56 protein-coding genes (2 of these 56 cut by a window edge) are annotated in these 55,481 nt (G+C 69.3%); 25 read left to right on the top strand and 31 right to left on the bottom strand.

Annotation, left to right across the window (positions count from 1 at the left end; translation table 11 throughout):
* The 5 genes from ACTJKK_RS11250 to ACTJKK_RS11230 form a co-directional block, all read right to left on the bottom strand.
* Positions 1-711, bottom strand: the 5' portion of a protein-coding gene (locus ACTJKK_RS11250; protein WP_440748137.1) for a LamG-like jellyroll fold domain-containing protein. 483 nt of this gene lie to the left of the window's left edge; only the first 711 of its 1,194 coding nucleotides appear in the window; the start codon lies at positions 709-711; the stop codon falls past the left edge of the window.
* Positions 712-909: 198 nt separating this feature from the next.
* Positions 910-1,323, bottom strand: a complete 414-nt coding sequence (locus tag ACTJKK_RS11245) for a hypothetical protein (RefSeq protein WP_440748048.1) — start codon at positions 1,321-1,323, stop codon at positions 910-912.
* A gap of 47 nt (positions 1,324-1,370) precedes the next feature.
* Positions 1,371-1,664: a winged helix-turn-helix transcriptional regulator gene (locus ACTJKK_RS11240; RefSeq protein WP_440748047.1), complete on the bottom strand. Its 294-nt coding sequence runs from the start codon at positions 1,662-1,664 to the stop codon at positions 1,371-1,373.
* The gene (locus ACTJKK_RS11235; protein ID WP_247623829.1) at positions 1,661-2,065 is read right to left on the bottom strand and encodes a VOC family protein; all 405 of its coding nucleotides are present in this window, start codon (positions 2,063-2,065) and stop codon (positions 1,661-1,663) included. The genes ACTJKK_RS11240 and ACTJKK_RS11235 overlap by 4 nt, the downstream gene beginning before the upstream one ends.
* A 292-nt stretch (positions 2,066-2,357) precedes the next feature.
* Complete coding sequence (locus ACTJKK_RS11230) at positions 2,358-2,882, bottom strand: TetR/AcrR family transcriptional regulator (RefSeq protein WP_440748046.1); 525 nt, start codon at positions 2,880-2,882, stop codon at positions 2,358-2,360.
* A 132-nt stretch (positions 2,883-3,014) separates the two neighbouring features.
* Here ACTJKK_RS11230 and ACTJKK_RS11225 point away from each other — a divergent pair, with 132 nt between their 5' ends.
* Positions 3,015-4,007: an SDR family NAD(P)-dependent oxidoreductase gene (locus tag ACTJKK_RS11225; protein ID WP_440748045.1), complete on the top strand. Its 993-nt coding sequence runs from the start codon at positions 3,015-3,017 to the stop codon at positions 4,005-4,007.
* Between the two features lie 79 nt (positions 4,008-4,086).
* Here the strand turns inward: ACTJKK_RS11225 and ACTJKK_RS11220 are convergent, their stop codons facing one another.
* The 3 genes from ACTJKK_RS11220 to ACTJKK_RS11210 all read right to left on the bottom strand — a co-directional run bounded on the left by ACTJKK_RS11220 (position 4,087) and on the right by ACTJKK_RS11210 (position 5,165).
* On the bottom strand, positions 4,087-4,542 hold the full coding sequence (locus tag ACTJKK_RS11220; protein WP_440748044.1) for an NUDIX domain-containing protein: 456 nt from the start codon (positions 4,540-4,542) through the stop codon (positions 4,087-4,089).
* Positions 4,539-4,694, bottom strand: a complete 156-nt coding sequence (locus ACTJKK_RS11215; RefSeq protein WP_247623834.1) for a hypothetical protein — start codon at positions 4,692-4,694, stop codon at positions 4,539-4,541. Before ACTJKK_RS11215 ends, ACTJKK_RS11220 begins: the two co-directional genes overlap by 4 nt.
* Before the next feature lie 228 nt (positions 4,695-4,922).
* Positions 4,923-5,165, bottom strand: coding sequence for a DUF2188 domain-containing protein (locus ACTJKK_RS11210; RefSeq protein ID WP_440748043.1), 243 nt, complete (start codon positions 5,163-5,165; stop codon positions 4,923-4,925).
* 258 nt (positions 5,166-5,423) lie between these two features.
* Between ACTJKK_RS11210 and ACTJKK_RS11205 the strand changes: the two genes are divergently transcribed.
* Positions 5,424-7,868 (top strand): M1 family metallopeptidase, encoded by a 2,445-nt coding sequence (locus ACTJKK_RS11205; RefSeq protein ID WP_440748042.1) that lies wholly within the window; start codon positions 5,424-5,426, stop codon positions 7,866-7,868.
* Between the two features lie 247 nt (positions 7,869-8,115).
* Here ACTJKK_RS11205 and ACTJKK_RS11200 read toward each other — a convergent pair whose 3' ends face one another.
* Positions 8,116-8,757, bottom strand: coding sequence for a TetR family transcriptional regulator (locus ACTJKK_RS11200; RefSeq protein WP_440748041.1), 642 nt, complete (start codon positions 8,755-8,757; stop codon positions 8,116-8,118).
* Between the two features lie 54 nt (positions 8,758-8,811).
* Between ACTJKK_RS11200 and ACTJKK_RS11195 the strand changes: the two genes are divergently transcribed.
* Positions 8,812-9,402, top strand: coding sequence for a biotin transporter BioY (locus ACTJKK_RS11195; protein WP_440748040.1), 591 nt, complete (start codon positions 8,812-8,814; stop codon positions 9,400-9,402).
* A 104-nt stretch (positions 9,403-9,506) separates the two neighbouring features.
* Positions 9,507-9,800 carry a hypothetical protein gene (locus ACTJKK_RS11190; protein WP_247633247.1) on the top strand — a complete coding sequence of 98 codons (294 nt, stop codon included), beginning with the start codon at positions 9,507-9,509 and terminating at the stop codon, positions 9,798-9,800.
* 217 nt (positions 9,801-10,017) lie between these two features.
* Here the strand turns inward: ACTJKK_RS11190 and ACTJKK_RS11185 are convergent, their stop codons facing one another.
* Positions 10,018-10,455, bottom strand: coding sequence for a VOC family protein (locus tag ACTJKK_RS11185; RefSeq protein ID WP_440748039.1), 438 nt, complete (start codon positions 10,453-10,455; stop codon positions 10,018-10,020).
* 99 nt (positions 10,456-10,554) lie between these two features.
* Here ACTJKK_RS11185 and ACTJKK_RS11180 point away from each other — a divergent pair, with 99 nt between their 5' ends.
* The 5 genes from ACTJKK_RS11180 to ACTJKK_RS11160 all read left to right on the top strand — a co-directional run bounded on the left by ACTJKK_RS11180 (position 10,555) and on the right by ACTJKK_RS11160 (position 16,698).
* Positions 10,555-11,544, top strand: a complete 990-nt coding sequence (locus ACTJKK_RS11180; protein WP_440748038.1) for a helix-turn-helix transcriptional regulator — start codon at positions 10,555-10,557, stop codon at positions 11,542-11,544.
* Positions 11,545-11,584: 40 nt separating this feature from the next.
* Positions 11,585-13,912 carry a phosphoribosylformylglycinamidine synthase subunit PurL gene (gene purL, locus ACTJKK_RS11175; RefSeq protein WP_440748037.1) on the top strand — a complete coding sequence of 776 codons (2,328 nt, stop codon included), beginning with the start codon at positions 11,585-11,587 and terminating at the stop codon, positions 13,910-13,912.
* Entirely contained in the window at positions 13,912-14,103 is a 192-nt protein-coding gene (locus tag ACTJKK_RS11170; RefSeq protein WP_440748036.1) for a hypothetical protein, read from the top strand. Before purL ends, ACTJKK_RS11170 begins: the two co-directional genes overlap by 1 nt.
* A 61-nt stretch (positions 14,104-14,164) precedes the next feature.
* Complete coding sequence (locus ACTJKK_RS11165) at positions 14,165-15,388, top strand: phosphoribosyltransferase-like protein (RefSeq protein ID WP_440748035.1); 1,224 nt, start codon at positions 14,165-14,167, stop codon at positions 15,386-15,388.
* A gap of 185 nt (positions 15,389-15,573) precedes the next feature.
* The gene (locus tag ACTJKK_RS11160; protein WP_440748034.1) at positions 15,574-16,698 is read left to right on the top strand and encodes a reverse transcriptase family protein; all 1,125 of its coding nucleotides are present in this window, start codon (positions 15,574-15,576) and stop codon (positions 16,696-16,698) included.
* A 176-nt stretch (positions 16,699-16,874) separates the two neighbouring features.
* Here the strand turns inward: ACTJKK_RS11160 and ACTJKK_RS11155 are convergent, their stop codons facing one another.
* Positions 16,875-17,447 (bottom strand): TetR/AcrR family transcriptional regulator, encoded by a 573-nt coding sequence (locus ACTJKK_RS11155; RefSeq protein ID WP_440748033.1) that lies wholly within the window; start codon positions 17,445-17,447, stop codon positions 16,875-16,877.
* A gap of 69 nt (positions 17,448-17,516) precedes the next feature.
* Here ACTJKK_RS11155 and ACTJKK_RS11150 point away from each other — a divergent pair, with 69 nt between their 5' ends.
* From ACTJKK_RS11150 to ACTJKK_RS11140, 3 genes are all read left to right on the top strand, one after another.
* Positions 17,517-20,075: an MMPL family transporter gene (locus tag ACTJKK_RS11150; protein WP_440748032.1), complete on the top strand. Its 2,559-nt coding sequence runs from the start codon at positions 17,517-17,519 to the stop codon at positions 20,073-20,075.
* 225 nt (positions 20,076-20,300) lie between these two features.
* Entirely contained in the window at positions 20,301-20,660 is a 360-nt protein-coding gene (locus tag ACTJKK_RS11145; protein ID WP_440748031.1) for a TraR/DksA family transcriptional regulator, read from the top strand.
* 32 nt (positions 20,661-20,692) lie between these two features.
* Positions 20,693-21,130, top strand: coding sequence for a VOC family protein (locus ACTJKK_RS11140; protein ID WP_440748030.1), 438 nt, complete (start codon positions 20,693-20,695; stop codon positions 21,128-21,130).
* A 20-nt stretch (positions 21,131-21,150) separates the two neighbouring features.
* On the opposite strand, the gene ACTJKK_RS11135 is transcribed toward ACTJKK_RS11140, so the two are convergent.
* A complete protein-coding gene (locus ACTJKK_RS11135; protein WP_247623848.1) occupies positions 21,151-21,735 on the bottom strand; it encodes a TetR/AcrR family transcriptional regulator in 585 nt (194 codons plus the stop codon).
* A 70-nt stretch (positions 21,736-21,805) separates the two neighbouring features.
* Complete coding sequence (locus tag ACTJKK_RS11130) at positions 21,806-22,645, bottom strand: Gfo/Idh/MocA family oxidoreductase (protein WP_440748029.1); 840 nt, start codon at positions 22,643-22,645, stop codon at positions 21,806-21,808.
* A 63-nt stretch (positions 22,646-22,708) separates the two neighbouring features.
* Here ACTJKK_RS11130 and ACTJKK_RS11125 point away from each other — a divergent pair, with 63 nt between their 5' ends.
* Both ACTJKK_RS11125 and ACTJKK_RS11120 read left to right on the top strand, forming a co-directional pair.
* On the top strand, positions 22,709-23,536 hold the full coding sequence (locus ACTJKK_RS11125) for a hypothetical protein (protein WP_440748028.1): 828 nt from the start codon (positions 22,709-22,711) through the stop codon (positions 23,534-23,536).
* Positions 23,533-24,378: an SMP-30/gluconolactonase/LRE family protein gene (locus ACTJKK_RS11120; protein WP_440748027.1), complete on the top strand. Its 846-nt coding sequence runs from the start codon at positions 23,533-23,535 to the stop codon at positions 24,376-24,378. Before ACTJKK_RS11125 ends, ACTJKK_RS11120 begins: the two co-directional genes overlap by 4 nt.
* 409 nt (positions 24,379-24,787) lie before the next feature.
* Here the strand turns inward: ACTJKK_RS11120 and ACTJKK_RS11115 are convergent, their stop codons facing one another.
* Positions 24,788-25,756, bottom strand: coding sequence for a C-terminal binding protein (locus ACTJKK_RS11115; protein WP_440748026.1), 969 nt, complete (start codon positions 25,754-25,756; stop codon positions 24,788-24,790).
* A 26-nt stretch (positions 25,757-25,782) separates the two neighbouring features.
* Complete coding sequence (locus ACTJKK_RS11110; RefSeq protein ID WP_440748025.1) at positions 25,783-26,667, bottom strand: LysR family transcriptional regulator; 885 nt, start codon at positions 26,665-26,667, stop codon at positions 25,783-25,785.
* A 162-nt stretch (positions 26,668-26,829) separates the two neighbouring features.
* On the opposite strand from ACTJKK_RS11110, the gene ACTJKK_RS11105 reads away from it, so the two are divergent.
* Positions 26,830-28,110: an MFS transporter gene (locus ACTJKK_RS11105; RefSeq protein ID WP_440748024.1), complete on the top strand. Its 1,281-nt coding sequence runs from the start codon at positions 26,830-26,832 to the stop codon at positions 28,108-28,110.
* Positions 28,111-28,187: 77 nt separating this feature from the next.
* The gene (locus ACTJKK_RS11100) at positions 28,188-29,819 is read left to right on the top strand and encodes an amidohydrolase (protein WP_440748023.1); all 1,632 of its coding nucleotides are present in this window, start codon (positions 28,188-28,190) and stop codon (positions 29,817-29,819) included.
* Positions 29,820-29,978: 159 nt separating this feature from the next.
* On the opposite strand, the gene ACTJKK_RS11095 is transcribed toward ACTJKK_RS11100, so the two are convergent.
* The 5 genes from ACTJKK_RS11095 to ACTJKK_RS11075 are packed head-to-tail and all read right to left on the bottom strand — an operon-like array spanning position 29,979 to position 34,764.
* Entirely contained in the window at positions 29,979-30,875 is an 897-nt protein-coding gene (locus ACTJKK_RS11095; protein ID WP_440748022.1) for a siderophore-interacting protein, read from the bottom strand.
* Entirely contained in the window at positions 30,872-31,720 is an 849-nt protein-coding gene (locus ACTJKK_RS11090) for an ABC transporter ATP-binding protein (RefSeq protein ID WP_440748021.1), read from the bottom strand. The genes ACTJKK_RS11095 and ACTJKK_RS11090 overlap by 4 nt, the downstream gene beginning before the upstream one ends.
* Positions 31,713-32,780, bottom strand: coding sequence for a FecCD family ABC transporter permease (locus ACTJKK_RS11085; RefSeq protein ID WP_440748020.1), 1,068 nt, complete (start codon positions 32,778-32,780; stop codon positions 31,713-31,715). The genes ACTJKK_RS11090 and ACTJKK_RS11085 overlap by 8 nt, the downstream gene beginning before the upstream one ends.
* Entirely contained in the window at positions 32,777-33,811 is a 1,035-nt protein-coding gene (locus ACTJKK_RS11080) for an iron chelate uptake ABC transporter family permease subunit (RefSeq protein WP_440748136.1), read from the bottom strand. The genes ACTJKK_RS11085 and ACTJKK_RS11080 overlap by 4 nt, the downstream gene beginning before the upstream one ends.
* A gap of 14 nt (positions 33,812-33,825) precedes the next feature.
* Positions 33,826-34,764, bottom strand: coding sequence for an ABC transporter substrate-binding protein (locus ACTJKK_RS11075; protein ID WP_440748019.1), 939 nt, complete (start codon positions 34,762-34,764; stop codon positions 33,826-33,828).
* A gap of 148 nt (positions 34,765-34,912) precedes the next feature.
* Here ACTJKK_RS11075 and ACTJKK_RS11070 point away from each other — a divergent pair, with 148 nt between their 5' ends.
* Positions 34,913-35,662, top strand: a complete 750-nt coding sequence (locus tag ACTJKK_RS11070; protein WP_440748018.1) for an SDR family NAD(P)-dependent oxidoreductase — start codon at positions 34,913-34,915, stop codon at positions 35,660-35,662.
* Between the two features lie 40 nt (positions 35,663-35,702).
* On the top strand, positions 35,703-36,011 hold the full coding sequence (locus ACTJKK_RS11065) for a nuclear transport factor 2 family protein (RefSeq protein ID WP_440748017.1): 309 nt from the start codon (positions 35,703-35,705) through the stop codon (positions 36,009-36,011).
* A gap of 268 nt (positions 36,012-36,279) precedes the next feature.
* Here ACTJKK_RS11065 and ACTJKK_RS11060 read toward each other — a convergent pair whose 3' ends face one another.
* From ACTJKK_RS11060 to ACTJKK_RS11045, 4 genes are read right to left on the bottom strand one after another with little or no spacing between them, the layout of a single operon-like run.
* Positions 36,280-37,080, bottom strand: a complete 801-nt coding sequence (locus ACTJKK_RS11060; RefSeq protein WP_440748016.1) for an SDR family NAD(P)-dependent oxidoreductase — start codon at positions 37,078-37,080, stop codon at positions 36,280-36,282.
* Entirely contained in the window at positions 37,073-38,170 is a 1,098-nt protein-coding gene (locus tag ACTJKK_RS11055; protein WP_440748015.1) for a mandelate racemase/muconate lactonizing enzyme family protein, read from the bottom strand. The genes ACTJKK_RS11060 and ACTJKK_RS11055 overlap by 8 nt, the downstream gene beginning before the upstream one ends.
* Positions 38,167-38,922 carry an SDR family NAD(P)-dependent oxidoreductase gene (locus ACTJKK_RS11050; RefSeq protein WP_247623865.1) on the bottom strand — a complete coding sequence of 252 codons (756 nt, stop codon included), beginning with the start codon at positions 38,920-38,922 and terminating at the stop codon, positions 38,167-38,169. The genes ACTJKK_RS11055 and ACTJKK_RS11050 overlap by 4 nt, the downstream gene beginning before the upstream one ends.
* Entirely contained in the window at positions 38,919-40,337 is a 1,419-nt protein-coding gene (locus tag ACTJKK_RS11045) for a hypothetical protein (protein WP_440748014.1), read from the bottom strand. The genes ACTJKK_RS11050 and ACTJKK_RS11045 overlap by 4 nt, the downstream gene beginning before the upstream one ends.
* A gap of 117 nt (positions 40,338-40,454) precedes the next feature.
* Here ACTJKK_RS11045 and ACTJKK_RS11040 point away from each other — a divergent pair, with 117 nt between their 5' ends.
* Genes ACTJKK_RS11040 through ACTJKK_RS11030 form a run of 3 tightly spaced genes read left to right on the top strand, consistent with a single transcriptional unit; the run spans position 40,455 to position 42,640 of the window.
* Positions 40,455-41,114: a GntR family transcriptional regulator gene (locus tag ACTJKK_RS11040; protein ID WP_440748013.1), complete on the top strand. Its 660-nt coding sequence runs from the start codon at positions 40,455-40,457 to the stop codon at positions 41,112-41,114.
* Positions 41,111-41,944 carry an SDR family NAD(P)-dependent oxidoreductase gene (locus tag ACTJKK_RS11035; protein ID WP_440748012.1) on the top strand — a complete coding sequence of 278 codons (834 nt, stop codon included), beginning with the start codon at positions 41,111-41,113 and terminating at the stop codon, positions 41,942-41,944. The genes ACTJKK_RS11040 and ACTJKK_RS11035 overlap by 4 nt, the downstream gene beginning before the upstream one ends.
* 30 nt (positions 41,945-41,974) lie before the next feature.
* Positions 41,975-42,640, top strand: a complete 666-nt coding sequence (locus ACTJKK_RS11030) for an SDR family oxidoreductase (RefSeq protein WP_247623869.1) — start codon at positions 41,975-41,977, stop codon at positions 42,638-42,640.
* Between the two features lie 103 nt (positions 42,641-42,743).
* Here the strand turns inward: ACTJKK_RS11030 and ACTJKK_RS11025 are convergent, their stop codons facing one another.
* The 7 genes from ACTJKK_RS11025 to ACTJKK_RS10995 form a co-directional block, all read right to left on the bottom strand.
* The gene (locus ACTJKK_RS11025) at positions 42,744-44,906 is read right to left on the bottom strand and encodes a peptidase C14 (RefSeq protein WP_440748011.1); all 2,163 of its coding nucleotides are present in this window, start codon (positions 44,904-44,906) and stop codon (positions 42,744-42,746) included.
* A gap of 102 nt (positions 44,907-45,008) precedes the next feature.
* On the bottom strand, positions 45,009-46,004 hold the full coding sequence (locus tag ACTJKK_RS11020) for a hydroxyacid dehydrogenase (RefSeq protein ID WP_440748010.1): 996 nt from the start codon (positions 46,002-46,004) through the stop codon (positions 45,009-45,011).
* Positions 46,001-47,086 (bottom strand): dihydrodipicolinate synthase family protein, encoded by a 1,086-nt coding sequence (locus ACTJKK_RS11015; protein ID WP_440748009.1) that lies wholly within the window; start codon positions 47,084-47,086, stop codon positions 46,001-46,003. Before ACTJKK_RS11015 ends, ACTJKK_RS11020 begins: the two co-directional genes overlap by 4 nt.
* Entirely contained in the window at positions 47,086-48,120 is a 1,035-nt protein-coding gene (locus ACTJKK_RS11010; RefSeq protein WP_440748008.1) for an NAD-dependent epimerase/dehydratase family protein, read from the bottom strand. Before ACTJKK_RS11010 ends, ACTJKK_RS11015 begins: the two co-directional genes overlap by 1 nt.
* Before the next feature lie 32 nt (positions 48,121-48,152).
* A complete protein-coding gene (locus tag ACTJKK_RS11005; RefSeq protein ID WP_247623874.1) occupies positions 48,153-49,067 on the bottom strand; it encodes a carbohydrate ABC transporter permease in 915 nt (304 codons plus the stop codon).
* A complete protein-coding gene (locus ACTJKK_RS11000; RefSeq protein WP_247633275.1) occupies positions 49,064-49,969 on the bottom strand; it encodes a carbohydrate ABC transporter permease in 906 nt (301 codons plus the stop codon). The genes ACTJKK_RS11005 and ACTJKK_RS11000 overlap by 4 nt, the downstream gene beginning before the upstream one ends.
* Positions 49,970-50,038: 69 nt before the next feature.
* Complete coding sequence (locus ACTJKK_RS10995) at positions 50,039-51,274, bottom strand: ABC transporter substrate-binding protein (protein WP_440748007.1); 1,236 nt, start codon at positions 51,272-51,274, stop codon at positions 50,039-50,041.
* 190 nt (positions 51,275-51,464) lie between these two features.
* On the opposite strand from ACTJKK_RS10995, the gene ACTJKK_RS10990 reads away from it, so the two are divergent.
* From ACTJKK_RS10990 to corA, 4 genes are all read left to right on the top strand, one after another.
* A complete protein-coding gene (locus tag ACTJKK_RS10990) occupies positions 51,465-52,631 on the top strand; it encodes an ROK family protein (RefSeq protein WP_440748006.1) in 1,167 nt (388 codons plus the stop codon).
* A complete protein-coding gene (locus ACTJKK_RS10985; RefSeq protein WP_440748005.1) occupies positions 52,628-53,632 on the top strand; it encodes a Gfo/Idh/MocA family protein in 1,005 nt (334 codons plus the stop codon). Before ACTJKK_RS10990 ends, ACTJKK_RS10985 begins: the two co-directional genes overlap by 4 nt.
* Entirely contained in the window at positions 53,629-54,645 is a 1,017-nt protein-coding gene (locus tag ACTJKK_RS10980) for a Gfo/Idh/MocA family protein (protein ID WP_440748004.1), read from the top strand. The genes ACTJKK_RS10985 and ACTJKK_RS10980 overlap by 4 nt, the downstream gene beginning before the upstream one ends.
* 692 nt (positions 54,646-55,337) lie before the next feature.
* Positions 55,338-55,481: the start of a magnesium/cobalt transporter CorA gene (gene corA / locus ACTJKK_RS10975; protein WP_247633280.1), read on the top strand. Its footprint extends 858 nt past the window's final position; the window shows 144 of its 1,002 coding nt (coding positions 1-144); the start codon lies at positions 55,338-55,340; its stop codon lies off the right edge, out of view.

The following is a 55,481-nucleotide window of genomic DNA, read 5'->3' as shown; positions in this document are numbered from 1 at the left end:
CGTCCACGGCGACGCACCCTCACCGATCACCACGGAGACAGACTCAGCCGCAGCACTCCGCGTCCCGATCGACGGAACGAACGACACCGCGTGCGCGCCCAACCCCGAGATGGGCGACGACAGCGCAACGGACCACGACCCGTCAGCCGCAACGACCGAAGACCCGAGCGATACCCCGTCAACAACCACACTCACCGAAGACCCGGCAAACCCACGCCCGGAGAACGACGAGACCACAGCATCCGACGGCAGCACAGTCCCGAAGTCCCCAGCAACAGAGAACCCAGAAACCAAGTCCGCCCGCTGGTACAAGAACTCACGCGAAGACAGCGCATGATCCACCACGCGCACCTCGCCCACACATCCGTGCCAGCCGTGCTCGACCTCGGTGTTCCAGGTCGAGGCGCCGATGATCCACGGCATGAAGTCCGCGGCCATCATGCCGCCGACATTCGACGCGTTGCGCAGCACCGGCACGCCATCGACGTACATGATCGCGGTGTCCGCGCGAGGGTCGTTCACGATCGCGACGTGGTGCCACGATCCCTGCATGATCTCGCCGGACCACAGGGTGTAGGACGCCCGAGAAGAACTGTCCCCCGCCGAGAACTGGTACTCGCGCAGGCTCGAGATGCCGAGCCATGCGGCGCCGGCACCCGGGTCGGACGAGTCGTTGATGCCGAACCACTGGCGTGCGCCCCCGCGCGTCAGCGCGGCGCTCCAGCGGTCGGCGGCCTCGGTCCATTCCTCGTCGAGCTGCAGGAACGCCTCGGCGGTGCACCCGGACTACGACGAGAGATCGGCGAACGTCGCCGGCGCCCCGTACTCGGTCGAGATGTACGACATGTTGTCGGGGCCACTCGCGTTGCGGTGCACGTCGGCGAATCGATGCCGCCGACCACCCGCGGCCTATCCGCGCAACCCGACGAACACCCAGAACTTCCGCAACGCTCGGGTGACCGGACGCACCTCGGGCTCGGCCGTGATGACCACCCACACCTCCTGGATCCGGTCGTCGAGTCTCGCCCCGTAGAGGAACGCGCCCAGACCGATCAACGTGATTGCGGCCACGGCGCTGAGCCCATAGATCAGGACAGGGAGACTGTCCATCGCCGCTCCCAACGCCGCCACCGAAACCACGATCGCAGAGCCAGCCCACGTGTATTCGAAGAGGTGACGCATGTTCTCGCGACGTCGCTGTAGCGTGCCGAGGGCGAACTGCAGATCCGCCGGCGAGTGGGTCGAGCCGGACAGCCACCGTTTCAGTTCTCTTCCGGCCTCGAAGGGGCGCCAGGAGTTGAGCTTGCTGCGGTTCAGGGGCACATCGAAACACTATCCACCACGGCGAGCGCCGGTAGAGACCGCCGCTGTCACGAGCTTGCCGGAGCAGCATCCGCACCCCAGCGCCCCAACGCCCCGATCGCCTCCCCCAGCGCCTCCCCGCGCTCGGTCAGCGCGTACGCGCGGGTGTTGTGCGTCAGCGGCAATCGCCTCAGCACGCCGGCTTCTTCCAACTCGCGCAACCGGGTCGCGAGCATGTTCGTCGGCGCCCCGAGCTCGCGCTGCAGATCGCCGTAGCGTTGCGGGCCGGCGAGCAGCTGCTCCACGATGAGCAGCGCCCAGCGCGCACCGACGATGTCGAGGGCGGCGGAGAGGTCGCTCACGCGGTCTGGTCGGTCGCCGGCTTCATCCAGAACGGCGAGTAGTGGTAGCCGTCGGGGTCGTCGAACTGGCGCTGATACATGAAGGGGTAGTCGTCGATGTCACCGACGCGACCGCCCGCGGCTTCGGCGCGCGCGACGAGTTCGTCGACCGCCTCGCGGCTGTCGAGGTCGAACGAGACCGTGACCTTCGACGGGGTGTCGGGACCGCCGATCAGGTCTTCGGTGCCACCGACGCTCGCGTACATCTCGCGGCTGCCGAGCATCACGTACTGCTCGGGCGCGATCTGGAAGCACGACACGTTGTGGTCCGACATCTCGGCGTTGAGGGTCCAGCCGAGGGCGGTGTAGAAGGCGGTGGCTCGTTCGACGTCAGCCACGGGACAGGTGATGAAGAGGCTCATGCGTTGATACTTGCAAAATACAAGTGCGGGGTCAAGGGGTGTTCGGCATCCGCTCGTCTGCCCGCTCGCCTGCAGGGTCGTCTGCCCGCTCATCCGCAGGGACGAATCACATCTGCAGGGAGAAACGGGCGGATGCTCCCTGCAGGTGTGACATCTCCCTGCAGGTGTGCGCGCGGGGGCCCTTCGACAGGCTCAGGGACCCAGCCTCTCGGGGTGGGGCCCTTCGACAGGCTCAGGGACCCAGTTTTCGACTACGACTGGGTTGCTGAGCTTGTCGAAGCATCCCGCCCCGTCAAACCGCCGAGATCCCCCGCAGCAGCACCCGCACCGTCGCCTCGACCCGTTCGTCACTGAGCGGCCGGCCCAGCAGGGCGGCGTAGCTCGACATCGCGACGAACTGGTCCGCGATGACTTCCGCGTCGGCATCCGATCGCACCTCGCCGTCGGCGACCGCGAGCGCCAACCGCTCGCGCACCCACTGGCGGATCGGCGCGGCCAGACGTTCGTTCAACGCGAGCCCGAGCGCGGCATCCGACGCCGTCACGACGATCAGCGCCCGCGCGATCGCGACGCCCTCGGCGTCACCCAGCGACAGGCTCATGGCCGAGAACCAGGCGCGCAGGTCGGCCCCCAGATCAGAAGTGAACGGCACCGAGACCGCGGCGCCCGGCACCGACCCCTCGAGGAGCGCCTCGCCGAGGATCGCGGCCTTCGACGGCCACCACCGGTAGATGGTCTGCTTCGAGACCTCGGCGGCCTCGGCGAGCCCCTCGATCGTCACCGATTCATAGGCGCCCGTCGACACTGCGGCGCGCATCGCGTCCAGAACGGACCGGCGCGCTTTCTCACTGCGAGGACGGGGCACCATCAGAGGCTACTCGGGCGTACACTGATCCATAAGTAGACGCACCGTTGCGAAACTCGCAGGAACCCGAACAAGGAGCACGACATGGCCCTCACCGCCCACTCCACCATCGGCGAATGGCTCGACGACCCGACCGGCGGCCCGCTCATCCGCGGACTCTTCGAGCAGACCGGCGCCGACCCGTCGCTCCTCACCCCCGTGCTGGGCCTGCCGCTGCAGCAGCTCGTCGCAATGAGCCAGGGCGCGATGCCGCAGTCGGTGGTCGACGACCTCGTGCGCGCGGCCAACGGCGGCGTCGTGCCGATCGAGGAGGCCGAACCGGTCGTCGAGGCCGGCGCCCGGTTCGCCGGCAAGACCGTGATCGTCACGGGCGCGGCATCCGGCATCGGTCGCGCGACCGCCGAACGCATCGCCCGCGAAGGCGGTCGCGTGATCGCCAGCGACATCGCCGCCGAGAAACTCGACGCCCTCAAGGCCGACAACCCGGATGCCGACATCGTCACCGTCGCCGGCGACCTCACGAAGCAGGACGCGATCGACGCCGTCATCGCCGCCGCGGGCGACACGATCGACGGGCTCGCGAACGTCGCCGGCATCAACGACGACTTCTCTCCCGCCGGCGAGACCTCGGATGCCGTGTGGGACCGCGTCATCGCGATCAACCTCACCGCCCCCTTCAAGCTCATGCGCGCGGTGCTGCCGATCATGGAGAAGGCCGGCCGCGGGTCGATCCTCAACGTCTCGAGCGAGGCGGGTCTGCGCGGAAACGCCTCGGGCAACGCCTACACCGCCAGCAAGCACGGCATCATCGGCGTCACGAAGTCGGCGGCGTTCATGTACGGACCGAAGGGCATCCGCGTGAACTCGGTCGCTCCCGGCGGGGTGGCCACCGGCATCCCGATGCCCCCGCACATGTCGGAGTACGGCTCGGCCCGACTCTCCCCGTTCCAGCAGGCGATCCCGACCGTCGCGACCGCCGAGCAGCTCGCCGCATCCATCACCTTCCTGCTGTCGGACGACGGCGTGAACATCAACGGCGCGATCCTCGCCTCCGACGGCGGCTGGTCGGTGCAGTAGTCCTCTCGCCGCGCGCCGGAGTGCACCGATCGGTCAGTAGTGTCGGTTCTCGGCACGGAGAACCGACATTTCTGACCGATCAGTGCACTCGGGCCACGGCATCCGCCAGCACCCGGTCGATCCACGGCTCACGATCGAGGCCCGCGATCTCGGATGCCGTGAACCACCCGACCTCGACGATCTCCTCACCGTCGGGCTCGATCTTGTCGACCACCTCACACGCGTAGGCCGTCGTGACATACGCGACGCGATCACCGTTCGGGTACTCGACGACGAGCGACTCACCCCCGTAGGCACCGACGATCCCGGTGATGCGGATGCCGGCGCCGAGCTCTTCGCGCACCTCTCGCACAACGGCATCCGTCGGTTCCTCGCCGGGTTCAACTCCGCCGCCGATCAGGCTCCATTCGTCTGTCCCGGCGCTGCGCGCGAGCAGGAAGCGCTCGCCGTCACGGATCACGGCGGTGACGCCCGGGAGCATCAGCAGGTCGTGTCCGATGCGGTCGCGCATCGCACGGACGTAGTCGGAGATCACGAGCGCCCGAGTCGCTCCTCCGCCAGCGCCTGGCGGTGCGAGGTCAGCGCCGCGCGCACGGCCGTGTAGATCACGAACCACAGCACGAGCAGCCCGATCAGCACGATCGCGACGTAGATGAGCAGGCCGATGACGAAGGTCGGAGCGAACATGCCCCTACGCTAGGGCCGCGGGCCAGAGTGGGGCGATGTGCCGCACACGATCGGTGCGAAATGCTGGCTATCGACGCTCAGAACCGTCATTTCCGACCGGTCGGTGGCCACTGCGGCGACGAGACGTCACCCGCGCGCACGAGAGCGCACCGCCCAGGGGTGGTGACGGTGCGCTCTCGATCCTTGTCCGGGCGCGCGGACGCGACCGGAAGATTCGGATGCCGAGGATCAGTCCTGCATCGACACCCCGACGCGATCGCGGGGATGCCGCGCGTACGGGTCATCCGCGTCGGCGGGAGGCTCCTCGTCATGGATGAGGTGCTCGACCTGGCGGGCGGCGGCCGCGCCGCGGCCCGCGACGACGGCATCCGCTTCGGTGAAGTGTCCCGATCCGATCACCCCCGCCTCGCCTTCGATGCGGTTGAACCAGATTCCGTTGCGGTGAAACGTCACTATGTCGCCGGCAGCCATGCCCTATCTCTCCTTCGGTCTGCCCCCTTGTCTACGCGACGACACCGCCCCGCAGAACCCCCTTGCCGGATCCCTCGACGGCAGGTAACGGGACGGGAAAAATTCCTGCAATCTGCCGGACACAATGGCGATATATTGCCGACATAGGACTTCCCTAGGTTGCGATCAACCCGCATTCGCGACCCCGGCCACAAGCCACCCCCTGCACCACGACGACGTGACCGGTCGCCTTTCGTTCCTGCCTACCCGAAAGCACTCATGACCCGACTGACTCCTCCCCGACGTCGGCGGCTGCTCGCGACCACCATGGTCACCGCGCTGTTCGCCGGCTCCCTCCTCGCCACCGCCGTTCCGGCATCCGCCGCCGACGACCCGATCGACGGAGCCCGCACCTCGGGCGACGCCATGTTCCCCAACGTCGGCAACGGCGGATACGACGCCCTCGACTACGACATCGACATCGCGTGGAGCCCGACCGGCGTCGCGAACAACGTCATCACCGGTCAGTTCGACTCGGCATCCACCACCATGACGGCCCGCGCCCTCGCGCCGCTGCGCTCGTTCTCGCTCGACTTCGAGGGCCTGACCGTCGACAGCGTGTTCGTGAACGGCCAGCCCGCCACCTGGTCCCGTGACATCGACGCGGCAGCCATCAAGTACAAGCTCATCGTGACCCCGGCGACCCCCGTCACCGGCGAGTTCACCGTCACCGTGAACTACAGCGGCGTTCCGGTGTTCCACACCGACGCCGACGACAGCCAGGAAGGCTGGAGCGGAACGAACGACGGTGCGATGCTGCTGGGCCAGCCCATCGGCATGATGACCGGCTTCCCGCACAACAACACCCCCAGCGACAAGGCCACCTACACGATCACGGTGGATGCCCCGTCGACCCTCACCAACACCGCGGGAGTGAGCGCCCCGGGCGCTGTCGCCAGCAACGGCGAGCTGCAGTCGAAGGTCGTCAGCCAGTCGGGCGAGCGCACCACGTGGACCTGGCGCCAGCAGAAGCAGATGGCGTCGGAGCTCGTCGTCATCGGCATCGGCCGCTACGAGGTCGTCGAGGGCAGCATCACGCTGCTCGACGGTCGCACGATCCCGTCGTGGTCGTTCATCGACTTCGGTCTCAGCGACGCGAACAAGACCACGGTGCGCAACCGCATCACGCAGCTGCAGACCATCACCCAGAACCTCGAGCGCATCTACGGTCCCTACCCGGGCAACAGCACCGGCGTGATCGTGAAGACCGTTCCGAGCGCGATCAACTACGCGCTCGAGACGCAGGACCGCTCGTTCTTCCCGAGCGTGAACTCGGTCAACGGCAACACGCTCATCCACGAACTCGTGCACCAGTGGTACGGCAACAACGTCGCCCCGTCGACGTGGACCGATATCTGGATGGGCGAGGGCATGGCGACCTGGGGTCCGACGTACTACAACACGCTCGAGGGCTTCGGCGCAGGTACGACGCCCTCGGAGCAGACGTACTTCAACTCGTGGAACAACACCGCTCCGACCAGCGCCAACTGGAACATCGCACCGGGTGGTCAGACCGACTCGGCCAACCTCTACGGCTACCAGACCTACACGCGCAGCGCGCAGTTCTGGGCGGCGCTGCGGGTCGCGATCGGCGATGAGCCGTACTTCACCCTGATCAAGCAGTGGCAGGTCGACAACGCGGGCAAGAGCCTCGCCGGCGCCGACCTGAAGGCCCTGGCCGAGGAACTCTCGGGCTTCGACCTCACCGCCTTCTGGACCGACTGGATCCTCGAGCCCGGAAAGCCCGCCTGGCCCGACAAGTACTCGGTCGCGCTCAGCGGCGGCAGCCCCGAGGTCGCGCTCTACCCGGGCGAGACCGTGTCGTACACCGTCACGGCGCTCAACACCGGTCGCGTGCCGCTGGCCTCGTCGGTCGTGTCGGTCGACGTGAGCGCACTGCTCGCGAACGCCGACCTGGTTGTGCCCGAGGGCGCCACGCTCGACGGCACCACGCTCAGCTGGCCGATCCCGGTCGGCACGGCGGTCGGCACGAGCGCGTCGCTCACCATCGACGCGACGATCAGCGAGGAATCGGCCGGCGGCTCGTTCGCGCTGGCCGTGAAGCCCCTCACCCTCGGTGGAAGCTGCTCCGAGACGTGCGCGGTCGACACCTCGGTCGCCGAGATCGTCGTCCCGACCGAGCTGCCCACCATCACGGGTAAGGCCGTCGTCGGCGAGACGCTGACCGCGACCTCCGAGGGCTGGCCCGCGGGCACCGAGCTCACCTACGAGTGGGCGATCGACGGCGTTCCGGTCGAGGTTCCCGCGGAGGACGAGGAGGAGCCGGTCGACGAGCCCGCCGGGCTGATGGCCGCTCGCGCCGTCGATGCCGGACCGAGCTTCGTGATCCCGGCATCCGCTCTCGGCGCCCGCATCACGGTCACGGTCACGGGCACCCTCGAGGGCTTCCGCAGCGGATCGGTCACGAGCGAGGCGACCGTCGCGGTCGCCGCGGCCGAGGTTCCCGGCGGAGGCGAAGACCCCGACAACGGCGGCGGCACCGGCGGTGGCACGGGTGGTGGCGGAGCCGTCACCCCCGACGGCTCGGGCGAACTCAGCCAGACCGGGGGCGAACTGCCCACGGCACTCGGCCTGCTGGCCCTCGTGCTGCTCGTCGGCGGAGGCATGTTCGTTGCCGCTCGGCGCCGCAAGCTCGAGGTCTGATCGAGGTCTGATCGGCTGACGCACGCGAGCGCCCGTCCCCGGGATTCCGGGGGCGGGCGCTCTCGCGTGCGGTCGGCGGGCGGTGGTGAGGGGTCAAGACACGCCGTAGACGGATGCCGCGGCACGGCGTGTTGTGACCCCTCGGCGTCTTGGACGGGGCCCTTCGACAAGCTCAGGAACCCAGTTGCAGGTGCGGCCGAGGAACCCGGGTCGCTGAGCCTGTCGAAGCGTCCCGCCCCGCGAGAGATCAGCGCCCCGCGACGGCGGCCGAGCGGATGCCGGAGACGATGAGCGCGAGGCCGGCGGCGAAGTCGTCGTCCGGGCTGGCGTCCGGGGAGGCGAGTCGCACGGGCGAGAGGTCGACGGAGGCATCCGCGGCCCCGATGACAGCCGCGTGTACCCGCTGCTGCTCGTGGAACGTGAACCCGATCACGTAGTGCACCAGGGTGTCGGCGGCGACCACGGCCGCGGCATCCGTGAGCCCCGCGGCGAGCGCCGCCTCGACGAGCCGCTGCCGAGCGGGCAGGTCGAGCAGCCCGAGCGCGAGCGAACTCGATACGACCTCGGCGCCGTCGCGGTGGGCGAGGAGGCGATCGCGCAGCGCGGTGGCCGTGGCGGTGAGGTCGGCGGCGTCCGATTCGGCATCCGATTCGGCATCCGATTCGGCATCCGATTCGCCGGTGACGATGCGGGCGCTGACCGCGGCCAGGAGCGCCTGCTTGTTCGGGAAGTGCCAGTACAGCGCGCTCACCTGCACGTCGAGTTCGTCGGCGATGCGGCGCATCGAGAGCCCGGCGATGCCGTTCTCGGCGAGAACGCTCATGGCCGCGTCGACGACGTCGGGCTTGTTGCGCCTCGGGGCGGGCTGATCTGCGGATGCCGCGTTCATGGTGCTACTGTACCGAACAGTGTTCAGGTGAACAGTGTTCAGGAGGAACTTCCCATGTCAGCATCCGCCGTCTCCCCGCGCTCCGCTCTGGTGCTCGCCGACCTCGTTCCCGGCGCACGGGTGCGGGATATCGCGCTCACGCTCGCCGGCACCGCGTTCATCACGGTTGCCGGGTATATCGCGATCCCGCTGCCATTCACGCCCGTGCCGCTGTCGCTCGCGACGTTCGCCGTGCTGCTGACGGGCGCCTCGCTCGGACCCCTGCGCGGCAGCGCGAGCGCGCTCCTCTACCTGGCGCTCGGCGTGATCGGCGTGCCGCTGTTCGCCGGCGGCAATGCGGGCTGGGCGTTCTCGTCGTTCGGATACATCGTCGGCTACGTGGTCGCCGCCCTGCTGGTCGGCACTCTGGCACGCCGCCGAGCCGACCGTTCCGTGCTCTCGACGCTCGGACTCGCGGGCCTCGGCTCGCTCGCGATCTACGCGTGCGGTGTGCCGTGGCTCTCGGCCTTCGCCGGGGTCGACATCCCCACCGCGATCGGCCTCGGGGTCGTGCCGTTCCTCATCGGCGACGCGATCAAGATCGTCGCGATGGCCGGACTCCTCCCCGCCACCTGGCGCCTGATCGATCGCACCCGCCGCGACTGAGTCGGCCCGGCACATGCATCGATCGGTGCAGGATGTCGGTTCTGCCGCCGGATAACCGACATTTCGCACCGATCGGTGCGGTGGTGACTCCTAGACTCGGCGGCATGACGAACTCCCCCGCCCCCCACGTGCGTCCGAACCGGATCACCCTGCCCGCGCTCGCGCCGACGCTGTTCGTCGTCGCCGCGCTGTTCCTGCCGATCGGCGCGTTCCTCGGCACGATCAACGCGGATCGCGACGCCGACTGGGCGATCTTCCAGACACAGCTCGGCACCGTCATCTTCTGGTTCGGAGCGGCGTCGCTGTTCATCGGACTGCTGCTCGTCGGCATCCGCTCGATCGCGCAGCAGCACCTCGACTTCGCGTTGCGGGCGCAGCGCCTGCAACGGCCCGAGTGACGCACGACGGCGGTTCATGACTCCGGAAGAATGTGCACGAAGGGCCCCGAATCCACCGATTGGGGGCCCTTCGGCGTCGAAAGTCCGGAGTGACGCACGACGACTCGCCCGCACCCCGTACCCAACTCAGGAAAAGTCGACCAAATCGGCCCGAGAACCCCCCGTTCCGGCCCGATTCGGCCAGTTCTTCCTGAGTTGGGTACAGTGCCGCCCGGCCTCACGCCACGTCGAGCACCCAGGTCACCCCGAACCGGTCGGTGAGCATGCCGAATCCGGCCGACCAGGCCGACGCGGCGAGCGGCTCGACGATGGTCGCGCCCACGGCGAGCGCCTCCCAGTACCCGGTGAGCTCGTCGAGCGACGAGGCCCGCAGCGACTGGAAGAACGGACGGTCGGTGATCGTGACACCGTTCTCCCGACGGGTGACCCCGGCCGAAGTATCCGTCGCTCCGGGGATGTCATAGGCCATCAGTGCGATCGCGCCGCCGGCGATCTGCCCGAAGACGACCTTGTCGGCACCGGGCACGTCGGCCGGCATGCCGAAGTCCCCGTAGGTCGCGGCCGTGACGGTGCCGCCGAAGACCTCGGCGTAGAAGTCGAGCGCCGCGCGTGCGGTGCCGGCGAAGTTGAGGTGGGTCGTGGTGGTGACGGTCATGATTCCTCCTGTGAGAGATGAGCCGAGCGGATGCCCGTACGACCACTCTCTCGACAGAAGAGGTCAGTTTCGGTCCGCTTCTCGGAGCACAATGGAGACATGGCCGGAAGCTCGTCTCGGATGCTCGCGCTCCTCTCTCTTCTGCAGACGCAGCGCGATTGGCCCGGCGCCGTGCTCGCCGAGCGTCTCGAGGTGAGCCCGCGCACGGTGCGCCGCGACGTCGACCGGCTCCGCGATCTCGGTTACCGGATCGGCGCGATCAAGGGACCCGACGGCGGGTACCGGCTCGCCGCCGGCTCCGAGCTCCCTCCCCTCCTCTTCGACGACGAGCAGGCCGTCGCCGTCGCGGTCGCCCTGCAGAGCATCCCGGCGAGCGGGATCGACATCGACGAGGGAGCCGAGCGGGCGCTCGCGACGGTGCGTCAGGTCATGCCGTCGCGCTTGCGGCATCGGATCGACGGCATCCGCTTCCAGGGATCGACGGCCGCCGACCGCGTCGACCCCGCCACCCTCGAAGCGGTGACGGCCGCGGTGCGCGACCGGCACGTGCTGCGCTTCGACTACGGGGCGACCGAATCGGATGCCCCGCGCCGCCGCGTCGAGCCGCATGATGTCGTGTCGCGCCAGGGTCGCTGGTACCTGATCGCGTGGGATCTCGACCGCGACGACTGGCGCATCTTCCGCCTCGACCGCCTGCACCCGCGCATCCCGACGGGCCCGGCCTTCACCCCGCGCCCGCTACCCGGCGGCGTCGACGCCCGCAGCTTCCTCGCGGCGCGGTCGAAGGGATCGGATGCCGCCGACCGCTGGCCCTGCATCGGCACCGTCCTGATCGACCTGCCCGCCCGCGAGATCACCCCGTACCTCGACGACGGCGATCTCGAGCAGCTCCCCGACGGACGCTGCCGCCTCACACTCGGCTCCTGGTCGTGGACCGGTCTGGTCGCCTCGGTCGCCCGCTTCGACGCCCCCTTCGCGATCGAGGGACCCGCGGCGTTCGCCGAGGCATCCGCCGCCCTCTCGGCACGCCTGGCCGCGGCATCCTCCCCCTCACGACACCCGGCCGGCCACCCGACCGCGCCCCGGTAGACTGGCACTGCCCCGCCGGCCCCTTCCTCTTGGAGTGTGCGTGACCACCGCCCCTGCACCTGCCCGCAAGCACGTCCCCGACTCCGTCTCGAACGCGATCGCGACGCCCGAGAAGGAGCAGCCCTACGCGGCGCTCGGACTCAAGCCCGACGAGTACGCGAAGATCCGCGAGATCCTCGGACGCCGCCCCACCTCGGGCGAGCTGGCGATGTACTCGGTCATGTGGTCGGAGCACTGCTCGTACAAGAGCAGCAAGAACTACCTGCGCCGCTTCGGCCAGAAGGTCTCCGACGAGATGAAGGAACGCCTCATGGTGGGCATGGGCCAGAACGCGGGCGTCATCGACGTCGGCGAGGGCTGGGCCGTCACCTTCAAGGCCGAGAGCCACAACCACCCGAGCTTCATCGAGCCCTTCCAGGGCGCGGCAACCGGCGTCGGCGGCATCGTGCGCGACATCATCTCGATGGGCGCCCGCCCGGTGGCGGTCATGGACGCCCTGCGCTTCGGTGCGATCGACCACCCCGACACCGCCCGCGTCGTGCACGGCGTGACCAGCGGCATCAGCTTCTACGGCAACTGCCTCGGCCTGCCGAACATCGGCGGCGAGACGGTCTTCGACTCGGTCTACCAGGCCAATCCGCTCGTCAACGCGCTCGCGGTGGGCGTGCTCCGCCACGAGGACCTCAAGCTCGCCAACGCGACCGGCGTCGGCAACAAGGTCGTGCTGTTCGGCGCCCGCACGGGTGGCGACGGCATCGGCGGCGCGAGCATCCTCGCCTCCGACACGTTCGCCGACGGCGGCCCGACCAAGCGCCCCGCGGTGCAGGTCGGCGACCCCTTCGCCGAGAAGGTGCTCATCGAGTGCTGCCTCGAGCTCTACCGCGGCGAACTCGTCGAGGCGATCCAGGACCTCGGCGCCGCGGGCATCTCGTGCGCGACCAGTGAGCTCGCCGCCAACGGCAACAGCGGCATGAAGGTGTCGCTCGACAACGTGCTGCTGCGCGACCCCTCGCTGACCGCCGAAGAGATCCTCATGTCGGAGTCGCAGGAGCGCATGATGGCGATCGTCGCGCCCGAGAAGCTCGACGCCTTCCTCGCCGTGGTGAACAAGTGGGAGGTCGAGACCTCCGTGCTCGGCGAGGTCACCGGCGACGGACGCCTGGTCATCGACTGGCAGGGCGAGCGCATCGTCGACGTCGACCCCTCGACGGTCGCGGTCGACGGCCCGGTCTACGACCGCCCGGTCGCCTACCCGACGTGGATCGACGCACTGCAGGCGGATGCCGCCGAGCTGCTGCCCCGCGCGAACGACGCCGACACCCTGCGCGAGCAGTTCCTCGCGCTGGTGGGCTCGCCGAACCTGGCCGACACGAGCTGGATCACCAACCAGTACGACTACTACGTGCTCGGCAACACGGCCCTGAGCTTCCCCGACGACGCCGGCATGATCCGCGTCGACGAGGAGTCGGGACTCGGATTCTCGATCTCCACCGACGCCAACGGCCGCTACTGCCAGCTCGACCCCTACGCGGGTGCGCAGCTCGCGCTGGCCGAGGCGTACCGCAACGTCGCCGTCACCGGCGCCGTGCCCACCGCGATCACCGACTGCCTCAACTTCGGTTCTCCCGAGAACCCCGAGGTCATGTGGCAGTTCGGCCAGACGGTCGACGGCCTCGCCGACGGATGCTTCGAACTGGGCACCCCGGTCACCGGCGGCAACGTCTCGTTCTACAACCAGACCGGCGACGTGCCGATCCACCCGACCCCGCTCGTGGGCGTGCTCGGCATCATCGACGACGTCTCGCGTCGTATCCCCTCGGGATGGCAGGACGAGGGCCAGAACATCTACCTGCTCGGCACCACCTCGACCGAGCTCTCGGGTTCGGCGTGGGCCGAGGTCGTGCACCAGCACCTCGGCGGCTTGCCTCCGAAGGTCGACCTCGCGGGCGAGAAGCGCCTCGCGGGCCTGCTCGCCGCCGCGCGCGACGAGTGGCTGATCTCGTCGGCGCACGACGTCTCCGAGGGTGGCCTCGGCCAGGCCCTCGCCGAGGGGGTCATGCGCTTCGGCGTCGGCGCCCGCGTGTGGCTCACCGAGATCATCGACCGCGACGGTGTGGATGCGGCATCCGCCCTGTTCTCCGAGTCGACCGGTCGCGTCATCGTGACCGTGCCGCGCGAGGACGACGTGAAGTTCCGCGGACTCTGCGAGGGACGCGGCTACCCGGTCATGCGCATCGGTGTGACCGACAGCGAGCCGCAGCTCGAGGTGCAGGACGTCTTCACGATCCCGGTCGCCGAGCTTCGCGAGCGCTCGGCCGCCACGCTGCCGTCGTACTTCGGTCCGACCGTCACCGAACAGGTTTCCTGATGAGCGACCTCAGCCGGCGCGAGCCGAATGAGCCGGCCCGGCGCGAGAGCGTCCGTCCCGAGCTCAGCGAGGACTACGGCGACCTCGGCGAGCGCCGCAATCGGCGCATCCGCATCGTGTCGTGGGTCGTCATCGTCGCGCTCATCCTCGGCGGTGGCGGCGCGACGGTGCTCACGCTGATCCTCGGCTGACTCCGCGGGTATAGCCTCGCGCCTGCTTTGGATTTGCATCCCATCTCACCAGTAGGACAGGATGCAGGTTGTGCACCCCTCCGCGTCGCGTCCATCAGAGACCTCGGCCGGCCGCACATGGATCTCGCACTTCGAAAGAGACGAGCAAGGCACGGCGTCGCTATTGATAGATAGCCTCGAGATCCATGAGCACACTAATACGCTCAACGCCCTCCGCGAGGAGCTGCTTCGGGTCTTGGCAGACGTCGGATCGCAACCCGCAGTGCTGATCGCAATCAGATCGCTTGAGGACCTCCCCCCAATCGACGAACACGCTAAGCACGTTGCGTATCGCACGTTTCAACCAGGATCTGTCTTCCCACCCCTGCCGGGCAGCGAAGCAGACATCGGAGCACTCAGTCGAGACCTGGTAAATTCCTACCCTGACACTTTTCTGTCGCCAGAATTAGACCTGGCAGAGCTGAAGCGTCGCGAAGTTAGGACCATATACCTAGTCTCTGACTACAGCGGCAGCGGCAAGCAGGCGCTGCGCTTCGCCGAGACATTCTTGAGCAACCCAACAATTGCAAGTTGGATCTCGTATAAACTCGTGCGCATTCGCGTCCTGACATACGCCGCAAGCCTCACTGCCGCCTCACTGTTTGAGAATAGCAAGCATGTTGATTTCAGATCGCTGCAAACCGCAAAATCCGCGGAAGGTGCGAACTGGAGTCAAGCGCAGCGCCGTGCGATCGAGCACCTCTGCACAAAGTATGCCGACCCTGCTCGAGACGATGCGCTCGGGTATAAGAGAAGCTTCGGCCTCCATCTTTCAAATTTTCGCGTGCCTAACAACTTACCGCAGATCTTGATTAGAGGAGCCGGGACTTCATGGCCAGGTCTATTTGCCAACCGGGCACTGCCAGTCGGTTTTTACAATGAACTTCCGTCTTATCACCCATCAGATTCCTTGACGCAGACATTGCGCAATTTGGGCGCGAGTGATATAGCCGACCGGATAGACAAGAGCCGCCGCCCCGTCCCCGGTTTGCGCGCCCTCGCGGCACTTCATTTACTTGATTACAACCTCTCTGAGGCGCACGTATTTGGTTTGCTCGAGATGTCGGAAGAGAATCTACACAAGCTCAAGGCGTCATTACTTTCATTGGAGCTGATCACGATCGACAATCGCGTGACTCGACTCGGGCGACACGAGCTGTCGCTCGCTCGACGACGAGCCAGCCCGCGCACCTACCGCGAACCCTCCGGCGGCCTGGTAGATTATGTACCGACTCAGCTGAGGTGAGCGGCATGGGACACCTAGTGATGAAGCTGACCACAATGGTCAGCTCTGGTGCCGATACGGTATCGGGTTGCAGCACTCTGCAGCCGTTGGGCAAACATGCGATTCGGAGGCAACGGGGTGGATCCGCACTCCGAAGCCTCAAAGCGCGAATCCACCCCGTCCCCTCCGGGGAGAGTTCGAAGTAGATGTCAAATGCACCTCACCTCAGCCGAGCCCTTGCTACACATCGCGGCCTGGATGCGAACTCTGCCTCCGCATACGTTCGGCGTCTTGAGATTCTTCGCGCAGCCGGTTCTCCGGCGCTACTAACACTTAATCATCTTGCTCTAAGCGCGAACGCGGACTGGGCTGACCTTCGAAATACTGTGCGACGCACGGGCTCGCCCTACCGCCCTATTCGTATTCGAAAGAACAGCGGCGGATATCGCAACTTACTCTCTCCGAATGACGAGCTGCGCAAGGTGCAGAGGTGGGTGTTAGATAACATCCTTGTTCACTCACCAAGACACCCAGACAGCTTCGCCTACTTCGAGAAAGTTACAACTCGCGAGTGCGCTGAGCGGCACGTTGGAGCCACTTGGATGCTGAAGACGGATCTTCACGACTTCTTCCCGTCCGTGACAGAGCGTCAGGTATACCGTGTATTTGCAGAACTCGGATATTCTCCACTGCTCGCGTTCGAACTCGCTCGCTTATGCACGTGGCCAAGTCAGCGCTCACCGGCTACCTGGTTGAATCCGAACGATTCACGTCCATATGCAAGAACCGTCGAAGGCGTTCTGCCGCAGGGCGCGCCGACCAGCGGCGCTCTTGCGAACGCTGTAAGCCGTCGCCTAGACAAGAGTCTCTCTGGTCTCGCTTTGCAACATGGGCTTGTGTACACGCGATACTCTGATGACCTTACACTCTCGGGGAGCGGCGAATTCTCACGCAAATACGCTGCTGCTCTGGTCCCTAAAGTTCGCGCACTAGTGGAACGCTGCGGTTTCAACCTTCATCAGAAGAAAACCAGGATCATTCCGCCGGGCGCGCGCAAGGTCGTACTCGGTATAGTGGTCAATGAAACTGGTCTGGGCATTATGTCCGAACAAAAACGGCGTGTCGATCTTTACATCCATAGCGTCGCAAAATATGGACCGGCCGAATTTGCCAGACATCGAAAGTTTGACTCAGCGCTCGCGATGATAAATCATGTCGAGGGCTGGCTTGCATATCTGTCTCACATCGATGCCACCTGGACACGAACTCGTTCTGCGAAGTGGTCTGAAGCGCTCGAGTCCCACCAAGTGTTCTCGTCGGCTTTGGCCTGATCGGACTCGGCGCCGCTTTCGGGATCAGCTCTGCGCTCACACTAGATCGCACGCCTAGTGAGAATTGATGGCGGTCGAGGTCACAAGAAGTCGCAACGCGCTTGGCGAGGTGGAATGCGCCACGGCGGCGGGAGTTCGCGCGCCGCGGACGACGCTCGACGACCTCGCGATAACCCTCAGCGCCCGAACAGGAACCGCGTCAACCGCACGACGCCCTCGGAGTCTCGCTGTTCGCGAGCCAATGACTCGACGATGATGGCACCGAAGATCGCCCGGCCGATCTGCGCGACGGGGGCATCCTCGGCCAACTGGCCGTCGCGGATGCCGGCGCGCAGCCGCGAGCCGAGATGCTCCTCGACGCCCAGACTCTCGCCGAGGTGCTGACCGACTCCGGCATCCTCGGTCGCCGCCGCGACCAGCGACCGCAGCAACACGTCGCCCTGGGGTTCATCGAGGATCGCGAGCACGCTGCGCAACCACGCCTCGACGTCGGCGGAGAGGTCGCCCGTGTACGGCACGACGAAGTCGACGGGGACGAGGCGCCCCTCGACGAGGCAGTCGCCGATCAGGGCTCCGCGCGACGGCCACCACCGGTAGATGGTCTGCTTGCCGACCCCGGCCTCTTTCGCGATGCCCTCGATCGTGAGCCGGTCGTAGCCCTGATTGTGGAACAGCCGGGCGGTGGCGTCGAGGATCGCCTCGCGCGCTGCGGTGCTGCGCACGGGTCCGCTTCGATGCTCGTTCGCCATCCATTCAGGATAGCCACAGATCTCTAGACGAGACGTGCCGTATGCTCAACGAGTCTGAAGGAGATCGTCTTGGCCTCACTGCTTTTCCGTCTGGGTTCTTTCGCTGCGCGCAAGGCGTGGACGGTGGTCATCTCGTGGGTCGTGATCCTCGGCCTCGGGGTCGGCGCGTTCCTCACGCTCGGCGGCACGCTGAGCAACAGCTTCGACATCCCCGGCACCGCCTCGGGCGAGGTCATCGACGAGCTCGCCGACAAGCTGCCCGACACCGCCGGAGGCACGGGCACCGTGGTCTACCAGACCGAGAACGGCGAGCCCTTCACCGACGAGCAGAAGAAGGAGATCTCGGCGCTCGCGGCGAGCGCCGAAGACCTCGACGGCGTCGCCCGGGTCATCGACCCCTTCGACGCCCAGCAGCAGCAGGCCGACCAGGAGCAGGAGCTCACCGACGGCGCCGCGCAGATCGCCGACGGCCGCACACAGCTGGATGCCGGTCAGGCCCAGCTCGACAGCGGACGCACCCAGCTCGAAGACGGCATCGCACAGATCGACGCCGGCATCGCCCAGGCCCAGGCGGCCGGAGCCCCGGCACAGCAGATCACCGTGCTCGAGGGGCAGAAGGCCGCGCTCACCTCTCAGCTCGCGGCCCTCGACGCCCAGCAGCAGACGATCGACCAGAACCGTGACGACCTCGACGCCAACGCCGAGCAGCTCGACCTCGGCACCACCCTCCTCGATCTCACGGACGGCATCGGCGTCGTCTCGGACGACGGCTCGACCGCCATCGTCAACGTCTCGTTCGTCGACCCGCGCCTCGAACTCTCCGAAGAGGTCAAGCAGGGAACGATCTCGCACTTCGACGACACCGCCGTCGAGGGCACCACGGTCGGCTTCGGCACCGACATCGCCCAGGGCGTTCCCGAGATCTTCGGCATCGGCGAGGCGATCGGACTCGCCTTCGCGGCGGTCGTGCTCATCGTCATGCTCGGCTCGCTGATCGGCGCGGCACTCCCCATCATCACCGCGATCGTGGGTGTGGGCGTCGGCGTGACGTCGTCGCTGGCCTTCTCGGGCGTCGTCGACATGGCATCCGTCACCCCCGTGCTGGGCGTGATGCTGGGCCTTGCCGTCGGCATCGACTACTCGCTCTTCATCGTCAACCGCCACCGCAAGCAGCTGCTCGCCGGATCCCCCGTGCGCGAGTCGATCGGGCTCGCCACCGGAACCTCGGGCACCGCGGTCGTCTTCGCGGGCGCGACCGTGATCGTCGCGCTGCTCGCCCTCAACGTCACGGGCGTGCCGTTCCTCGGCCTCATGGGCACCGTCGGTGCGGTGTGCGTCGCGGTCGCCGTGCTCGTCGCGATCACCCTCGCCCCCGCGATCCTCGGCCTCGTCGGCGACCGTCTGCTCGGCAAGAAGGCCCGCGCGACCGTCGGCAAGCCGCACGCCACCGGCAAGCCCGTAAAGCGCATGTCGACGCTGCGCGCCGTCGTCACCGTGCTCGTCAGCATCGTGGGCCTGCTCATCATCGCCATCCCCTCGATGTCGATGCGCCTCGGCCTGCCTGACGGCGGCAGCGAGCCCAGCGACTCCACCAGTTACCGCGCCTTCCACGCCGTGAACGAGCAGTTCGGCGAGGGCGCCAACGGACCGCTGCTCGTGACGGCCACCCTCGACGAGGCGGTCAGCGACGACGACCTGCTCGCCACGCAGGTGGAGGTCGCGCAGAAGCTCGCCGATCAGGACGACGTGGTCGCCGTCGCGCCCGTTGCGACCTCCGACGACAACACGCTCCTCGCCTTCCAGGTGCTGCCGGCCGAAGGCCCCAACAGCGCGTCGACGGAGCAGCTCGTGCAGAGCATCCGTTCGCTGCCCGAACTCGACGGCGGCATCACGCTCGGCGTCGCCGGTCAGGCGGCCGTCAACATCGACATCTCCGAGGCACTCGCCGGAGTCCTGCCGCTGTACCTCGTGGTCGTCGTCGGACTGTCGCTGCTGATCATGATCGTCGTGTTCCGCTCGCTGCTCGTGCCGATCATCGCCACCGGAGGCTTCGTGCTGTCGCTCTTCGCGACGTACGGTCTGATCGTGGCGGTGTTCCAGTTCGGCTGGGGCGCCGAGATCATCGGGCTGCACAGCACCGGACCGATCCTCAGCTTCCTGCCGGTGATCCTCGTCGGCATCCTGTTCGGCCTCGCGATGGACTATCAACTCTTCCTCGCCTCCGGCATGCGCGAGGCGTACGTGCACGGGGCGTCGGCCCGGGATGCCGTGGCGCAGGGCTTCCGCGCCGGCCGCTCGGTCGTGATCGCCGCCGCCCTCATCATGGTGTCGGTGTTCGGCGGGTTCATCTTCTCGGAGTCGACGATCATCCGCTCGATCGGCTTCGGCCTCGCATTCGGTGTGCTGCTCGACGCGTTCGTCGTGCGGATGCTGCTCATGCCCGCGCTCATGCACCTGCTCGGGAAGTCGGCCTGGTGGCTGCCGCGTTGGCTCGACCGCCTGCTGCCCAACGTCGACATGGAGGGTGCCGCGCTCGAGCGCGACCACCCCGCCGTGCACACCGACAGCATCCCGACGGTCGAGACGCCCGAGCCGAAGACGCGCGCCGAGCGCAAGCGGCGGGGCTGAGCCCTTCCCTTCCCCTCCCCGCCCTTCCCTTCCCTTCCCTTCCCCGCGAGGGGTCAAGACACGCCGCACGCCGACCCGCTGACGCGGCGTGTCTTGACCCCTCACCATCCTGTGGTTCCGCGCTCCTTTCGTGAGGGGTCAAGACACGCCGCACGCAGGCACGGTCGCAGGGCGTGTCTTGACTCCTCACGCCGCGCCCGGCGCGCCCCGCAGTAGGGTGGCCGCATGGAGGAGGACGACGGTCGGCTGCGCGCTCTGCTCACGGCCATGCGTGCGCAGGCGGATGCCCGTGTCCGGGCGACCGCGGCGATCCTCACCGAACTCACGCACGACCGCGAAGGCTCGAACGACGACGACGAGCACGACCCCGAGGGGGTCACGCTGTCGTCGGAGTGGTCGCGGCTGACCGGGCTCGCGGAGGCCGCGGCATCCGAACTCCAGCAGGTCGACGACGCGCTCGCCCGCATGGATGCCGGCACCTACGGCGTGTGCCTGAACTGCGTCCGACCGATCCCGGCCGCCCGGCTCGAGGTGCGTCCGTTCGCCGAGTACTGCGTCGCCTGCGCCGAGAAGCTCGGGCACTGACAACTCCGGCGCGCGGGGCTAGCATTCCGAGCATGCCCATCGCACTCGAGAACGTCGGCATCGCCGTGCGCGACATCGACGCCACCATCGCCTTCTTCACCGACCTCGGCCTGGAGGTCGTCGGCCGCGACACCGTCAGCGGCGACTGGGCCGACACGGCGGTGGGGCTCGACGGCAACCATGCGCGCATCGCGATGCTGCAGACGCCCGACGGCCACGGCCGACTCGAGCTGTTCGAGTACATCCATCCCGACGCGATCGAGACCGAGCCGACCCTCCCGAACGAGATCGGGATGCACCGGGTCGCCTTCTCGGTCGACGACATCGACGCATCCCTCGAGATCGCCGCCCGTCACGGCTGCCACCCGCTGCGCGGGGTCGCGAACTACCAGGACGTCTATCGCCTCGCCTACGTGCGCGGCCCGAGCGGCATCATCGTGATGCTCGCGCAGGAGCTCACTCGCGGCTGATCCCGAGCGAGAGCAGCGCGTCAGTCGCGGCGGGAGGCCAGACGGATGCCGTCCCACAGCCGAGAGAGACGCTCGACCATGTCGACCTCGGGGTCGAGGAGCCACTGCACCTGGAGCCCGTCGGCGGCGGCGAGCACGATGTCGACCGCGATCTTCGGGTCGAGCGTCGCCCCGAGCTCCCCGGACTTCTGGGCGCGGTCGATCACGCCCGTGAGCACGCCGCGCGCCCACGCGTAGCGTTCGACGAAGTACTCGTGTGCGGGATGCCCCACCATCGTGGCCTCGGCCGAGAACTCGACGAAGAGTCGCACGAGACCGGGGACCGAGACGTTGTGCTCGATGATCGACAGGAACCCGGCGAACGTGGGGTCGGGGTCCATGAACTCGCCGAGGTCGCGCTCGTCGCGGGCGCGAAGAACCTCCATGTAGAGCTCTTCGCGCGAGCCGAAGTAGTGCATGAGCCCGGGCTGGGTCAGACCGACCCGCGCGGCGATCTCTCGATTCGACGCCTTGCGATAACCGACCTCCGCCACCACGTCGAGCGCGACCTGCAGGATCTCCTCCCGCTTCGCCACACCCTTCGCGTACCTTCCCCGCGCCACCATGCGCACATTCTAGATTCGAATGCCACCGAGAAACCGATTTCCTGCGCCTGCCGTCATCGAAGAGGGCGCCTCACGACCTCACGGCCACGACCGCGGCTAGCACGGCGACCGTCGCGGTCATCTGCTCGCTCGGTACCGGGAGCTCACCGGTGTCGAGCATGCGCACGAAGGCCTCGACACCGGGACGCACGTAGTCGGACCCGACGACGATCTCACGGCTCTCCGTCCCGCCGCTCCCGACGGCGGTCACGCGGAACGGCACCGACACCTCACCCTCCGGGCGCACGAAATCGAGCGTCACCCCCACCCCGCCGACGGTGTATCGGGCGCGCACGCGCCCCGGGGAGTGCTCCACCTCGACCTCTTCGGGCACCCCGGGAACCAGGCGCTGGGCGAGATCGGCGAGATGGATGCCGTAGAAGAAGAGGCCGCCGTAGGGTCCGTCGGGATCGGCCGGTCCGGTGATCGCGAGGCTCTGCACCTCCCCGATCGAGGAGAGCGCGGCGGCGACGGCATCCGTGTCGTGCAGCCAGCGCAGCGTCGACGACGACGTGACGGGCGTCGACCCGGCGGCGGCGAGGATCGCGTCGGCATCGGCGACCGAGAGCGCGAGCGGCTTGTCGATCCACACCGGCACGCCCGCCTCGAGGAAGGGCACGGCGAGCGAGCGATGCGTCGACCCGTCGCGAGTGGCCACGATCAGGGCGTCGACCTCGCCGATCAGGTCGGTGGATGCCGTCACGATGCGCTCGATGCCGCCGAGCTCGGCGAGCCGCTCCGTGCGGTCGGCCGCACCGGCGACGAGGGCCGTGATCCGGGCATCCTCGACGCCGTCGACGTTGAGCGCGCGCACGATCCCATCGACGTGGGTGTTCTCGATGCCGACGATGCCGATGCGGTGCGCTGCCATGCCTCCATCCTCTCGAAGACGGGCCTCGGCGGTGTCGCCGCACGCCAGTAGGCTGGGCACATCATGCAACCGTTGCTGGACTTCGCGGGCGACTACTGGTGGCTCATCTTCCCGATCATGGGCATGGCCGGAGGCGCTGCGAAGGCGTGGGAGCGTTCGGCCAAGCGCCGCCATGAGCGCCGGATCGAGACCCTCCGCATGAAGGCGCAGCTCAAAACCGCGCAGATCGAGGCGCGAGCACTGAGCCAGAAACCGCGGGGCCAGCGCACGACGGTCGTCGACACCACGGCATCCCCCGTTCCGAACGATCTGCTCGCGCGCCTGCTCGCCGAGCACGACGAGATCACCGCGCGCTGGCTCGACTACGAGCTCGACGTCGCGAAGCTCATCGCCTTCCCCGCCATGAGCGATGGGCGCCAGCCCCTCACGGCCGCGTTCCTGCGCGCGAAGCGCACCGCCGACGCACTGCGCCCGGCCTCGGCCGAGGCCAAGGTCACCGAGCAGCAGGTGTCGGAGTACCTCGACGCGGTGGGGGCGTACGCCGTCGCGTTCGAGATCGCCGAGAAGGATGCCCGGCGTCTGCGCGATTCGACCTTCACCGACGCCGAGCGAAAGCGCCTCGATCGCGCGCAGCAGCTGCTCAAGGTCGCGGTCGACGAGTCGGCCACGCAGGCCGAGCGCAACGTCGCCTACAAGCGCGTGCGCGAAGAGCTCGACGGTCTCATCCTGCTGTCGGACGACGCCGTGCAGGTGCTCGAGAAGCAGGTCGCGCGAGAGATCGCGGCTCCCGCCGCAGCTGCCTCTGCGCCGAGTGCGGAGTCGAGCCCGGAGACGGCTTCGACTCCCGAGCCCGAGCGGATGCCGCTGCGGCGCACCGACGAGCAGTCGTGAAGGCCGAGAACCTCACCGGCCCGATCTGCGTGCACGCCGAGGCGCCGGTCTGGTCGACATCGTGGGGCGGCGTCCGCTGGGTCGACGGCGACGCCGCCGACCTCGTGACGCTGCGCGACGACGGCATCCATCGCCTCCACCTCGATGACACGTATGCGGCGTTCGTGCGCCCGCGCGTCGGCGGCGGATTCGTCGCCCTCGGTGCGCGCTCGCTGCACCTCTCGGATTCGCCAGACGGACCGGCGCGCGTCGCCGCGACCTTCGACCTCGGCGATGCGCGCTTCAACGACGGCACGGTCGACCCGCACGGGCGGCTGCTCGCCGGGTCGATGGCTCTCGGCGACGCCGGAGCCGCGGGGCGGATGCTGCGGATCGGCGGCGACCTCGACACCACCACGGTGCTGTCGAGCGTGACCGTCTCGAACGGTGTGGCCTTCGCCCCCGGCGGATCCCGGGCCTACTACGTCGACACGGTCACGCAGCGGGTCGACGTGTTCGACGTGGTCGAGGGCGAACTGCGCGGGCGGCGAGGGTTCGTGACGATCCCCGAGGAGCAGGGGTCGCCCGACGGGTTGACCGTCGCCGCCGACGGGTCGGTGTGGGTCGCGCTCTGGGGTGGTTCGGCGGTGCGGGGCTACGCGCCCGACGGTTCTCTGATCGCTCGGATCGACCTGCCCGTCCCCCAGGTGAGCGCGTGCACGTTCGGCGGAGACGACCTCGGCACGCTCTTCATCACGACCTCGGCCCAGGGGCTGGGGGCAGACCACGGCACCGAGGCGGGCTCACTGTTCGCCGTGCAGCCCGGCGTGAGCGGGGTGCCCGTGGCGGCGTTCGCCGGCTGACGGGTCTCTCGGCACCGGGTTTCTCGGGGCGGGACGCTTCGACAGGCTCAGCGCCCCAGTCAGAAGCTGGCTCAGCGCCCCAGTCAGAAGCGGGCTCAGCGCCCCAGTCAGAAGCTGGGTTCCTGAGCCTGTCGAAGGGCCCCTGACCCAGCGACCTCGTCGTTGTGCGCGGCATCCGCTCGGCACCCGTTCGGGAGGAGAACTCACGCAACGGAGGAGAAAAACAGCGGATTCCTCCGCCTAACGCGGAGATCTCCTCCCGAACGTGCGGAGATCTCTTCCCGAACGTGCACCGACACGCGCCGAAGGGCCAGCGACCCGGGGTCCCGTGAGGGGTCAAGACACGCCGTGCCGCGGCATCCGCCTGCGGCGTGTCTTGACCCCTCAGCGTGAGGAACTGGGACGCGGCTCAGCCGGCGTACGCCGGGTTCACGATCGGCACCGATTCCCCGGCGAGGAAGCGGATCACGTTCTCGGCAGCGTGCACGGGCAGGTCGGCGAGCGCCTCGGGTGAGAACCACGCCGCATGCGGGCTGAGCAGCACCTGTTCGAGGTCTCGCAGCGGGGAATCTGCGGCCAGCGGCTCACCGTCGAAGACGTCGAGCGCGGCCGCGCCCAAGTGCCCGGAGCGCAGCGCATCGGCCAGCGCTCGCTCGTCGATGAGCGGTCCGCGGCACGTGTTGACGATCACGGCTCCGGGCTTCATCGTCGCGATCGACTCAGCGTCGATCAGGTGCCGGGTCGCCTCGGTGAGCGGCACGTGCAGGGTGAGGATGTCGGCCTGCGCCACGGCATCCGGGATCTCGACGGGCTCGCACCCGGCCGAGCGGATGCCGTCGGCGGACGCGTACGGGTCGGCGACGAGCACCCGGAAACCGAGCGCCCGGCATCCGCGGGCCACGATCGATCCGATGCGGCCGAAGCCGAGCACCGACACCGTGGTCGTCGACGGACGCACGGCGAGGGGCCGGGCGTCCACCGCTTTCCAGGTGCCGGCTCGCACCGCGCGGTCGTAGGCCGGCAGCCCCCGCGCCTGGGTCATGATCATCGCGATGGTGTGCGCGGCGACCTCCTCGATGCAGTAGCTCGGGGTGTTGGCGACCGCGATGCCGCGCGCGGTGGCCGCTTCGACGTCGATCATGTCGTAACCAATGCCGACGCGGCTGATGATGCGCAGGTTCGGCATCCGATCGAGCACCTCGGCCGTGATCGGGGCCCACTGCACGACGAGCCCTGTGGCATCCGCCCCGAGAGTTGCGAGGTCGTCGGACGCCGGGGACGCTGCCCGTCCGGCGCGGAGGTCGGCTGCGCGGAGGGTGTCTTCGATGACGGTTCCGGGGAGGTCGCAGTCACTGACGAGGATGAACGGCGTTGTCATGAGTGCGATGCTATAGCATCTAGCACTCAGTCCTCCGCGTCGTACAGGCTCAGCACGTGGTCGGCGGCGAAGGCGCTGAGCTGCTCGGCCACCCCGCGGATGTCGTCGCGCGCGTAGTGCGTGCGCTCCCAACTCGCGTACAGCGCGCACTGCATCGGGATGCCGCGGTGGTGCAGCGGCTTCGACACCAACCCGAAGCGCGGCGGCTCGACGACCACGCAGGGCCCGTGGCCGGCGGCCGACCGGGCCTGGATGATCGGGGCATCCGCTCCGAAACTCGCCATCTCGACCGACCACGCCTCGCTCTCGGCCGCGCGTTGGATCTGCGTCCACGCGGCCGATCCGGTGCCCGAGGTGAGGAAGGGGCCGGCCAGCAGATCCTCCAGTTCGAGAAGATCCCCGGCTGCGAGCGGATGCGACGCCGGCAGCTGGCAGTAGAGGGGCAGGTTCATGATGCGGATGCTGCTGAGCCGCGAGTCCGGCGGACTCGTCGTCACGGCGAGATCGGCCCCGGAGCGCAGCCGGTCGTAGGTCTCGACCGGCGTCGCGACCACGACGTCGGAGATGGGTCCGCCGCCCGCGATGAACGGCGCGAGCACGAGCACGCTCGTCATCTCGGGGGCTGCGGCGACGAAGGAGCGCTCCTTGAGCACGATGCCGCTCATCACCTCGCGCGCTCGCCGGCCCCGGCGCACGAGGTCGCGCGCCATCGGCTCGAGACGGTCGCCGGCGTAGGTCGCGACCATGCCCTGCGGCATCCGTCGGAACAGGGATGCCCCCACCTGGCGCTCGAGCGAGGCGATCTGCCGCGATACCGTCGGTTGCGTCCTGATCAGGCGTTCTGCCGCGAGACTGACCGACCCGGTGTCGAGCACCGCGACGAATGCCTCGAGTTCGCGTTCCCCGTACATACGTAAACCGTATACCTCACCCCGTTTTCTTCATTGGACGAGCATGGGGTGATCACCGCAGGATGGGCAGAACCCGAACTTCCCCCTCCTTCCCCGAGACAGAGAGCCCTCCCGATGGCTGCTTCCCGCACTGATATCAGTTCTGCCCGGCAACGACGCTCGATGGTGGGTGCCTTCGTCGGCACCGCGATCGAGTGGTACGACTTCTACATCTTCGGCACGGCCGCCGCCCTCGTCTTCGGCCGCGTCTTCTACCCCGACGTCGCACCCGGCGCCGCGCTGCTCGCCTCGTTCGCCACCTTCTGGGTCGGCTTCCTGATGCGCCCGGTCGGCGGACTCGTCTTCGGCCACTTCGGCGACAAGTTCGGGCGCAAGAACGTGCTCGTGCTCACGCTCATCCTGATGGGGACCGCCACCACGCTGATCGGCCTCCTGCCCACCTACGCCCAGATCGGCATCCTCGCGCCGATCCTGCTCGTCGTGCTGCGCGGCCTGCAGGGCTTCGCGGTCGGCGGCGAGTGGGGCGGCGCCGTGCTGCTGTCGACCGAGAACGCCACGGCCAAGAAGAAGGGCCTCGCCGGAGCCTGGGTGCAGCAGGGCTCGCCCGCCGGATCCATCCTCGCGACCGTGATGTTCCTCATCGTGGGCCTGCTGCCCGACGAGCAGTTCATCACCTGGGGTTGGCGCATCCCGTTCCTCGTGTCGGCGATCCTCGTGATCGTGGGCCTCGTCATCCGCGTGAAGGTCGAGGAGTCGCCCGACTTCGAAGCGGCGAAGCAGTCGAAGGAGGTCGTGAGCGCCCCGGTGCTCGTGGCGATCCGCACCGCGCCGCTGCTGATCGGGCTCGGCATGCTCGCGTCGGTCATGGGCATCTCGAACGCCTACTTCTCGAACACGTTCCTGCTCGCCTGGACCACCGGATCCCTGGGCATCGAGCGGCAGCTCATGCTCAACATCCTGCTCGGCATGGCGATCCTGCAGTTCATCTGGCAGCCGATCGCCGCCAAGATCGCCGAGAGGTTCGGCATCGCCCGGGTGATGCTCGCGGGCCTCATCCTCAGCGTCGTGCTCACGGTGCCGTACTTCCTCGCCATCCAGGCCGCCTCCCCCCTGTGGATCACGGTCACCCTCTACGCCACGATCATCGGCAGCACCGCCTACTACGCGCTGCTCGCGACGCTGCTCGCCTCGGCGTTCCCGGCCCGCATCCGTTACTCCGGCGTCTCGCTGGCCTACCAGCTGTGCGCGACCGTCTTCGGCGGATCGACCCCGCTGGTGGCCCAGTGGATCCTCAACTCGACCGGCGGCAGCGTGTGGGGTGTGGCCGTGTTCTACGCGGTGATGATCCTCATCACGATCGCCGGTGTCTGGGGACTCCAGCGACGCATCGCCCGATCGGTCGAGGCCGAGACCGCGGCCACGGCCACGGCATCCGTGGCCTGAGGGCAGCCCCGGCCCGACCGGCATCCGTCCCGCCGGCCGAGCGACCACCCGAGCGACCCCGAGAACCGAGAGAGACCATGCGCGTCGACACCATCTTCACCAACGCCCGCATCCGCACGCTCGATGCCGACCGCCCCGCGGCGCACAGCATCGGCGTGCTGGGAGGCCGCATCGTCGGCTTCGACGACGACCTGCACGGCGTCGATGCGGACCGGGTGGTCGACCTCGGCGGTCAGCCTGTGCTGCCCGGGTTCCACGACGCGCACCACCACCTCTCACTCACGGGCTTCCGTCTCGCGTCGCTGAACCTGCGCCCCGGCGCGGTGAACTCGCTCGACGAGCTGTACGAGGCGGTGCGCGTGCACGCCGAGGGGCTGGCGCCGGATGCCTGGGTGCGGGGTTCCGGTTACGACCAGAACTTCCTCGAGGCGCATCCGACGGCCGAGGGGCTCGACCGGGTCGCGGGCGGGCGGCCCGTGATCCTCGAGCACGTCTCGGGGCACATGATGGTCGCGAACACGAAGGCTTTCGAGCTCGCGGGGTACACCGGCCGTGAGGGGTTCCCCGAGATCGCGGGCGGCGGCATCCCCCGCGACGCCGACGGCCGGCCGCAGGGCCTGCTGCAGGAGTCGGCGATGGCCCCGATCTTCGCGCTCGTACGGCCGATGAGCCTCGACGAGGTGCAGCGCAACCTGGGGCTCGCGAGCGATCAGGCCCTGAGCTACGGACTCACCTCGGTCACCGAGCCGGGGATCGGCGAGATCCGGATGGTGGGCAACAGCCCGCTCGACTACCACGCCTACCAGTCGGCGGTCGAGCAGCGGCAGCTGCGGGTGCGCACCACCCTCATGCCGTACATCACGGTGCTGCACCCCTTCACCGACCTCCCCGATAAGGACGTGCTCGGCCTCGACCTCGGCATCCGCACCGGTCTCGGCGACGACATGCTGCGCGTCGGACCGGTGAAGATCGTCGCCGACGGATCGTTCATCGGACGCTCGGCCGCCATGCACGCCTGCTTCCACGGCGAGGCCGACAATTTCGGCGTGCTGCTGCACGAGCCCGAGGCGCTGCGCGACTACATCGTGGGGGCGCACCGGGCCGGGTGGACGGTCGCGACCCACGCGATCGGCGACCGGGCGATCACGCACGTGCTCGACGCGATCGAGCACGCGCAGAGCATCGCTCCGCGCCCCGACGTGCGGCACCGCATCGAGCACTTCGCCCTCGCGAGCGACGACGACATCGCCCGCGCTGCGCGACTGGGGGTCATCCCCGTGCCGCAGGGCGTGTTCGTGTCAGACTTCGGCGACGGCATGGCCGCGGCGGTGGCCGCCGACCGGCGAGACGACATCTACCGCGTGAAGTCGCTGGCGGATGCCGGCATCGTGATCAACGGTTCGACCGATTCGCCCATCTCCGACGCCAACCCTCTCGTGTCGATCCGCGACATGGTGCTGCGGCGCACGAGCGGCGGCGAGGTGCTGGGCGAGCGCGAGCGCGTGACGGTCGACGAGGCCGTTCGCGCCTACACGTACGGGTCGGCGTACGCGGTCGGCCAGGAGCACGCGACCGGCACGCTGAAGGTCGGGATGCTGGCCGACTTCATCGCCCTCAGCGACGACCTGTACGAGATCGAGCCCGAGCGCATCGCGGAGCAGTACGTGACCACGACCGTCGTGGGCGGCGAAGTCGTGTTCGAGCGCTGAGGGTGCGGCATCCGTCGGGTTCGGCATCCGTCGGGCGCGGCGTCCGTCCAGAGTGCATCGATCGGTGCCTAACGCCGGCTCTGAGCGCTCAGAACCGGCGTTTCGCACCGATCAGTGCGAAACGCACGTGCGGATGCCGGGACGGACGTCCGGGAGATCTCAGCCGACGAGCGGCCCGCCGCTCTTCCAGTAGCCGAGGAACGACACCCGCTCCTTCGGGATGCCGAGCTCGGCGGTGAGGTAGCGCCGGATCGAGGTCGTCGTCCCCGACTCGCCGGCGATCCAGGCGTAGAACCCCGCATCGTCACGCGCCTCCTCGCCGTGCGCCGCACCCCAGGTGCGCACCGCCTGCTCGACGCGGGGGTCGCCGCCCTCGCGCAGCACACGCTGCACCCGGATGCCCTCGGGCACCTCGGCGGAGACCAGGTCGTCGGCCGGGTCGGCGCACTCGAGGATCACCTCGCCGACAGCATCCGACTCCAGAGTCGCGAGGATACCGCGCACGGCCGGGAACGCCGTCTCGTCGGCGACGAGCAGGAACCGGCGCGCGTCGCCCGGATGCCAGTGCAGACCGTATCCCGTCCAGCCCATCCGGGCGTCAGGCCCGTTCACCACGAGGTGATCACCCGGCTGCGCCGTTGACGCCCAGGCTGACGCCGGCCCGGCGGGCTCGTGCAGGAAGACGTCGATGTCGATCTCCCCCACCTCGGCGCGGATCGCGGCGGGCGTGTACGTGCGCAAGACGTTGCGCTCGTCTTCCGGGAGTTCACGCCAGCGCGCGTACCAATCGGAGGGATGCGGGGTGGGCTCCTCGAGGAGTCCCGTGTCGGCGAAGCTGCCGTCCGGCAGGGGCAGCACCACTTTGATCCGCTGGTCCATGCCCCAGGCGGCGAAGTTCCGCAGGCTCTCACCGACCAGCGTCAGGCGGACGAAGTGCGGGCTGAGCATCCGTCGTGCGCTCACCCGCACGGGGAACGCGCTGTACGCCCACGGCCGCTCCGCGGGCTCTGCGGGCCGCCGCTCTGCGGGCTCCGCGGGTCGCCGCTCGGCGGTCACGACCGGCCTCCGATCGGCGCCGTCCCGCGCAGGGGCACCACGAGGGGCCCCCCGGTGACCGGATCGGGGATCACGACGTTCGCGAGGCCGAAGACCTCGTGCACCCGTTGGCTCGTGATGACCTCATCCGGCGGCCCCTCGGCGAGGATGCGCCCGTCACGCATCGCGATGATGTGACTCGCATAACGCGCCGCATGATTGAGGTCGTGCAGCACCGCGACGAGCGTGCGCCCCTCGGCGTTCAGCTGCGCGAACAGCTCCATCAGCTCGACCTGATGCGCCACGTCGAGGAAGGTGGTGGGCTCGTCGAGCAGGAGCAGGTCGGTCTCCTGCGCGAGCACCATCGCGACCCAGACGCGCTGACGCTGGCCGCCGGAGAGTGCATCGACCGGACGATCGGCGAGATCGACGGTTCCCGTCGCCTCCAGCGCCCGCGCGACCGCGTGCTCATCGGCATCCGACCACTGACGCACGAGACTCTGGTGTGGATAGCGGCCACGCGCCACCAGATCTGCGACCGTGATGCCGTCGGGCGCCACGGCGCTCTGGGGCAGTAGGCCGAGTCGCTGAGCGACCTCCTTCGCCGGGAACGCGCTGATCGTGCGCCCGTCGAGCACGACGCGTCCGCTCGTCGGCGCCAACAGGCGGGACAAACCGCGCAGCAGCGTGGACTTGCCGCACGCGTTCGGCCCGATGATCACCGTGAACCCGCCGGTCGGCACGGCGACGGAGAGCTCGCGCACGATCTCGGTGCGGTCGTACGAGAGGGTGATCTCCTCGGCCGCCAGTCGAGGGGCGGGCGAGGACGCGAGCGGATCGTCGAACGGGGGCGGGGTCTCAAGCACGGCGGCGGATCTCCAGGATGATCATCAGAACGAGGTACGCGCCGCCGACCGAGACGGTGACGACCCCGACGGGCAGAGGGGTGGGCAGCACGTGCTGCGCGACCAGGTCGGCTCCGAGCAGCAGTACGCCGCCGAACAGCGCAGAGAGCACGAGCGAGAGCTGGGGCGTGCGGGCGACGAGACGGGCGATCTGCGGGGCGGCGAGCGAGACGAACGCGACGGGGCCGGCGACCGTGGTCGCCGCGGCAACCAGCACCACGCCGACGAGCAGGGCGAGCGTGCGGATCACCGTCGGTCGCGCGCCCGACGCCGCCGCCATGTCGTCGCCCAGACCGAGCTGCCGCAGCGACGGCACGAGCACCATCGCCGCGACGACGAACGGCAGCGCGCACAGCAGCGCGCCCAGGAGCGGGCCGGCGGTCACGCCGTTCAACGATCCGGTGCCCCAGGCCGACGCGAACATCGCGGTCTCGAGTTCGATTTGCAGCAGCATCCATGTGTTGAGCGAGGCGAGGATCGCCGAGACGCCGATGCCGACGACGATCAACCGGAAGCCCTGCACACCGCCGCGCGCTGCGAGGAGCCAGATCACGAGCGCCGTCGCGAGTCCTCCGAGGAGAGCGCCGGCCGTCAATTGCGGCCACCCGCTCGAGACGAAGACCAGAGTGAGCAGCATTCCGGTGAAGGCCCCGTTCGAGAGGCCGAGGATGTCGGGGCTGGCCAGTGGATTGCGCGTCACCGTCTGGAACAGCGCGCCGGCGATGCCGAGGAGCGCCCCGATCGTGATGGCGGCGACGGCTCGGGCCAGCCGCCAATCGATCACGACCGTACGGTCCATGGCATCGCCGCCTCCGAAGAGCGTGCGGACGACATCCTGCGGCGCTACGGGATAGGTGCCGAGGCCGAGCGCGATCACGCCGAGCATGCACAGGGCGAGAACCGCGGCGATCCCCACGAAGATACTGCGCAGGCGCAGCGGCATCCGTACCGGTCCAATGCGCAGCAGGACGCGACGGTAGCCGACCGGGGTGGGTCGGATCGTCGTCGACGGCCCGGTCACAGCGCGCTCGCTCGACGACGACGGGCCAGGAGGATGAGGACGGGCGCGCCGACGAAGGCGGCCACGATGCCGACCGGAACCTCGGCGGGCGCGATGATGACCCGACCGAGCACGTCCGCGAGCAACAGCACCACGGGGGCGAGCGCGGCCGAGAGCGGCAAAATCACCCGCTGGTCGACGCCGAACGTCCAACGGATCACATGCGGCACCATCAACCCCACGAACGCGATCGGGCCGGCGAGCGCGGTGGCCGCTCCGGCGAGGAGGGTGACGGCGACGATCACGCCGATGCGGATGCCGACGACGTTCGCGCCCTGCGCACGCGCGACGTCTTCACCGAGGCCGACGGCGTTCAGCCCCGGAGCGAGCACGACGGCGAGCACCAGACCGAGCAGCACGAAAGGCACGATGGGCACGATCACGTCGAAGCCACGGCCGAGCAAAGAACCAGCGTTCCAGCTGCGCATCGAGTCGAAAGCGTCCGGGTCGCTGAGCGCGATGCCGGTCGTGATGCCCGACAGCACCGCGCCGAGTGCGACCCCGGCGAGGGTGAGTCGTATCGGGTCGGCCGAACCGCGGCCCGAAGACCCGACGAGGTACACGGCGACGGTGACCACGAGGGCTCCGAGAAAGGCGAGCCACACGAACTGCGACGCATCGCGCAGGCCGAGCAGACTCACCCCGAGTGCCACCGCGAGCGCTGCGCCGGCGTTCACACCGAGGATGCCGGGATCGGCGAGCGGATTGCGGGTGAAAGCCTGGATGAGCGCTCCCGCGGCGCCGAGGGCGGCTCCGGCGACCAGCCCGGTGATCGTGCGGGGAACGCGGAGGTCGAGGACGACGTAGGCGGTCTCCGCCGTGCCGTCGCCACGCAGCGCTGCGGCCACGGCGTCGAGCGGGAGCGGGTTGGCGCCGACGGCGAGCGAGAGCAGCACGGCGCACACGAGCGCGGCCAGGAGGATCAGGATCCCCCCGACCGCGCGCGCACGACGGCGGGGGCGCCGCGTCGGCGGCACCCCCGCGATGTTCATGGTGGAGGCGATGGTCACCGGGTCGTTTCGAGGAACGCCTCGATGTCGTCGAGCACCGACTGGGCGCCCTTCGGGCCCACGCCCGACACCCAGTAGCTGGTGTCGACCGGGGTCACCGAGGGGAAGGCATCCGCGTTCTGGGCGAGCGCGGCGGGGATCTCCGACTCGTCATCGAGGTCGGCGACGGTGACGAAGACGTGATCGGCGGTGGCCGACAGGATGTTCTCCGGCGAGATGTCGGCCTGCAGCCCATCGGCCCAGTCCTGATCCGGGATCGTGAATCCGACGCACTCGAGCAGGCTGCCCGAGAACGACACGGGGCCGTAGAGGCTCAGCGTCGTCTCGTCGCGGGGGCGGATCAGCTGCACGGTCTGGCCGTCGACCGCGTACTCGTCGGCCAGAGCCTCGCAGCGTTCGTCGACCGCGGTGAGCAGGTCGGAGACCTCGTCCTCGCGGCCCAGTGCCTCACCGATGAGCAGCGCGTTGTCGCGCCACGGGTCGGCCTGCGTCTCGATGAAGACGGTCGGAGCGATGGCCGACAGCTGCTCGTAGAGTTCGGAATGGCGGGCCTCGGTACCGAGGATCAGGTCGGGCTTCAGCGCGGCGATCGCCTCGAGGTCGGGCTCGGGAACGGTACCGACGGGTTCGACGCCGTCGGCCTCGAGGTAGGCGGGAGCGCCGGTGACGTTGCTGGCAACCGCGGCCCCGACCGGCTCGATGCCGACTGCTACGGCGGTGTCGAGCTCGAGCGGCTCGAGGGTCACGACACGCTGCGGGTCGTCGGGCACGGCCGTGGTGCCGCGGGCGTGGTCGACCTCGTGCGTTCCGCTGGTCTCGGGTGCGGCATCGCCCTCGGCGGGAGCGTCGGCGGCCGCGCATCCGGACAGCAGGAGGAGGGCGCAGGCCGAGGCGGCGAGGAGCGCGCCGGAGCGGCGACGGGCACGTGAGAGCATGACGAATCGTCTCTTTCTGAGGGAGTCGGGGGGTCGATCGGGCCGAACGAGGTTTGGCAAGGCAACCCTAACAGGAGTGGCGAAGAGTGCCGAGAGTCCGTCTAGCCGCGGCATTCATTTTCGACAATCTTTGCTATAGCGTTTAGGGATGGACACTCGCCGCGCACTCATCACCGGGGCCAGCTCCGGCATCGGGACGGCCGCCGCCCTCGAACTCGCCCGCGAGGGGCTCGACGTCTGGCTCACCTACACCGGGCGCGAGGCCGAGGCCGCTCGTGTCGCCGAGGACTGCCGCGCGGCCGGGGCGCCCGATGTGCGGGTCTCGCGACTCGACCTGCGCGACCCCGCCTCGATCGATGCATTGGTCGCGGAGATCACGGATGCCTGGGGCGAACTGCACGTGCTCGTGAACAACGGCGGCGTGTGCCCCTACACGCCCTACGACGAGATCGACATCGAGGAGTGGGACGGCGTGCTCGAGACGAACGTGCGCGGCACGTTCCTGTTGACGCGTGGGTCGCTACCTCTGCTGCGCGCCGCCGCGGGCGATCGCAGCGTCATCAACCTGTCGTCGATCGCCGGACAGGTGGGCGCCCTGCAGACCGGACTGCACTACGCCGCGAGCAAGGGCGCGATCCTGGCGCTGACCCGCAGCTTCGCCCGCCACCTGGCGCCGGAGGGGATTCGCGTCAACGCCGTCACCCCGGGGCCCGTGGCCAGTGCGATCACCGATCAGCTGCAGGGCGAGGGACGCGCGAAGCTCGAGGCATCGATCCCGCTCGGGGCGTTCGGACAGCCGGCCGACGTCGCCTGGATCATCGCCTCACTCGCCTCGCCGCGGGCGGGTTTCATCACCGGCGCCACGTACGACGTCAACGGGGGTGTTCGCATTGACTGACGGCATCCGCACCCCCGGCCCTCGATCCGCAGAGCGGACCGTGCAGGATCAGCTCGACGCGTTCAACGCGCACGACCTCGACGCCTTCGTCGCGACGTACGCGCCGGATGCCGTCATCACCGGCGTCGCACCCGAGCCGATCGTCGGCGGCGCCGCGATCCGCGCCTTCTACGAGCCGCGGCTGCAGAACCCCGAGCTGTCGTGCGTGATCGAGCAGACCGTGCTCTTCGGCGACCGGTGGGTCGTCGCACAGGAGCAGGTGATCAACGCAGGTGTCGCGACCGAGACCATCGCGACCTTCGACGTCGTCGACGGGCTCATCGCACGGGCGTCGATGCTCAAGGCGTAGGCAGGACGAGCCTCCCCGACCTGGGTTGCTGAGCCCGTCGAAGCATCACAGGGCGGGACCCTTCGACAAGCTCAGGGACCCAGTGGGATTCCCGGACCCAGTGGGGCTCAGGGACCCAGTTGGGCTCAGGGACCCAGTGGGACTCAGGGACCCAGTTGGACTCAGGGACCCAGTTGGACTCAGGGACCAGTGGAGGCAAGACACCCAGCCCTGGGTTGCTGAGCCCGTCGAAGCAGCACAGGGCGGCCCTTCGTCTCGCTTCGCTCGCTCAGGAACCGTCACCCGAGAAGCGGGCGCGCAGCGCGGGGTCGACGGCGACGTCGCCGAAGGATACGGTCCACGCCCCGTCGACCGCGATCGACTGCCCCGAGAGGTACGGCGCCGCGTCCGACAGCAGGAACGCGGTGACCGCTGCGACCTCCTCGGCCCGCGCGATGCGCCCCATGGGCGGCCCCTCGGACAGTGCGCGCTCGGCGGCTATCGGGTCGGCGGATGCCGCGATCTGCGCCTCGAGGTGCGGAGTGCGCACCCCTCCCGGTGCGACCGTGTTCGCACGGATGCCGAGTGCTCCGTAGGTCACCGCCACACTGCGGCTGAGCGCATCGATGCCGCCCTTCGTGAACTCGTAGGCGGCGTGGTCGACGAACGACGCCCGCCCATGGATCGAGCCGATGTTCACGATCGCCCCGGCGATGCCCTGATCCACGAAGGCCGAGACTGCGGCGGAGCACCCCCAGAGGTATCCGAGGCCGTTGATGTCGAGGATCTCGCGGACGACGCGTTCGTCGAGCTCGTGCAGCGGTGTGCGCTTCGTGATCCCCGCGTTGTTCACCCACCCGGCCAGCGGCGCGAGACCGCGGGCGACCGAGGCGGCCTGCTCGTGCACCGCACGATCCGCCGCGTCGCCGAGCACCACCTCGGCCACGACACCCGCTTCCAACGTCCCCGAGCCGGGCGAGCGCTCGAGCCCGACCACGACCCAGCCGTCGGCCGTCAACCGCTCGGCGACCGCGCGGCCGATGCCCTTTCCGCTCCCGGTCACCACGGCACTGCGCATCGGATCAGTCATCGCCCTCTCCTCCCGAGAACGCGCCGAGATCGAAGACCTCCGGATCGAGGGTGAACCCGAGGCCCGCGGCATCCGTAGGCCTGACCGTGCCGTCGAACACCGGCCCTCCGACGATGAACGACGGCGCCGGGTCGTAGGGGTTCGTGCCGCGCGCGAAGGTCTCGACGCCGATGCCGAGATGCGCCGTGACCTCGGGATACACGTGGCCCGACACCGGAACGCCACGATCCGACGCCCAGGCGATGAGTTCGCGGGCCGGTGTCACTCCTCCGATCGCCACCACGTCGAGGCGCAGCACGTCGACGGCCTCGGCCTCGACCAGTGCGCGCAGCACGGCGGGGTCGGTCACCTCGTCGCCGACGGACACGCGCAGCCCGCTCTCGCGGCGGATGCGCGCGCACCCCGCGGCGTCCTCCGGGAGCAGCGGGTCCTCGAGCCAGGCGAGGCGCGGGTCTCCCCACTGCGCGATCTCGGCCAGCGCCTCGTCGGCATCGCGCCAGCCGAAGCCGACATCGACGACGAGACCGGTCCCCGACGGCAGATCATCGCCGAGCAGGGCCAACAGTTCGCGCATGTATGCCGGATCGGGCATACGCGAGATCTTCACCTGCGACCACCCGTCCGCCTGGGCGAGCACCTCGTGGGCGACTTCTCGCGGCGCACGCGCCGCCGAGGGGTAGGCGGCCACGAGCATCGCGTCACGCGGGGCGTCCCCTGTGCCGAGCATCCGCCACAGGGGCATCTCCGCCCGCCGCGCGGCGACATCCCACAGCGCGATGTCGACCAGCCCGATGGCTCGGCGCACGAGGCCGACGCGCCCGACGATCGCGCTGCCGCGCAGCATCCGGTCCCATGTCGCGGCGGGGTCGTCGGCATCCGCTCCGATCGCGTGCCCCGCCACGAGCCGCTCGACGATCTCGGCCATCGGCGCCTCGCGCGACAGGCAGTAGGCGACGCCCGAGACACCATCGGCGTCGGATGCCCGCACCGCGCTGTACTCGCGCCGGGTCACCGTCATCGCGCCGAGGTGCAGGGGCGCCGGAAGGGGCAGCACCGCCGTCGCCGTGTCGATGCGCGCGATGCCGGTCATGCGGGCTTCTTCGCGAGCGGCACACCGTAGTCGACGAGGAATCCGCCGTCGACGTACAGCGTCTGCCCGTTCATGTAACGCGATTCGTCGGACACGAGGAAGCTCACCGCCGCCGCGATCTCGCTCGCCTCGGCCAACCGCCGGGCCGGGATGCGCGACAGGATCGTGTCGAGGCTGAGCGTGCCCGCCTCGACGCCCTGACGGAACACCCCGGTGTCGACGTAACCCGGGGCGACCGCGTTGACCCGCACGCCGCGCGCGGCCCACTCGGCACCGGCGGTCGCGGTGAGACCGATCACGGCGGCCTTGGTCGTGGCGTACGGCGCGCGTCCGGCCGAGCCGCGCGACGAGATCGACGAGATGTTCACGATGCGGCCGTCGCCGCGCTCGAGCATCCGGCGTCCGGCCGCCTGCAGCGCCGAGAAGACGCCGTGCAGGTTCACGTCGACCACCGCCTGCCATTCGCTCCACGTGAGGTCTTCGATCCCGCGATGCCGCTGGATCCCGGCGTTGTTCACAAGTACCTCGATGGGCCCGAGCTCGGCTTCGATGTCGCCGAACACGCGATCGACGCCGTCGTGATCGGTGACGTCGAGCTCGCGCCAGAGGATGCCGGCGGGGTTCTCACCGGCGGTGAGTCCGGGCACGCGATCGGCGGCGACGACGAGGTAGCCGTCGGCCGCGAGACGCTGGCCGATCTCCCAGCCGATGCCGGCGGAACCTCCGGTGACGATGGCGACGAGACGGGTCATTTCTCTCCTGGGGTCGTGGTCGCCAGAAGCGCGGCGACGAGGTCGGCGGCGTGCTCCTCGAGAAGCTCGAGAGCGCCGGGGGCGAGCGGGGTCTGCCAGGCCTGGTAGGCGCCGCGGTGGTAGGCGTCGCGCGTGGGGAGGTACACGAAGCCGGGTCCGTTCGTGAGATTCATCACGACGATCGGGTTCTCGGGGAACCTCGCGCGCAGGGTCTTCTGCAACCGCGAGTACGCCTCGCCCGGGTGTCCGACGATCACCGCATCGCCGAGACGCCACGCCCACACGGGGTGCGAGACGGTCGGACCGTCGATGTACCCCTCGCGCAGGTTGCGCGCGCGCCCGAGGCGCTCCTCGCGGGAGCGCGGATCGATGTCGGCCCACTCGCGCGCCAGATCGTCGAGCGTCGGCAGGTCGCGCAGGGGGAGGGAGACGGATGCCGTGACGCCGGCCGAGCGCCCTTCGTCTCGTCGCTCCGCTCCTCGCTCAGGGACCGGTTTGCGCCCCGCCCACACCGCCAGCGGCGCACCCGACTCGACGATGCGATCGAGCGTGAGTTCCTCGCCGGGAACCGGCAGCGCGTCCACCGCCGCGAGCACGGCATGCCCGAGCGAGCGGCCGTGACGATCGGCCACCGCCACATCTCCCGTGTACTGCTCGCGCGGGGCGAGTTCGCCCGACGCGCCCTGCACGAACAGGCACGGAGCACCGGTCGCCGCCTCCACGACCTCGCGCATCGCGCCCACGTAGTCGGGCGACACCGCGCGACTCTGCCACGCGAGCGTCGTCGGATGGCAGGCGTAGTTCACGAGCGTGGCGCGCACGAGACCCGCGACGCTCACCCGACCGATCACGACGGTGTCGTCGGCGACGGCATCCGGGTGGAAACCCACGAGCGCACGCCCGTCGAGATCGAGTTCGCGGTCGGCGGCGAGGGTGCAGCGTCCGGTCGTCCATTCGATCAGTCCGACCTCGGCGGTGCTCAGCGCCTCGCGTCCGGCCGCGATGCCCGCGGTGGCGAGCGCATCGAGGTACCCGGGGATGAGCTCACCGCCGGGCAGATGCGCGTCGGCGGCGCAGAGCACGGCGCCCGCGTGGGTGTGCGAGAGCGAGAGCATGAGCTGGTTGGGAGCGAGCCCGAGGCCCGCGAGGATCGACCCGCGCACCCCCTGCTCGTCGGCGACCCGTCGCCACCAGGTGCCGTCGACCGCGAGCAGAACACGCGGACGGTCGTCGTCGCCGATCATGGCGAGGGCCGTCAGCTCGAACGGCCGATGCGCGCCCTCGGAGCGCTCCCAGTCGGCGGGGCCCCAGTTCTTGGCGCGGATGCCGCTGGGCGGCGTGATGTCTCGGCGCGCCACCCCGACCCGCAGCGCGCTGCGCGGAATGCGGATGCTGTCGCCCAGAGCGGTGTTCATCGTGGGTGATCCCGTCGTTCGGCCGTCTCATCGACCGATGCCATAGCATCGGTGCGAGCGTGCGACCTCGGAACCCCGAGCTCCGCCGATCGCCGCCCGTTCGGAAGGACTCCCCCGATGCGCACCGTGTCAGACCAGAACATCGCCGAGCAGGTCGCCGACGAGCTGCGCGCCGCGATCCACTCCGGCGAGCTCGCCCCCGGCGAGCGCCTGGTCGAGCGCAAGCTCGCCGACCGCCTCGGCGTCAGCCACATCCCGGTGCGCGAAGCCCTCACGCGGCTCGCCGAGGAGCGGCTCATCGTGCGCGAACCCCGCCGGGGTGCACGGGTCGCGGAGTTGACGGCATCCGATCTCGACGACATCTCGAGCCTGCGCATCGTGCTCGAGCAGTTCATGGCGATCCGGGTGCAGGAGAGGTGGAACGCGGATGCCGCGGCGCGTCTCGAGACGATCGTCACCGCGATGGGCGCCGCCGCCCCCGGCGACGTCGACGAGGTGCTGCGGCAGGACCGGCTGTTCCACGAGACGCTCGCGGAACTGGCGGAGCACCGCTTCCTCGACGAGGTCAGCGCGCAGCTGCGCGGACGCATCGCCGGGTTCATCCGCGCCGCGAACGCCGCCCTCGACGTCGACGAGCAGGAGGAGCACGTGCGCAGCCACCAGGAGATCGTCGACGCGCTCGCGAGCGGCGACCCCGACCGAGTGCGCACCGTCGTCGCCGGGCACATCACCCGAGCGGTCGAACGCATCACCCCGACGACAGGAGCAGACGCATGACCGCCAGAACGATCGTCCTCACCGGAGCATCCGACGGCATCGGCGCGGCCGCGGCCCGCCAGCTCGCCGCGACCGACCACCGGCTGATCCTCGTCGGGCGCTCGCCCGAGAAGACGAAGGCCGTGGCCGACGACACCGGCGCCGAGTACTTCTTCGCCGACTTCGCCCGCCTCGACGACGTGCGCGAGCTGGCCGCGAAGCTGACGGATGCCGTGGGCGCCGACGGCATCCACGTGCTGGCGAACAACGCCGGCGGCATCTTCGGTGACCGCACGCCCACGGTCGACGGTTTCGAGAAGACCATCCAGGTCAACCACCTCGCGCCGTTCCTGCTGACGAACCTGCTGATGCCGACGCTGCTGGCGTCGAAGGCGGCGGTGATCAACACGTCGAGCGTCGGGCACCGGCTCTTCGGGCACATCGACGTCGACGACCTCGACAACTCGAAGAAGTTCAGCGCCAACAAGGCCTACGGCGACGCGAAGCTCGCCAACGTGCTCTTCACGAAGAGCCTGCACACGAAGTTCCACCCCGACGGCTTGAGCTCGGTCGCCTTCCACCCCGGCACCGTGCAGACGAACTTCGCCTCGGACTCGTCGAGCCTGATGCGGCTCGTCTACCGGAGTTTCCTCGGCAAGCTGCTGCTCACGAGCACAGAGGAGGGCGGCGCGATCCTGCGCTGGTTCATCGAGGGAACTCCCGATGAGACGTGGTTCTCGGGCGCCTACTACGACGAGCGCACGCTGTCGTCGAAGACCAACCCGCAGGTCGACGACCCCGCCCTCGCCGAGGCCCTCTGGCAGCGCAGCGCCGAGCTCGTCGGGCTGTAGGGGATCCGGCGACTTCGATACTCTTCGGGAATGCCTCTCGCACTCGTCACCGGAGCCGCACGGTCGAACAGCATCGCCGCGGGAATCGTGCCCCGTCTGCGCGCCGACGGCTGGACCGTCGTGACCAGCGACCTCGACAGCGGCGACCACCCCGCCGACCTCTCCGACCCGGCCGCGCCCGAAGCCCTGATCGACCGCGTGCGTCGCGACCACGGCGAGCTCTCGGCCCTGGTCCTGAGCCATGCCCACGACGTGGAGTCGGGCATCCTCGACACGACCGCGGAGAGCTTCGACCGGCACGTCGCGGTCAATGCGCGCGCGAGTCTGCTGCTCATCGCCGCCTTCGCGCGTCAGGTCGGGCCCGACGGCGGTGCGGTCGTGGCCTTCACCAGCGACCACACCACCGGCAACCTCCCCTACGGAGCATCCAAGGGCGCACTCGACCGCATCGTGATCTCGGCCGCCCGCGAGCTGGGCCCGCAGGGCATCTCGGCGAACGTCGTCAACCCGGGGCCGATCGACACCGGATGGATGGACGACGAGATCCGCGATGCGCTGACCCCGATGCATCCGCTCGGCCGTGCGGGCACGCCGCGAGACATCGCCGGCATCACCGCCTTCCTGCTCTCGCCCGAGGGTCGGTGGATCTCCGGCCAGCTCCTGCACACCGACGGCGGCTTCTCGGCCCGCTACTGACGCGGATGCCGCGCGGCGGCCCTTCGTCTCGTCGCTGCGCTCCTCGCTCAGGAACCGGTTCCTGAGCGAGCGAAGCGAGACGAAGGGCCCACGCATGAGCACCTCAGACCGTGACGTTCGCGGTGTCGACGACGCGGTCGCCCGCGGCGGGGAAAGCCGTGCGCGTCACGCCGGACTCGACGTTGGCGGTGTGCACGAGCGTCGACGACGGCCCGAAAGCCCCGTCGCCGAGTTCGATCGCGCCGCCCTCGAAGCGGTTGCCGACCGCGCGGTAGTGAGTGGCGCCGGTCGTGATCGACACGTGCGTCGCCGCCCCCTCGGCGCGGAACGTGCTGTCGGACAGCGCCACGTGCAGCTCGCCCGCTCCGGTGCGCGCCAGGCCCGTGCCGCCGACGTTCACGACGTCCGACCCCGCGACCTCGATGGTCTGGCGCTCCCCCCGCGCCGCCGCCACACGGGCGTTGCGCAGGGTCGAGCCCTCGAACCGCAGCCGCTCCGACTGCGACACGATCGGTGCGGCGTCGTCCGCTCCCACGAGCGTCGACCCCCGGAACGTCACGGCACCCGGGCCCGTGATCTTCAGCCCGCCCACTCCGTTGAGCACCGTGTCGACGAAGGTGACCGGGGTGGTGACGGCCGCACTCGTCAGCTCCCCGCCGGCCGCGACGAAGGTGACGTGCGAGCCCTCGATGAGGTTCGGCCGTGACGAGGCATCCGACTGCTGGGTGATGATGAGCGTGTCGGATGCCGTGCACCCGCGCAGTTGCGCACCGTCGGCGTTGATCCACAGCATGCCGGAGCCCGCGAGCGACGGCTTGCCGATGACCTGCACGTCTTCGAGCGTGAGGTCGGTGATGCGCACGCGGGCGACGAACCACGAGCACACGTGCTTGCGCACCGTGATGCGCTTGGCCGCCGAGCCCCACGCCGCGCCGGAGTTCGCGAAGGTCATGAGCCCCGAATTGCCGGTGTAGGTGAGGTCGTGCTCGTACTGCCCGTGGGTGACGAACGGTCCCTGGTCGTCACCGTCGCCGTGGCAGTTCTCGACGAGGCAGTAGGCGCTCGCGGTGAAGTCGTTGAGGTGGCGCGCGTTGGCCGTGTGGCAGTTCGCGACGTAGCCGTAGAGGCAGTAGATCTGCTGCGTCAGGTACCCGGCACCGCCCCAGGTCACCGAGGTGGGGTTCTTGAGCGTGCAGCTCACCGTCGAGTAGTAGGTGTTCCAGCGGCGCTGGATCAGCGGCCAGAAGGTGCCGGTTCCGTCGATGTGGTCGACGTCGCAGCGCACCGCGTACTCGAAGGCGAGGGGGTGCGACCCGGTGTACTCGTCGGTCCCGGTGCCGAGGAACTTCAGGTTCGAGACCGTCACGTCCTGCACGGGCAGCACGTGACGCCAGGTCATCGTGCGGTCGGCGGCGAGCGGCCAGCCGTTCTTGTAGTTGATGCGGATGTGCGTGCCGTCGACGATCTGCGTCACCTGCACCAGTCTCTGCAGCTCGCGCTCCCAGCGGCCGGCGAGCGCGTTCACCTCGGCCGCGTACCAGTCGCCGACCGTGAAGAACGACGAATCAGCGACCGGGAAGACGTCGCCGAGGTCGGGCACGACCTCGTTCAGGCGCGCCTCCTGCGCCGCACCCGTCACCTCGCCCTGGAAGAACATCACGGCGGCGAACGGGTCGTCCTTGCCGGCGTTCTCGATGCCGACGGTCGTCATCAGGTGGTTGCCGAAATCGAACGCGATGCCCGAGCGGCGGAAGATGTGCCGACGCACGAAGTTGAGGTCGCTGTGCGCCTCGACGCGGTGGATGCTCGGATCGTTCACCATCGCATCGAGCGCATCATCGGCGTTCACGCTCGCGTCCATGATCCCGAACGCGCGGAAGTCGACGACGCCGTGATGCACGAGCACCCACGCGCCCTCCTTCCGCGCGGCGATGACGGTGCCGCCGTTCACGGCCGGCGCGTCCTTCTTCACGAAGCGGTAGAGGCCGTGGCCACCGTCACCCGGCGCCGCGTAACCGCTCGTGCGTACGAGGTCGCCCGCCTTGCCCTTGAGCGAGGGCAGGTCGGTCGCGAGACCGGCGTTGCCGACGTCCTTCGAGCCCGAAGAGCTCATCGGCGCCACCGGGCCGGCGGCCTGCGCGGGTGTCTGCACCGCGACCGCCGCCACACCGCCGAGGGCGGCGGCGCCGAACCCGGCGAGCAGCACGCGTCTGCTCCGCAGCGCGGCGGTCGAGGTGGTGCTGTCGGTGTCGTGCGTGATCGTCATGTCGTACCTCCTTGCGGCAGCGTGGCCGCGGTCGGGCGTGCGGCCTCGCGGTCGTCACGCAACATCCGGTTCAGTCCCCAGAGCCCCCAGAGGTCTTCGGTTTCATGCCATCGACGCCAAGTGCGCGCGATCGACGGCATGGGCGAGCGGTCGGCCCGAAGAGAAGCGATCGAGCTCGTCGGCCACGATGCGGCCCTGGCGCAGCCGACCCTCGGTGGTGCCGGCCGCCCGGTGCGGCGTGAGCAGCGCGCCGGTCAGCGTGCGCAGCGGATGCTCCGCTCCGAGGGGCTCCTCGTCGAACACGTCAATCGCGGCGCTGAGACGCCCCGCTCGCACCTCGTCGACGAGCGCCTCCTCATCGACGAGCCAGGAGCGCGCGGTGTTCACGAGACCGGCGCCGTCGGGCATCAGCGCCAGTTCGCGACGTCCGATGAGATGGCGCGTCTCGGGCAGCGTCGGCGCGTGCACGGCGACGATCCGCGCCCGCTCCATGGCGTCGTCGAGCGCGACGAGTTCGGCACCCAGAGCGGACGCCGCGGCCCGATCGAGCGTCGGGTCGACGAGCAGCGGGCGCGCGCCCAGCAGCCGGATGAGTTCGAGGTAGGCGCGACCCGTGCGCGATGCCCCGATCACCGCGATCGGGGCATCGAGGATCTCGTGCTGCGCCGGGACGCCCGCGTCCCAGCCGCCGCCCCGCAGCCCGTTGTGCATCTCGGGCACGCGATGCAGCAGCGCGAGCGTGAAGGCGAGCGACACCTCCGCGACCGATCGCGCCATGCCCGCCCCCGCCTGAGCGACGACGACGCCCCGGTCGAACAGCTCCGCGGTCGCGAACGCCTTGATCGAGGCACCCGTGTGCGCGACGAGCTCGAGTCGCGGCATCCGGTCGAGCACTGCGGCGTCGAACGGATCGATGCCCCAGCTCGTGATCACGACGCGCACCTCGTCGAGCGGCGCATCCGTCAGCCGGTCCACCCGCACGAACGATCCCCCCAGCCGCCCGGCGGCCCCCTCGAGGCGATCGGCATCGTCGGGCGAGAAGAACTCCGCGTACAGCGCCTCGGGCACCACCGCGACCACGACGGGGAGGGCGCTCATCGCAACCAGTCCTCGCGGTGTGCGGCGATGAACGCGTCGTCGTTCAGCGCGGGGTAGGCCCGGCGCACACGGGCGATCTCCTCGGCCTGCCCGGGGGAGAGGCCCTCGGCGGGGTCGAGGCACCAGGTGCCCTCGAGCAGACCCTGCTGTCGCAGCATCTCGTGCACTCCCGCGATCACGCCGTGGAAGTCGTTGCCCGGGTCGAACACCGCCTGGTTGACGTCGACCATGTCGGAGGCGAGGAGGCTCAGCTCGCGATAGGCCGCGGCATCCCCCGCCATCGCGCGGTGCGCCTTCTCGAGCAGCCCGACCGCGGCGCGCGTTCCGACGGCCCACTGGCCCAGCAGTCCGCCGACGAAGCGCAGCGTGCGCGGCCCGTCGGGCGACTCGACGTGGAATTCCGCGAGCAGGTCGGCGACGATCGCATCGTCGTTGCCGGTGTACAGCGCGATCTCGTCGGCACGACCGGATGCCGCGACCCCGCGCACCAGTTCGAGGGTGCGGTAGCGATCGAAGGGCGCCGCCTTCACGGCCACGACCGCGGGGATCGCCGCGAACTCGCGCCAGAATTCGCGGTCGAGAACCGGTCCGCCGATCGCGGTCTGCAGGTAGAAGCCCACGAGCGGAAGCACCTCGCCGACGGCGCGGGCGCGGTCGAGCAGCGCGCGCTCGTCGGCACCCGCGACGCGCGGGCTGATGAGCACCGCGTCGTAACCGAGCGAGCGTGCGAGCTCGGCTTCGGCGACCGCCTGCGCGGTGTCGCCGGCCACCCCCGCGATGCGCACGAGGGCGGGATCGGAGCAGGCATCCATCTCCTCGGCCGCGAGCGCGAGCACCGGCTCGAAGAGGGCGTGCTCGGGGTCGCGGATCTCGAACTGCGTGGTGTGCACGCCGACGGCGAGGCCCCCGGCCCCGGCGTCGAGGTAGTAGCGCGACAGGGCGCGCTGGCGACGCTCGTCGAGTGTGCGATCGGCGGTCAGTGCGAGCGGATGCGCGGGGATCACCGCGCCGCGGGCCAGAGTGGCCGCGGCTTCGGGACGCAGCGACGGCACGGTCGCGGTACGCGCGGCGGAGGTCGCCATCAGAACTTCCCGTCCCGCACGGCCCACTTGGTGGGCTTGGCGATCATGGGCAGGCCGCCCGCGATCCAGTCGGCCTGCATCGCGATGAGCGTCTCGGCCGACACCGACGGGTAGCCGAACAGCGCCATGCACCGACGCGCATCGCTGAGCAGCGCGGTCGGCTGGGGCTCGTCGACAAGGTCGACCTCGCGGTCGAACAGCGCTCCGAAGCGGCGGGCGATCGGCTCGACGCTCAGCAGCTCGGGGCCGGTGAGGTTGATCGTGAACGGGTCGGTGGAGGCGTGGTTCAGGCTGCGCAGCACCACCTCGTTCGCGTACCCCTGCCAGATCACGTTGACGTTGGCGGTGGCGACCGACACCGGCTCACCCGCGTTCACCGCGCTGCCGATGTCGGCGAGCACGCCGTAGCGCAGATCGACGGCGTAGTTGAGGCGGATGATCGCGACCTTCGTCCCGCGCTCCTGCGCACCGAACTCGAAGACCCGCTCGCGTCCGAGGCACGACTGCGCGTACTCGCCGATCGGTGCGGGAGCGAGCTCTTCCGACGCTCCGCCCGACGACGCCGGCACGAAGGGGTAGACGTTCCCGGTCGACAGCACCGAGATCGCGCTGTCGCGGTAGCGGCGGGCGACCCGGTCGGGCAGCGCCGCGTTGACCTCCCACGCCCACGAGGCGTTGGTCGCGGCCCCGAACTTCGCCCCCACCATGAACACCACGTTCGGGGCATCCGGCAGCGACGAGAAGTCGTCGTTCTCGATGAGGTCGAACGGCACGACGCGCACGCCGGCCCTCTCGAGGCGGGCACGGATCTCGGCGTCGCCGAACCGCGAGACGGCATAGACCGCATCGGCCTCACGCCCCGCGGCATCCATCCCGCGACGGGCGAGCATCGCGAGGGTCGGGCCCATCTTTCCGCCGGCCCCGAGGATGACGAGGTCGCCCGAACCGCTCGCGAGGTCGTCGACGAGCGCGTCGCTCGGTGTCGCGAGGGCTTCCTCGAGATCGGCCTCGGAGGTGAAGTGGCGCTGAGGCATGTGGTGCTTTCCCTTCTTCTCAGCTGGTGTCTCTAGCCCTTGATGCCGGTGCCCGTGACGCCCTCCTGCACGTAGCGCTGAGCGATCAGGTACGCGAGGAAGATGGGCAGCAGCGCGACGACCGACCCCGCGAGCATCGTGCTCAACGGGACGTTCTGCTGCTGCAGCGACGAGATGCCGACGGTGAGGGTGAACATCGAGTTCGACTTGGCGATGATGAGCGGCCACAGGAAATCGTTCCAGTGCCACAGGAACACGAAGATGCCGAGGGTCGCGAGGATCGGCTTGCACAGCGGCAGGACGATGCGCAGGAAGATGCGGAACTCGCCCGCACCGTCGATCCGCGCGGCCTCGAACAGTTCGTCGGGCAGCCCCTGGATGAACTGGCGCATGAGGAACACGGCCTGCGCGTTCGCGAGCGTCGGCAGGATGAGGCCCCAGTAGGTGTCGATGCCGCCGAGGTTCGCCATCAGGATGAACGTCGGGATGAGGGTGACGTGGAACGGCACCATCACCATCGCGAGGAACGACCAGAACATCACCTCCTTGCCGCGGAAGCGCTTCTTGGCGAACGCGTACCCGGCGAGCGCCGACAGGAACAGCACGGCGACGACCGAGACGAGCGAGTAGACGAGCGTGTTGAACAGCCAGCCGAGGATGTTCTGCCCGCCCAGCACCTGCTCGTAGGACTCGAAGGAGATGTCGGTCCAGGGGATCAGCGATCCGGGAAGGTCGACTACCATGCCGGGCTTGAGGCTCAGCACGACCATCGCGTAGAAGGGGAAGAAGCTCAGGATGCCGGCGAGGCTCAGCCAGATCCACCGCACGACCACGCCCATGCGGGTGGGTTCGAGGGCGCGGAACGAGCGGTGGCGGCGCGGGGCGGCCGGCTTCTGCGGCGGCGCCGAGACCGGCGTCTGCGTGGGCGGCTGGATCAGGGCGGTCATTTCTGCTTTCCGATCACGAGGCGCTGGATGAGGGCGACCACGAGGGTCATGACGAAGAGGGCGACACCGACCGCGGCCGCGTAGCCGTAGTCGAAGTACCGGAAGCCCTGGTCGTAGAGCAGGTAGACGAGCGAGTAGCTGGCGTTCGCCGGCCCACCCTGGGTCATCACGTAGATGACGTCGAAGACCTGGAAGGCGGCGGTCGTCTCGATCACCGCGAGGAAGAAGAACGTGGGGCGCAGGTACGGCAGCACGATGTAGCGGAAGCGTTTCCACGCCCCTGCCCCGTCGACCAGCGCCGCCTCCTCGAGCTCGCGAGGGACGTCCTGCAGGGCCGCGATGATGATCATCATCCCGTAGCCGAACCGCGACCAGACCCCCACGACGACGATCGCCGGGATGACGAGCACGGTGCTGCCGAGCCACGAGCCGCCGAGCCCGAGCGGAGCCATGAGCTGCGACCAGGGCCCGTTGCTCGAGAAGATCCAGACGAAGATGCTGCCCGCGAGCACGAGCGAGGTGATGACGGGGAGGAAGAAGATCGACCGGAAGAACCGCGCGCCGCGGAACGCGCGTCGCACCCCCAGCGCCATGATCGTCGAGAGCGCCAGGGAGATCGGCACGGCGAAGACGGTGTAGACGAGCGTCGTGCCCATCGCCCGCCAGAAGAGCGGATCGGCGACGAGTCGCTGGAAGTGGTCGAGACCCCGCCACGCGATCTCACCGGAGATGTCGTAGTCGAAGAAGCTCAGCGCGACGCCGGCGATGCTGGGGCCGAAGCGGAACGCGATGAAGAGCAGGAAGGCGGGGAGCACGAAGAGGAACGCCACCCGCGCCTCGCGCCGGGCGAGCAGGCGGGTCACCGTGCCCTGCGGCTTCTTCGGCATGGTTGCCGTCGTCATGAGAACCTCACGTCGGGTCGGGAAGGGACGGGGGTGCGCAGCGGATGCCGCGGCGCACCCCCGCGGTCACTACTTGATGAGCGGGGCCGCGGCGGTCGCGGCATCCTTCAGCGCGTCGGCCGGGGACTTCTGACCCAGCAGCGCCGCCTGGATCTCGGGGGCGAGCACGCCCATGAGCGCACGCGAGCTCCCGTTCAGCTCGCCCACCGTCGTGTCGGGCACGTACTTCTCGACCTCGCCGAGGAGCGGGTCGTCGGCGTAGAGCGGCTCGGTGGTGCTGAGCGCCGAGAAGTACCCGGCGGCGGTGAGGTAGGGCTCGACGACCTCGGCGCTGGTGGCGTACTCGGCGAACTTCGCCGCGGCATCCTGCGCCTTCGATCCCTTGAGCACCGAGAGCGAACCGACCGTGCCGTAGGCCACCGACTTCTCATCGGTGAGCGGAGCGAGCACCTTGACGTTCTCCTCGCCCCAGAACGGAGCGACCTCGGTCACGCCGTTGTTCCAGGTGCAGGCGACCTTGCCCTGAGCGATCGCGGTCTGCTCGAGCGGCACGTTGGTGGTGAGCGCCTCGGGGTCGAGGGCCCCCGCCTCGGCCAGATCGGTGATGAAGGTGAGCGCCTCTTCGCCGGCCTTGCTGTCGAAGCCGACCTCGCCGTCGTCGTAGACCTGTCCCCCGGCCTGCCAGAGCAGCGGGTAGAAGGTGAGGTTGAGGGTGTTCTCCGCCGACGCCGGGTAGTTCAGCACGTACATGTCGGCCGCCGTGAACTTCGGCGCGATGTCGATGATGTCGTCCCAGGTCTCGGGGTACTCGGTCACGCCCGCGGCCTCGAAGGCGGCGGCGTTGCAGATGAGCGGCTGGGCGCTGGTCAGGATCGGCGCCCCGAGGATGTCGCCGTCGATCGTGACGGACTCCTTGACGTTGGGGAGCAGGTCGTCCTGCCGCTGCTCGCTGAGCAGGTCGTTGAGCGGGGCGATCGACGACTGGTACGCCGACAGCTGGTCGGGGATGAGGTAGACGACGTCCGGACCCTTGCCCGCGGCGATCGCCGTCTGCAGGGACTCGTCGCGATTGGCCCACGGGAAGATCTCGTAGTTCACGTCGATGCCGTCGTTCTCGGCCTCGAAGGCCTCGATCGTCGAGTCCCAGAAGTCCTTGTGCACCGCCTCGTCGGCGATGACCGGGTAGAGCCAGACCGTGATGCTCTGGTCTCCTTCAGCGGTGCTTCCTCCGCCGGCCGAACATCCGGCCAACAGGGTGGCGGTCGCGACTCCCGCGACGACGCCGGTGATCTTGCTGACGCGCATGGTGCTCCTTTGCTTGAACCGTGCTGAGTACGGTTCATTATGACATCGGGATGGGATAATTCGTCAAGGACAAGTTCTCAGACGGTTGTTTCCGCCGTGTTTCCGGCTCGAGAACGTCCGAGCCTGATCTGAGAATCCGGTGTGCTAACTTGTTCGCACACCGACCACGTCGATGAAGAGAGGACCGCACATGGGCGTGTCAGGCCAGCTGTCGATCGTCGCGCGATCCGCGCTGCAGCTCCGCGATGGCGGGCCCTCGACGGTCAACGACCTCTCCCGGTCGCTCGAGATCTCGCGCACCTCGGTCGAGAACGCCGTGTCGGTGCTGAGCGATTCGGGGCTGATCGTCGACGCCCCCGTCGCGAGCGTCGGCGGAGCCGGCCGCCCCGCGCGGCACTACTCGTTCCACGCCGAGGCGGGCACCGTCGTCGGAGTCGACATCGGCGTCGCGAGCGTGCGCGTGCTCCTCTCCGACCTCGCCGGCCGCGTGATCGCCCAGCGCAGCTTCCCCGGGGTCGAAGCGCACCCCGACGGCGCCGCCAAGCTCGCGGCCGTGATCGACGACGTGCGGCAGACACTGGGCGGAGCATCCGTCGCCTCGTCCCGCGTGCGGGCCATCGGCGTCTCGCTCCCCGGTCTGGTCGACGACGCCGGCCGCGTGGTGCTCTCGGTCGTGATCCCCGAGTGGTCGGGCGCCGACATCGGTGCGCAGCTGCGTCAGGCGTTCGGCTGCCCCGTCTCGGTCGACAACGGCGTGCGACTCGCCGCGGTCGCCGAGCACCACCTCGGGGTGGCACAGCTCGTCGACGACGTCATCTACCTCTCGGTGGGTAACCGCATCTCGATGGGACTCATCCTCGGCGGGCGCCCGCGGCGCGGCATCCACAACGCGGCCGGCGACATCGGCCGTCTCGCCTTCCGCGGCCTCAACACCGAGACCGGGCAGATCTCGTGGCGCACCGCCCCGACGGCCGCGGAGGTGTTCGCCGCCGCGCGGGCCGGGGACCGTGCCGCGCAGGACGAGCTGGACGCCTTCATCGAGGAGCTCGCGCACGGCATCGCGACCCTCACGATGACCGTCGACCCCGCCATGATCGTGATCGGCGGCGGTCTGTCGGCGGCGCACGAGCAGCTGCTCGATCCACTGCGCCAGGCGCTCCCCCGGCATCTCGGACTGCCGTTCCAGGTGCCCCTCGCCGAAGCGCGCCTCGGCGGCGAGGCCGCGGCGCACGGCGCGGTCGTGCACGCCTTCCAGCGGCACGCCGCCGACATCTACGGCATCGACGACATGCCGGTGCCGCCCATCACCCCGCTGCCGCACGACACGGCATCGCCCACCCCCGAGGAGACGAAGTGAGCACCCTGAAGGTCGGACTCATCGGAGCCGGCGGCATCTCGCGCGTGCACGCCGACGCCTGGAGGGCGCTGGGCGCACAGGGCTACGTGACCTCGCTGGCGGGTGCCGAGGAGATCGCCGAGGAGTACGGGTTCGAGCTCGTCGCCGATATCGACGCGCTGATCGACCTGGTGGACCTCGTCGACATCGTGACTCCCAGCAGCACGCACGCCGACTTCGCGCTGCGCGCCATCGCCGCCGGCCGCGACGTCGTCTGCGAGAAGCCGCTGGCGGCGACGTCGATCGACGCCGCACGGGTGACGGATGCCGCGGCCGCCGCGGGTGTGCGCCTCTTCCCCGCGCACGTCGTGCGTTACATGGGCGAGTACGCGCAGATCAAGGCCGCCGTCGACGCGGGGCGCATCGGAACTCTCGCCGTGCAGCGGTTCAGCCGGGCCGGTGCCGCGCCGCAGTCGCCGTGGTTCTTCTCCGAGAGCGCGGGAGGCGGGTTGATCCGCGACCTCATGATCCACGACATCGACCAGGCTCTGTGGTTCGCGGGAGACGTGTCGCAGGTGTTCGCGGTGCAGAACCCGCCGACGATCGACGACCGCGTGCCCGCTCCCGTCACCTCGCACATCGTGCTGACGCACGCGAACGGGGTCATCAGCCACATCCACGGCAGTTGGGTCGCGCCGGGCATCCCGTTCCGTACGAGCGTCGAGGTCGCGGGCTCCGAAGGACGCCTGCGATACGACAGCGCCGAGGATCGCACGCTGCGCACGGATGCCGCAGCCCTCCCCGGTGCCACCGACTACCTGCCGCCGATGTCGCCGCAGGACAGCCCGTACTACGCCGAGATCGCCGATTTCGTGGCAGCGCTGCGCGAGGGGCGGGAGGCGCGGGTGACACCGGCCGACGGCATCCGCGCGGTCGCCGTCGCCGAGGCGGCGATCGCGTCGATCGCCGCCGGGACGCCCGTCTCCCCCGTTCCCTCGCCGACCGAGGAGGTCGTCCGATGACCACGCCCCTGCGGATCGCCGTGCTGTCGTTCGCTCATACGCACGCCCTCAGCTACGTGCACGCCCTGTCGGCGATGCCCGGCATCGAGCTGATCGCGACCGACCCCGACGGGGCATCGGCGCCGGATGACGCGCCGCGCGGGGCCGCACTGGCCGCCGAGCTCGGCGTCGCGTACGTCGAGACCTACGACGAGGCGTTCGCCTGGAAGCCGGATGCCGTCGTCGTCGCGGCCGAGAACTCCCGGCACCGGGCGCTGGTCGAGCGCGCCGCCGCCGAAGGAGTGCACGTGCTGTGCGAGAAGCCGCTCGCGACGACGGTCGAGGATGCCGTCGCGATGCGCACCGCCTGCGACGACGCCGGAGTGATCCTCATGGTCGCCTACCCCGTGCGCTTCGCGCCCGCCGTGCGCGACGCGATCGCCGAGCTGCGCAGCGGACGCCTCGGCCGGGTGCTCGGTGTCACCGGCATCAACAACGGCAAGCTGCCGCAGGATCGCGCGTGGTTCACCGACCCGTCGCTGGCCGGCGGCGGGGCTCTCGTCGACCACGTCGTGCACTGCGCCGATCTGCTCGACGACCTCCTGGGTGAGCGCGCCGCGTCGGTGAGGGCCGTGTCGAACGGCATCCTGCACGGCCAGCGCGACCTCGCCGTCGAGACCGGAGGGCTCGTGACCCTGCAGTACCCGAGCGGCGTGATCGCCACGATCGACTGCTCGTGGAGCTGGCCGATGAGTTCGGCGACCTGGGGCGGACTCACCCTGCAGGTCGTCGCCGAGCGCGGCACCGTCACCGTCAGCCCGTTCGCGAAGGGTGTGGCCGGTCACGACGCCGCGGGAGAGACCTGGGACCCGATCGGCGCCGATCTCGATGCCCTGCTGCTCGAGGAGTTCGTCGCGTCCGTGCGCGCCGGGCGTCAGCCGCAACCCGACGCCGGTGTCGGCATCCGCACCGTCGAGATCGTGAAGGCCGCCCAGGCCTCCGCCGCTCGCGCGGGCGAGGTCGTCACCCTGTAGCCCGGCTGGCCCTTGTAGCCCGGCTGGCCCTTCGCTGAACTGGGTCCCTGAGCCTTGCCTGCGGCCCCCGCTCCGGGCGGAGATCATCGCGTTGGGCGGAAGCATCCACCCGATTCCTCCGCCCAACGCCGAGTTCTCCGCCCGAGACGTCACCCCTCCCCCGCGCACAACGCAGGAGTTCTCCCGCAGCACAGGAGCGGATGCCGCACACACTCCTCCCTTGCGCGAGAACTCCTCCCGAGCGCGCGGGCGGGGATGCTTCGGCAGGCTCAGCAACCCAGCTCCTAGACCCCCAGCACCCCTGCGCTGAACTGGGTTCGAAGGGTCCCACCCACGCGGGGATGCTTCGACAGGCTCAGCAACCCAGTTCCTTGACCCGCAGCGCCCCTGCGCTGAACTGGGTCCCTGAGCCTGTCGAAGGGTCCCCGCACGCAGAAACCTGCCAGAACCGAGGAGTATGCTCTCCCTTCGGGTCGAGTGACCCGATGAGTCCCGAAAGGCGGTGATGGCGATGTCCGACGATAGTAACGACGCCGCCCTCGCTGCGTCGCGACTCCCTGCGCTCGCGCGTTGAGCATCCGCTCCGCGTTCGCACGTCGATCTCCGCAGTCCCGGGTGGCGTCCTCCGCATCCTGACGAAACTGCGCGCCCGACCCCGGTCGGTGCGCGCCTGCGAGAGAAGAAGCACTCCCATGGCCCTGATCGACAACGGCGTGTACGTCCACGGACGTCGCGTGGAGACCCCCCAGAACCTCGACGAGACCTACCGCATCCTCGACTCCGTCGGCGGCATCGCGTGGATCGGCCTCTACCGACCGAGCCCCGAAGAGGTCGCC

It is taken from the genome of Microbacterium sp. 22179 (genome assembly GCF_052045715.1).
GTDB lineage: Bacteria > Actinomycetota > Actinomycetes > Actinomycetales > Microbacteriaceae > Microbacterium > Microbacterium galbinum.
Note: the sequence above shows the minus strand (reverse complement) of the source record. Positions and strands in the feature narration are given on the sequence as shown.

Coding starts and splice junctions, on each gene's coding strand:
- ACTJKK_RS11110 (WP_440748025.1), bottom strand. CDS start 26,667: ATGTACGGGGAACGCGAACTCGAGGCATTCGTCGCGGTGCTCGACACC.
- ACTJKK_RS11145 (WP_440748031.1), top strand. CDS start 20,301: ATGGAGGAGGACGACGGTCGGCTGCGCGCTCTGCTCACGGCCATGCGT.
- ACTJKK_RS11215 (WP_247623834.1), bottom strand. CDS start 4,694: ATGTTCGCTCCGACCTTCGTCATCGGCCTGCTCATCTACGTCGCGATC.
- ACTJKK_RS11075 (WP_440748019.1), bottom strand. CDS start 34,764: ATGCTCTCACGTGCCCGTCGCCGCTCCGGCGCGCTCCTCGCCGCCTCG.
- ACTJKK_RS11230 (WP_440748046.1), bottom strand. CDS start 2,882: ATGCGCGCCGCAGTGTCGACGGGCGCCTATGAATCGGTGACGATCGAG.
- ACTJKK_RS11190 (WP_247633247.1), top strand. CDS start 9,507: ATGACGAACTCCCCCGCCCCCCACGTGCGTCCGAACCGGATCACCCTG.
- ACTJKK_RS11035 (WP_440748012.1), top strand. CDS start 41,111: ATGACCGCCAGAACGATCGTCCTCACCGGAGCATCCGACGGCATCGGC.
- ACTJKK_RS11200 (WP_440748041.1), bottom strand. CDS start 8,757: ATGAACGCGGCATCCGCAGATCAGCCCGCCCCGAGGCGCAACAAGCCC.
- ACTJKK_RS11050 (WP_247623865.1), bottom strand. CDS start 38,922: ATGACCCGTCTCGTCGCCATCGTCACCGGAGGTTCCGCCGGCATCGGC.
- ACTJKK_RS11010 (WP_440748008.1), bottom strand. CDS start 48,120: ATGCCTCAGCGCCACTTCACCTCCGAGGCCGATCTCGAGGAAGCCCTC.
- ACTJKK_RS11015 (WP_440748009.1), bottom strand. CDS start 47,086: ATGGCGACCTCCGCCGCGCGTACCGCGACCGTGCCGTCGCTGCGTCCC.
- ACTJKK_RS11140 (WP_440748030.1), top strand. CDS start 20,693: ATGCCCATCGCACTCGAGAACGTCGGCATCGCCGTGCGCGACATCGAC.
- ACTJKK_RS11160 (WP_440748034.1), top strand. CDS start 15,574: ATGTCAAATGCACCTCACCTCAGCCGAGCCCTTGCTACACATCGCGGC.
- ACTJKK_RS11130 (WP_440748029.1), bottom strand. CDS start 22,645: ATGGCAGCGCACCGCATCGGCATCGTCGGCATCGAGAACACCCACGTC.
- ACTJKK_RS11225 (WP_440748045.1), top strand. CDS start 3,015: ATGGCCCTCACCGCCCACTCCACCATCGGCGAATGGCTCGACGACCCG.
- ACTJKK_RS11115 (WP_440748026.1), bottom strand. CDS start 25,756: ATGACAACGCCGTTCATCCTCGTCAGTGACTGCGACCTCCCCGGAACC.
- ACTJKK_RS11125 (WP_440748028.1), top strand. CDS start 22,709: ATGCAACCGTTGCTGGACTTCGCGGGCGACTACTGGTGGCTCATCTTC.
- ACTJKK_RS11045 (WP_440748014.1), bottom strand. CDS start 40,337: ATGAACACCGCTCTGGGCGACAGCATCCGCATTCCGCGCAGCGCGCTG.
- ACTJKK_RS11030 (WP_247623869.1), top strand. CDS start 41,975: ATGCCTCTCGCACTCGTCACCGGAGCCGCACGGTCGAACAGCATCGCC.
- ACTJKK_RS11165 (WP_440748035.1), top strand. CDS start 14,165: ATGCAGGTTGTGCACCCCTCCGCGTCGCGTCCATCAGAGACCTCGGCC.
- ACTJKK_RS11060 (WP_440748016.1), bottom strand. CDS start 37,080: ATGACTGATCCGATGCGCAGTGCCGTGGTGACCGGGAGCGGAAAGGGC.
- ACTJKK_RS11210 (WP_440748043.1), bottom strand. CDS start 5,165: ATGGCTGCCGGCGACATAGTGACGTTTCACCGCAACGGAATCTGGTTC.
- ACTJKK_RS11170 (WP_440748036.1), top strand. CDS start 13,912: ATGAGCGACCTCAGCCGGCGCGAGCCGAATGAGCCGGCCCGGCGCGAG.
- ACTJKK_RS11025 (WP_440748011.1), bottom strand. CDS start 44,906: ATGACGATCACGCACGACACCGACAGCACCACCTCGACCGCCGCGCTG.
- ACTJKK_RS11080 (WP_440748136.1), bottom strand. CDS start 33,811: ATGAACATCGCGGGGGTGCCGCCGACGCGGCGCCCCCGCCGTCGTGCG.
- ACTJKK_RS11020 (WP_440748010.1), bottom strand. CDS start 46,004: ATGAGCGCCCTCCCCGTCGTGGTCGCGGTGGTGCCCGAGGCGCTGTAC.
- ACTJKK_RS11235 (WP_247623829.1), bottom strand. CDS start 2,065: ATGAGCCTCTTCATCACCTGTCCCGTGGCTGACGTCGAACGAGCCACC.
- ACTJKK_RS10990 (WP_440748006.1), top strand. CDS start 51,465: ATGGGCGTGTCAGGCCAGCTGTCGATCGTCGCGCGATCCGCGCTGCAG.
- ACTJKK_RS10980 (WP_440748004.1), top strand. CDS start 53,629: ATGACCACGCCCCTGCGGATCGCCGTGCTGTCGTTCGCTCATACGCAC.
- ACTJKK_RS11185 (WP_440748039.1), bottom strand. CDS start 10,455: ATGACCGTCACCACCACGACCCACCTCAACTTCGCCGGCACCGCACGC.
- ACTJKK_RS10995 (WP_440748007.1), bottom strand. CDS start 51,274: ATGCGCGTCAGCAAGATCACCGGCGTCGTCGCGGGAGTCGCGACCGCC.
- ACTJKK_RS11105 (WP_440748024.1), top strand. CDS start 26,830: ATGGTGGGTGCCTTCGTCGGCACCGCGATCGAGTGGTACGACTTCTAC.
- ACTJKK_RS11005 (WP_247623874.1), bottom strand. CDS start 49,067: ATGACCGCCCTGATCCAGCCGCCCACGCAGACGCCGGTCTCGGCGCCG.
- ACTJKK_RS11205 (WP_440748042.1), top strand. CDS start 5,424: ATGACCCGACTGACTCCTCCCCGACGTCGGCGGCTGCTCGCGACCACC.
- ACTJKK_RS11100 (WP_440748023.1), top strand. CDS start 28,188: ATGCGCGTCGACACCATCTTCACCAACGCCCGCATCCGCACGCTCGAT.
- ACTJKK_RS11040 (WP_440748013.1), top strand. CDS start 40,455: ATGCGCACCGTGTCAGACCAGAACATCGCCGAGCAGGTCGCCGACGAG.
- ACTJKK_RS11180 (WP_440748038.1), top strand. CDS start 10,555: ATGGCCGGAAGCTCGTCTCGGATGCTCGCGCTCCTCTCTCTTCTGCAG.
- ACTJKK_RS11195 (WP_440748040.1), top strand. CDS start 8,812: ATGTCAGCATCCGCCGTCTCCCCGCGCTCCGCTCTGGTGCTCGCCGAC.
- ACTJKK_RS11000 (WP_247633275.1), bottom strand. CDS start 49,969: ATGACGACGGCAACCATGCCGAAGAAGCCGCAGGGCACGGTGACCCGC.
- ACTJKK_RS11055 (WP_440748015.1), bottom strand. CDS start 38,170: ATGACCGGCATCGCGCGCATCGACACGGCGACGGCGGTGCTGCCCCTT.
- ACTJKK_RS11135 (WP_247623848.1), bottom strand. CDS start 21,735: ATGGTGGCGCGGGGAAGGTACGCGAAGGGTGTGGCGAAGCGGGAGGAG.
- ACTJKK_RS11155 (WP_440748033.1), bottom strand. CDS start 17,447: ATGGCGAACGAGCATCGAAGCGGACCCGTGCGCAGCACCGCAGCGCGC.
- ACTJKK_RS11070 (WP_440748018.1), top strand. CDS start 34,913: ATGGACACTCGCCGCGCACTCATCACCGGGGCCAGCTCCGGCATCGGG.